The organism is Candidatus Poriferisodalis sp. (assembly GCF_965208925.1).
Classification (GTDB): Bacteria; Actinomycetota; Acidimicrobiia; order Acidimicrobiales; family Poriferisodalaceae; genus Poriferisodalis.
This window is the reverse complement of sequence record NZ_OZ242364.1, coordinates 2814802-2872472: the sequence shown is the minus strand read 5'-3', so window position 1 is coordinate 2872472 and position 57671 is coordinate 2814802. Positions and strand designations below refer to the sequence as shown.

44 protein-coding genes (2 of these 44 only partly in view) are annotated in these 57671 nt (G+C 67.0%); 20 read left to right on the top strand and 24 right to left on the bottom strand.

Features of this window, described 5'->3' with window-relative positions; all coding sequences use genetic code 11:
* Window positions 1-331, top strand: the 3' portion of a protein-coding gene (locus ACOGI5_RS12600; RefSeq protein WP_419864758.1) for a DUF1761 domain-containing protein. It extends 125 nt beyond the left edge of the window; the window shows 331 of its 456 coding nt (coding positions 126-456); its start codon lies off the left edge, out of view; the stop codon is at window positions 329-331.
* A gap of 46 nt (window positions 332-377) precedes the next feature.
* On the opposite strand, the gene ACOGI5_RS12595 is transcribed toward ACOGI5_RS12600, so the two are convergent.
* From ACOGI5_RS12595 to ACOGI5_RS12585, 3 genes are read right to left on the bottom strand one after another with little or no spacing between them, the layout of a single operon-like run.
* The gene (locus tag ACOGI5_RS12595; protein ID WP_419864757.1) at window positions 378-1949 is read right to left on the bottom strand and encodes a phosphotransferase family protein; all 1572 of its coding nucleotides are present in this window, start codon (window positions 1947-1949) and stop codon (window positions 378-380) included.
* Window positions 1950-1993: 44 nt separating this feature from the next.
* The gene (locus ACOGI5_RS12590; protein ID WP_419864756.1) at window positions 1994-2899 is read right to left on the bottom strand and encodes a phytanoyl-CoA dioxygenase family protein; all 906 of its coding nucleotides are present in this window, start codon (window positions 2897-2899) and stop codon (window positions 1994-1996) included.
* A 42-nt stretch (window positions 2900-2941) separates the two neighbouring features.
* Window positions 2942-4576 (bottom strand): cation:proton antiporter, encoded by a 1635-nt coding sequence (locus ACOGI5_RS12585; RefSeq protein ID WP_419864755.1) that lies wholly within the window; start codon window positions 4574-4576, stop codon window positions 2942-2944.
* Between the two features lie 105 nt (window positions 4577-4681).
* Here ACOGI5_RS12585 and ACOGI5_RS12580 point away from each other — a divergent pair, with 105 nt between their 5' ends.
* A complete protein-coding gene (locus ACOGI5_RS12580; RefSeq protein ID WP_419864754.1) occupies window positions 4682-5980 on the top strand; it encodes a dihydroorotase in 1299 nt (432 codons plus the stop codon).
* A 17-nt stretch (window positions 5981-5997) separates the two neighbouring features.
* On the opposite strand, the gene ACOGI5_RS12575 is transcribed toward ACOGI5_RS12580, so the two are convergent.
* Window positions 5998-7188, bottom strand: coding sequence for a CaiB/BaiF CoA transferase family protein (locus ACOGI5_RS12575; protein ID WP_419864753.1), 1191 nt, complete (start codon window positions 7186-7188; stop codon window positions 5998-6000).
* 79 nt (window positions 7189-7267) lie between these two features.
* On the opposite strand from ACOGI5_RS12575, the gene ACOGI5_RS12570 reads away from it, so the two are divergent.
* From ACOGI5_RS12570 to ACOGI5_RS12545, 6 genes are all read left to right on the top strand, one after another.
* Window positions 7268-7594 carry a hypothetical protein gene (locus ACOGI5_RS12570; RefSeq protein WP_419864752.1) on the top strand — a complete coding sequence of 109 codons (327 nt, stop codon included), beginning with the start codon at window positions 7268-7270 and terminating at the stop codon, window positions 7592-7594.
* Between the two features lie 58 nt (window positions 7595-7652).
* Window positions 7653-8612 (top strand): D-erythronate dehydrogenase, encoded by a 960-nt coding sequence (gene denD, locus ACOGI5_RS12565; protein ID WP_419864751.1) that lies wholly within the window; start codon window positions 7653-7655, stop codon window positions 8610-8612.
* A gap of 208 nt (window positions 8613-8820) precedes the next feature.
* Window positions 8821-10035: an NAD(P)-dependent oxidoreductase gene (locus tag ACOGI5_RS12560; RefSeq protein ID WP_419864750.1), complete on the top strand. Its 1215-nt coding sequence runs from the start codon at window positions 8821-8823 to the stop codon at window positions 10033-10035.
* Between the two features lie 42 nt (window positions 10036-10077).
* Window positions 10078-10395, top strand: a complete 318-nt coding sequence (locus ACOGI5_RS12555; RefSeq protein ID WP_419864749.1) for a helix-turn-helix domain-containing protein — start codon at window positions 10078-10080, stop codon at window positions 10393-10395.
* The gene (locus ACOGI5_RS12550) at window positions 10392-10925 is read left to right on the top strand and encodes a hypothetical protein (protein WP_419864748.1); all 534 of its coding nucleotides are present in this window, start codon (window positions 10392-10394) and stop codon (window positions 10923-10925) included. Before ACOGI5_RS12555 ends, ACOGI5_RS12550 begins: the two co-directional genes overlap by 4 nt.
* A 43-nt stretch (window positions 10926-10968) precedes the next feature.
* Window positions 10969-12315: an MFS transporter gene (locus ACOGI5_RS12545; protein WP_419864747.1), complete on the top strand. Its 1347-nt coding sequence runs from the start codon at window positions 10969-10971 to the stop codon at window positions 12313-12315.
* Here the strand turns inward: ACOGI5_RS12545 and ACOGI5_RS12540 are convergent.
* From ACOGI5_RS12540 to ACOGI5_RS12530, 3 genes are read right to left on the bottom strand one after another with little or no spacing between them, the layout of a single operon-like run.
* On the bottom strand, window positions 12294-12965 hold the full coding sequence (locus ACOGI5_RS12540) for a hypothetical protein (RefSeq protein WP_419864746.1): 672 nt from the start codon (window positions 12963-12965) through the stop codon (window positions 12294-12296). The two genes, ACOGI5_RS12545 and ACOGI5_RS12540, sit on opposite strands and share 22 nt — an antisense overlap.
* Window positions 12966-12967: 2 nt before the next feature.
* A complete protein-coding gene (locus ACOGI5_RS12535) occupies window positions 12968-13843 on the bottom strand; it encodes a methylenetetrahydrofolate reductase (RefSeq protein WP_419864745.1) in 876 nt (291 codons plus the stop codon).
* Between the two features lie 12 nt (window positions 13844-13855).
* Window positions 13856-15565 carry a formate--tetrahydrofolate ligase gene (locus tag ACOGI5_RS12530; RefSeq protein WP_419864744.1) on the bottom strand — a complete coding sequence of 570 codons (1710 nt, stop codon included), beginning with the start codon at window positions 15563-15565 and terminating at the stop codon, window positions 13856-13858.
* A gap of 233 nt (window positions 15566-15798) precedes the next feature.
* Between ACOGI5_RS12530 and ACOGI5_RS12525 the strand changes: the two genes are divergently transcribed.
* The 3 genes from ACOGI5_RS12525 to ACOGI5_RS12515 are packed head-to-tail and all read left to right on the top strand — an operon-like array spanning window position 15799 to window position 20154.
* Window positions 15799-18321, top strand: a complete 2523-nt coding sequence (locus ACOGI5_RS12525; RefSeq protein ID WP_419864743.1) for an FAD-dependent oxidoreductase — start codon at window positions 15799-15801, stop codon at window positions 18319-18321.
* 28 nt (window positions 18322-18349) lie between these two features.
* Window positions 18350-19114 carry an electron transfer flavoprotein subunit beta/FixA family protein gene (locus tag ACOGI5_RS12520; RefSeq protein ID WP_419864742.1) on the top strand — a complete coding sequence of 255 codons (765 nt, stop codon included), beginning with the start codon at window positions 18350-18352 and terminating at the stop codon, window positions 19112-19114.
* On the top strand, window positions 19111-20154 hold the full coding sequence (locus tag ACOGI5_RS12515; RefSeq protein ID WP_419864741.1) for an electron transfer flavoprotein subunit alpha/FixB family protein: 1044 nt from the start codon (window positions 19111-19113) through the stop codon (window positions 20152-20154). The genes ACOGI5_RS12520 and ACOGI5_RS12515 overlap by 4 nt, the downstream gene beginning before the upstream one ends.
* A gap of 9 nt (window positions 20155-20163) precedes the next feature.
* On the opposite strand, the gene ACOGI5_RS12510 is transcribed toward ACOGI5_RS12515, so the two are convergent.
* Entirely contained in the window at window positions 20164-20919 is a 756-nt protein-coding gene (locus ACOGI5_RS12510; RefSeq protein ID WP_419864740.1) for an IclR family transcriptional regulator, read from the bottom strand.
* 210 nt (window positions 20920-21129) lie between these two features.
* Between ACOGI5_RS12510 and ACOGI5_RS12505 the strand changes: the two genes are divergently transcribed.
* From ACOGI5_RS12505 to ACOGI5_RS12485, 5 genes are read left to right on the top strand one after another with little or no spacing between them, the layout of a single operon-like run.
* Entirely contained in the window at window positions 21130-23145 is a 2016-nt protein-coding gene (locus ACOGI5_RS12505) for a molybdopterin oxidoreductase family protein (RefSeq protein WP_419864739.1), read from the top strand.
* Complete coding sequence (locus tag ACOGI5_RS12500; RefSeq protein ID WP_419864738.1) at window positions 23138-24922, top strand: NAD(P)H-dependent oxidoreductase subunit E; 1785 nt, start codon at window positions 23138-23140, stop codon at window positions 24920-24922. The genes ACOGI5_RS12505 and ACOGI5_RS12500 overlap by 8 nt, the downstream gene beginning before the upstream one ends.
* Window positions 24919-25878: a 2Fe-2S iron-sulfur cluster-binding protein gene (locus tag ACOGI5_RS12495; protein ID WP_419864737.1), complete on the top strand. Its 960-nt coding sequence runs from the start codon at window positions 24919-24921 to the stop codon at window positions 25876-25878. The genes ACOGI5_RS12500 and ACOGI5_RS12495 overlap by 4 nt, the downstream gene beginning before the upstream one ends.
* 6 nt (window positions 25879-25884) lie before the next feature.
* A complete protein-coding gene (locus tag ACOGI5_RS12490; RefSeq protein WP_419864736.1) occupies window positions 25885-27351 on the top strand; it encodes an MFS transporter in 1467 nt (488 codons plus the stop codon).
* A 22-nt stretch (window positions 27352-27373) separates the two neighbouring features.
* Complete coding sequence (locus tag ACOGI5_RS12485) at window positions 27374-28198, top strand: EamA family transporter (protein ID WP_419864735.1); 825 nt, start codon at window positions 27374-27376, stop codon at window positions 28196-28198.
* Window positions 28199-28210: 12 nt separating this feature from the next.
* On the opposite strand, the gene ACOGI5_RS12480 is transcribed toward ACOGI5_RS12485, so the two are convergent.
* The 6 genes from ACOGI5_RS12480 to ACOGI5_RS12455 all read right to left on the bottom strand — a co-directional run bounded on the left by ACOGI5_RS12480 (window position 28211) and on the right by ACOGI5_RS12455 (window position 36340).
* The gene (locus tag ACOGI5_RS12480) at window positions 28211-29743 is read right to left on the bottom strand and encodes a trimethylamine methyltransferase family protein (RefSeq protein ID WP_419864734.1); all 1533 of its coding nucleotides are present in this window, start codon (window positions 29741-29743) and stop codon (window positions 28211-28213) included.
* Window positions 29740-31854: an ASKHA domain-containing protein gene (locus ACOGI5_RS12475; protein ID WP_419864733.1), complete on the bottom strand. Its 2115-nt coding sequence runs from the start codon at window positions 31852-31854 to the stop codon at window positions 29740-29742. Before ACOGI5_RS12475 ends, ACOGI5_RS12480 begins: the two co-directional genes overlap by 4 nt.
* Before the next feature lie 10 nt (window positions 31855-31864).
* Window positions 31865-32794, bottom strand: coding sequence for a dihydropteroate synthase (locus ACOGI5_RS12470; RefSeq protein ID WP_419864732.1), 930 nt, complete (start codon window positions 32792-32794; stop codon window positions 31865-31867).
* The gene (locus tag ACOGI5_RS12465) at window positions 32791-33489 is read right to left on the bottom strand and encodes a DUF1638 domain-containing protein (protein WP_419864731.1); all 699 of its coding nucleotides are present in this window, start codon (window positions 33487-33489) and stop codon (window positions 32791-32793) included. The genes ACOGI5_RS12470 and ACOGI5_RS12465 overlap by 4 nt, the downstream gene beginning before the upstream one ends.
* A gap of 175 nt (window positions 33490-33664) precedes the next feature.
* Window positions 33665-34387: a corrinoid protein gene (locus ACOGI5_RS12460; protein ID WP_419864730.1), complete on the bottom strand. Its 723-nt coding sequence runs from the start codon at window positions 34385-34387 to the stop codon at window positions 33665-33667.
* A gap of 240 nt (window positions 34388-34627) precedes the next feature.
* A complete protein-coding gene (locus ACOGI5_RS12455; protein WP_419864729.1) occupies window positions 34628-36340 on the bottom strand; it encodes a proline--tRNA ligase in 1713 nt (570 codons plus the stop codon).
* 294 nt (window positions 36341-36634) lie between these two features.
* Between ACOGI5_RS12455 and ACOGI5_RS12450 the strand changes: the two genes are divergently transcribed.
* The gene (locus tag ACOGI5_RS12450; protein WP_419864728.1) at window positions 36635-40213 is read left to right on the top strand and encodes a DEAD/DEAH box helicase; all 3579 of its coding nucleotides are present in this window, start codon (window positions 36635-36637) and stop codon (window positions 40211-40213) included.
* Window positions 40210-40620 (top strand): hypothetical protein, encoded by a 411-nt coding sequence (locus ACOGI5_RS12445; RefSeq protein ID WP_419864727.1) that lies wholly within the window; start codon window positions 40210-40212, stop codon window positions 40618-40620. Before ACOGI5_RS12450 ends, ACOGI5_RS12445 begins: the two co-directional genes overlap by 4 nt.
* Before the next feature lie 54 nt (window positions 40621-40674).
* On the opposite strand, the gene ACOGI5_RS12440 is transcribed toward ACOGI5_RS12445, so the two are convergent.
* Genes ACOGI5_RS12440 through ACOGI5_RS12430 form a run of 3 tightly spaced genes read right to left on the bottom strand, consistent with a single transcriptional unit; the run spans window position 40675 to window position 44753 of the window.
* Complete coding sequence (locus ACOGI5_RS12440; protein WP_419864726.1) at window positions 40675-42288, bottom strand: flavin-containing monooxygenase; 1614 nt, start codon at window positions 42286-42288, stop codon at window positions 40675-40677.
* A 3-nt stretch (window positions 42289-42291) separates the two neighbouring features.
* Window positions 42292-43005, bottom strand: a complete 714-nt coding sequence (locus ACOGI5_RS12435; RefSeq protein WP_419864725.1) for a DsbA family protein — start codon at window positions 43003-43005, stop codon at window positions 42292-42294.
* A gap of 11 nt (window positions 43006-43016) precedes the next feature.
* Window positions 43017-44753 (bottom strand): N-acyl-D-amino-acid deacylase family protein, encoded by a 1737-nt coding sequence (locus tag ACOGI5_RS12430; RefSeq protein WP_419864724.1) that lies wholly within the window; start codon window positions 44751-44753, stop codon window positions 43017-43019.
* Window positions 44754-44930: 177 nt separating this feature from the next.
* Between ACOGI5_RS12430 and ACOGI5_RS12425 the strand changes: the two genes are divergently transcribed.
* Window positions 44931-45785 carry a hypothetical protein gene (locus tag ACOGI5_RS12425; protein WP_419864723.1) on the top strand — a complete coding sequence of 285 codons (855 nt, stop codon included), beginning with the start codon at window positions 44931-44933 and terminating at the stop codon, window positions 45783-45785.
* Window positions 45786-45942: 157 nt separating this feature from the next.
* Here ACOGI5_RS12425 and ACOGI5_RS12420 read toward each other — a convergent pair whose 3' ends face one another.
* Window positions 45943-48030 carry a DNA gyrase/topoisomerase IV subunit B gene (locus tag ACOGI5_RS12420; protein ID WP_419864722.1) on the bottom strand — a complete coding sequence of 696 codons (2088 nt, stop codon included), beginning with the start codon at window positions 48028-48030 and terminating at the stop codon, window positions 45943-45945.
* Window positions 48031-48086: 56 nt separating this feature from the next.
* Complete coding sequence (locus ACOGI5_RS12415; RefSeq protein WP_419864721.1) at window positions 48087-50534, bottom strand: DNA gyrase/topoisomerase IV subunit A; 2448 nt, start codon at window positions 50532-50534, stop codon at window positions 48087-48089.
* Between the two features lie 258 nt (window positions 50535-50792).
* Between ACOGI5_RS12415 and ACOGI5_RS12410 the strand changes: the two genes are divergently transcribed.
* Window positions 50793-52238, top strand: a complete 1446-nt coding sequence (locus tag ACOGI5_RS12410; protein ID WP_419864720.1) for a hypothetical protein — start codon at window positions 50793-50795, stop codon at window positions 52236-52238.
* Here the strand turns inward: ACOGI5_RS12410 and ACOGI5_RS12405 are convergent.
* The 5 genes in view from ACOGI5_RS12405 to ACOGI5_RS12385 are tightly spaced (at most 60 nt apart) and all read right to left on the bottom strand, a layout consistent with a single transcriptional unit that may run on beyond the window.
* On the bottom strand, window positions 52191-52598 hold the full coding sequence (locus ACOGI5_RS12405) for an NUDIX hydrolase (RefSeq protein ID WP_419864719.1): 408 nt from the start codon (window positions 52596-52598) through the stop codon (window positions 52191-52193). The genes ACOGI5_RS12410 and ACOGI5_RS12405 overlap by 48 nt on opposite strands.
* Entirely contained in the window at window positions 52595-53107 is a 513-nt protein-coding gene (locus ACOGI5_RS12400) for an N-acetyltransferase family protein (RefSeq protein ID WP_419864718.1), read from the bottom strand. The genes ACOGI5_RS12405 and ACOGI5_RS12400 overlap by 4 nt, the downstream gene beginning before the upstream one ends.
* Window positions 53108-53147: 40 nt before the next feature.
* Window positions 53148-54845: an FAD-dependent thymidylate synthase gene (locus ACOGI5_RS12395; protein WP_419864717.1), complete on the bottom strand. Its 1698-nt coding sequence runs from the start codon at window positions 54843-54845 to the stop codon at window positions 53148-53150.
* Window positions 54846-54905: 60 nt separating this feature from the next.
* Window positions 54906-55535, bottom strand: coding sequence for a hypothetical protein (locus ACOGI5_RS12390; RefSeq protein ID WP_419864716.1), 630 nt, complete (start codon window positions 55533-55535; stop codon window positions 54906-54908).
* Window positions 55532-57671: the 3' portion of a DEAD/DEAH box helicase gene (locus tag ACOGI5_RS12385; RefSeq protein WP_419864715.1), read on the bottom strand. 257 nt of this gene lie beyond the right edge of the window; 2140 of the gene's 2397 nt are visible here — the last part of the coding sequence; its start codon lies off the right edge, out of view; it ends in the stop codon at window positions 55532-55534. The genes ACOGI5_RS12390 and ACOGI5_RS12385 overlap by 4 nt, the downstream gene beginning before the upstream one ends.

Below are 57671 nucleotides of genomic sequence, written 5' to 3'. Positions count from 1 at the left end.
GGCCAAACCGTGGATGGCTGAAGTCGGACTGACCGATGAGGACATGGAGGCAATGAAGGGCACACCGCGTCAGTGGTACCCCTACGTACTGGCGATCGTGCTGGCATTCGTCTTCACGCTGGCGCTGGCGCTGCTGGGCCAAGGCCTCGATGTCGACTCGTTCGGCGAAGGCCTCGGACTGGGTGTGCTCGCCGCTGTTGGCTTCGTTGTCACCTCCAACGGCATCAACTACGCCTTCGAGGGCCGCAGCTTCAGGCTTCTCGCGATCAACGCCGGCTACCCGCTGATCTCCTACAGCGTCATCGGTGTGCTGCTCGCGCTGTGGCGCTAGCCCAGCTTCTGGGCTGCAGCGGCCGCACCCGCTCAGGCCGGCGCGGTCACTGACCGGCGATGTGACGGAAGGCTGAGTACTTGGGCTGATCGATCGCCACTTGGTGTGCGGCCGCGGTGCGCAGGTAGTCCGCTAGACCGGGTTCGTCCAGCGGCATCGAGCCCTTCCGCAGCGCGTGCACGAGCTTCCAGCGCAAGGCAGTCACCTGCTCGGCGACTGCAGCGTCCCCCGAGCGCGCTGAGTTTGCCGGCAGTGCCGCGTCGCCTACCAGAGCGGTGAGTCGGTCGAGCTCGTAACGATGCAGCTGCGGGCCGATCAGGCGTTCCCGCAGCGCGATGTCGATCGAATTGCCAGCCACGAGAGCGAGGAAGTTCGTGCGTCCCTCGGTGGCTTGGCGGACCTCGCCGTGCAGGAAGTCGCGCACGCTCTCGAGCAGCTCGTCCATGCGGGGCATGTCGCCTGCCGCGGCATGTGCGGCAGCACTGGTGTGGCTGCCCCCAAGCGCCGACGGCTCACTCGGCCGGCGGCCGAAGTCGGGTTCGAGGAGACCAAGTTCAGACACGGCGGGGAGGAATTCGATGGGTCCGGGAATGATGAGGTTCACGCAGTCGAGCTGGCACTCCGAGCTGCGCCGGCCGATGCCGGGCCGCTCCACAGTGGCATCGGAGCCGATCCGGTAGCGATCAGCCATGCCGAGGCAGCCCACCGCCCACCAGAACGAGCCGAACACTTCCCAGTACTGCACACGGTCCCGATCGACAGGGTGACCGGCCACGCTCTCATATCCGGCGAACAGATCCTCGTAGTGCCCGAAACCGCCGACGGGCAGGTGACGCTGCCCGAACCGCCATGAGTTGGTGCACATCCAACCCAGGTCGCGCATCGGGTCGCCAATGTGTGCCGTCTCCCAGTCGAGCACCGCGTTGAGGCCCTCGTCGGCGTCGACCATGACGTTGCCGTTGCGGAAGTCGTTGTGCACCAGCGTGAGTTCGACCGGCCCGCGGCCTTCCAGCTGCTCGGTGAGCCACCGACCCGCGAAGTCGATCATCGGCTGAGGAGTGGGCATCTCCCTGTAGCGGTCCCACGACTCGGCCAGGTACTCACCTGGATCGACCCTGCGCAACGCCTCCGCCAAGCCGGTCGCCTCTAGATCGATGCCGTGGATGCGTGCCATTTCCTGCCCGCACTGGAAGGCCAGCCGTGAACGCGCTCCGGCCATCTCCGGTGCTCGAGCGATGCGGGCACCCAAGGTCACGCCGTCTAGCCATTCCATGAGGAACCCTGCGCCGATGCCGTCAGTGTCCTGCAGCACGTACAGCACCTCGGGTTCGGGAACGCCGGCCGAGCGGGCCGTGCTCATGCACAGCGCCTCGGCTGCTACGCCCGTGACGTTGTCGCCCTCACGATCTTCGCCGTCAGGCCCCCGGCGCAGGCAGATGTCGAAGGTGACCGCAGCATCCGACATACGGCGACAGCGCAGCCGGTATGTCTCCATGCTGGCGCCGCCGCTCAGGCGTTCAGCGTCCTCCAGACCGGCGCAATCGGCTATCTCACGGCGGACAACTGCATCGAGCGCTTCGAAGAAGTCCGGCAACCGATGCTGACGATCACCGGTCACCACGCACTCCCTGGGCGGCGCTCAAATCCAGTGCAGTCCGCAGTTCAGCCCTCAGCGTGGTCCTTCTGCTGGGAGCCGAAGATCGTCGGCGGTCCCTTGCGGGACCAGTCAGGCGCACCATGCATCTGGCGGCCGTCGACGGTGAGCATCTGTGAAGCCTCTCCGCCGCAGATCCGACCACCGCTCAAGCCGAGCACGCCGTTCGCGCCGATGTGGCTGATGGGGTAGGAGTCGACTGCCGAATAGGTCTGCAGCAGCAGCGGTCTGGGCCGTGGCGAGTTGTTGGGCAGCGAGCCGTGAATCATGCAGCAGTTGTGCACCGTGACCGATCCGGCCGGACCGCCGAGATACACCATCCGGTCGAGATCCAAGGTCGCAACGTCGGCATCGGCCATGGACCCCGCCCAGCTTCCGTCCGGCGCGTACTGGTCGAACAGCGGGCCGCGGTGGCTGCCCGGCAGCACGCCCATCGGGGACATCTCGGCATCGACGTCTTCGAGATACACGCCGATGGTCAAGGGCGTGAAATCGGTGTGAGGCCAGAACTGGATGTCCTGGTGCCACTTCACCTCCTCGCCACCGCCAGACCACTTGAAGTTGAGCTTGGAGTGGTGGTAGCGCACCGGTCCGCCCAGCAGCGCCGAAGCGAGCTGTGCGGGCGGTCCCTCGAAGGTGAATCGTGCGTACGAAGGGTGCTGGTCGACCGGTGAGATGAGCCGCCGCAGCCGTGGAGCGTCAGAGGTGTGGGTGGGTTCGAGGTCGAACACCTTGCCCGATGCAGTCTGCGAGCGGCTGGCCTCGACGAACTCTGCCGTCACCGAGCGAAGCTCGCCGAGCCAGTCTGACCCGACAAAGCCCGGCAGGCACAGGTAGCCATTCGCCTCGTAGTCAGCACGCTGGCTGTCCGTGATGACGTCGCTGGCGGACGGGGCAACTTCGGCGAGTGTCATGGCGCAAACCGTACCGGGCATCGCTCTGCGAGTTCTGCGTGCTCAGTCGGACTGCGGCTTGATCTCGTCCATCAGCAGCAGCAGGTCGATGACGTCGTGGGTTGCGACGGTGCCGCAGAAATCTCCGTCGGGTCCGTCCACTACTGGCGTCACACTGATGGCGTACTTGGCCATGCGTTCGAGCACGTCGCTGATGGGCTCATCGGGGCGGGCTGCCATCGGGCACGGGCGCATCACCGCACGCAGCGGCGTCGTGGGCCGGCTGCCGCGCCGAACCCTTCGGAGTCGAGAAAGCGAGACGACGCCCTCCACCTCGCCGTCGGACGCCACGACATAGTCGGTGTGGCCAGGCACGGTCCACTCCGCAAGGAGCTCCTCGACCGTCACGTTTGGACCTGGCAGCTCGCGAGTCGCGTCCAGCAAGCTGCCCACCCGGACGTCAGCGAGCGCGTAGCGAGCGAACGACGGCGGCATGGAGTGCGGAGCCACCCGCACCTTGCTGGTCCGGGCACGCTCGACCGCGGCGGTGATGAGCGGCGGCATCACCAGCATGTACCCGAGCATGACGAGCACGAGCAGCGAGAAGACATCCGCACCGATCACACCCTGTTCCAGCATCACCAGCAGGAACGCAACCTCGGCAACGCCCTTGGCCATCAGACCCGTGGCCATCGTCAACGGCACGTCGATGCGTACCAGGAACGTACCGATGAAGGCCCCGGCGAATTTGCCCGCCAGCGGGATGACGACCAGAGCGACGATGGTGGTCAGCGGCTGATCCAGGAACGACAGGTCCAAGTACAGCCCGGCTGAAGCGAAGAACAGCGGCACGAACAGGCCTTCAGACGCGCTGCGGAATCCGGGCATGATGTCGTTGCGCACTTGCTCAGGCAGGCCCGACAGAGCGGCGCCGAAGAGCAGTGCCCCGATGCTGCCATGCAGACCCATGCGCTCCGCACCGACCACTACCAAGAACAGACCGCCCAGCAGCAGGCCGAACGACAGCTGCGGCACGTCGAAGATGCGTTGCAGCAGCGAGATAGCCGCAGGGAGCACGCGAGCCGACAGCAGCCAGGCAATCAGGACGAAACCGACGATCTGGGCGATCAGCCGGACGATCGCGGCGGCATCGGAAGCTTCGGCATGTTCGCCGACCGTGAAGCCGACCACCAGCAGCGCCATGATCTCGGCGATGAGCACGACCGCGAAGATCTTGAGACCGATGCGCTCGCGCAGCTGACCGCTGTCGGAGAGCACCTTGGCCACCAGGCCCAAGCTGGAGAGCGACAGCACGCCCGCCAGGGCGAGCGCGTCGGTCGTCGGAAGGCCGAGCGAGAAGCTCAGGCCGAAGATGTCCGAGGTGACCGACAGGGAGACCGCCGTGGAGATGGCGACAGAGATGAGTGCGGCGGCAAAGTAGCGGCCGCGGATGATCGATACGAAGCCGCGCACATCGATCTCGTCGAAGCCGATGACGAAGAACAGCACGAAGATTCCCAGTCCCAGGAAGATCTGCAGCTCACTGGTGGGCTCGACCACGCCGAAGACAGGACCCAGCAGGATGCCGGTCAGCGCATACGCGACGATCGAACTCAGGCCGAGTCGTCCCAGCAGCCCCTCGAGGAGCTTGGCCACGACAATCAGGAGCCCGAGCGGGACCAGCAGATCAGGCAGCATGCGAAGTCACACCTGGGTCAACAAGAGGTTCCGGGAGCTGCTGAGTTTCACACGGTCGCGGTGCCGGATACATGCCGACGGCTCATCCTGACTTAGGGTGAGGCGATGGCTGCGGAGCTGGTGATCTCCGGGGGTCGACTGGTGGCTCCGGCCGGCGCGGTCGAACCCGTCGACGTTGTCATCGACGGCGGACACATCACGGGAGTCATGCCCGCAGGGACGGGCCCGGCCGCACGACTGCGGCTGGACGCATCGGATGCCTGGGTGATGCCCGGCTTCGTCGACATCCAGGTGCACTTCCGGACTCCGGGCGGGACCGAGAGCGAGGACATGGCCTCAGGTGCTGCGGGAGCGGCCATGGGCGGAGTGACGGCATGTCTGATAATGCCAAATACTATTCCGGCGATTGATTCGCCTGCCATGGTGCGCGACGTGCTGGCCCTCGCCGCCGGCCTGCCGTGCGACATTCGCACATCTGCTTGTGTCACCGCGGATCGTGCGGGAGAGCTGCTGACAGACCTTGGGGCGCTGTATGCCGCTGGCGTTCGGGTCTTCACCGACGACGGCGACTGCGTCGCCGACGACTCGCTGATGGAGCAAGCCCTCGCCGCGACCGTGGAGCTTTCAGGAGCAGTCATCAGCCAGCATGCCGAGGATCCGGACATGGTCTCGGGCGGTGTCATCAACGCAGGAGCCGTAGCGGATCGTCTGGGCGTGCGAGGGCGCCCGGCCGATGCAGAGGTGTCAGTGGTGCACCGGGACATCGAGCTCGCACGGCGCACCGGCGGTCGCTACCACGTGCTGCACCTGTCCACCGCGGCAGCAATGGAGCTAGTGGTGCAAGCCAAGCGCGACGGCCTCGCTGTGACGGCTGAGGTGACGCCCCAGCACTTGGTGCTCACCGAGGACGACGTCGAGCGGCTCGGCACGACGGGGAAGATGAACCCGCCTCTGCGCTTGGCTGCCGACGTAGCGGCACTGCGGCGGGGGATCGTCGACGGTGCGCTCGACGCGGTGGCAACGGACCACGCGCCGCATCATCCTGTTCTCAAGGACCGACCTCTGGCCGACGCTCCACCGGGAATGATCGGGGTGGAAACGATGGCGTCAGTGGTGTGGTCTGAGCTCGTTGCCTCCGGCGAGATGTCGCCTGCTCGTTTTGTTGAGGTCGTCTCGACTGCGCCCGCTCGCATCGCTGGCATCACTGACCACGGCGGGCCGATCCGTACCGGCAGCCCTGCCAACGTCACCGTGTTCGACCCGGCCGAGACATGGACTGTTCGCGCCGCTGACTTGCAATCACGCAGCCTCAACTCGCCGTGGGCTGGCCAGGCACTCACTGGCCGAGTGCGTCACACGGTGCTGTCAGGGCGTCCGGTTGTGGTCGACTCCCAGTTGGCCTGAGACTCAGCCTCGCCGAGCTACCAGGCGCCGGCCTCACGCCAGGCTTCGAGCTCTTCCCATTCGACGCCGGCTTCGAGCAGCACCTCTTCGGTGTGCTGACCCAGCTCGGCCACCCAGGTGCCGGTCCGTGTCGGCGTGTCCGACATCGTGATGGGGCAGCCCACCCATGTCTGTTCGCCCCACTCGTCGTGATCGGCCTTGACGAGGTAGCTGTTGGCATAGGGCTGATCGCTGGCGACAACCTCCGAATGCGACCGAACGGGGCAGAAGCGCTGCTCGGCAGCCTCGAGTCGCTTGGACCACTCCTCGGTGCTGCGGGTCTGGAACACCTCGGTGAAGAAGGCCCGCATCTCCAGTGCCACTTCCTTGGGAACGAAGTAGGCGTTCCAGGTGGGATGGTCGGCGAGATCGGGGCGTTCGATTGCCTCGCACATGCCGGGCCACAGGTGTTCTGGGCAGCCGGCCATGGCAAGGGCACCGTCAGAGGTCGGGAACACGCCGTACAGCGCATGCACCAGCGGATGCCCGCCGTTCGATCGTCCCGCCTCCTCCCCGGTGAGCAGCAGATGGGTGTACTCGGTCGCCTGCAGCCAGATCTGCCCACCGAGCAGGCTCACGTCGACGCGCTGGCCCCTGCCGGTTCGTTCACGAGCAAACAGCGCCGCCAAGATCCCGGTCTGGAGGTTCTGTGCCCCGCAGTGGTCGGCGACCAGTGCGCCGTAGGTCGACAGCGGGCCGCCGTCGAAACCGCTGGAGGCGACCACGCCACCGGCCGCCTGCCCGGCGATATCAGCGCCTTCCCGGTCAGCGTCGGGCCCGTACGGCCCGAGAAAACTGCCGGCGGCCCAGATGATGCGGGAATTCACCGCTGCCAAGTCGTCATAGCCGAGGCCCCACTCGTCCAGGGTCCCCGGCTTGAAGTTCGACAAGACGACATCGGAAGTCTCCACTAGCTTCAGGAACGCCTCGCGCCCTGCATCGGTACGCAGGTCGAGTGTCACCGAGCGCTTGCCCCGGTTGCAGGCGATGAACACCGAGGTATGCCCGAAGTCTTCGAGCATGTCGACGTGACGGCCGACGTCGCCGATCTGCGGCAGCTCGATCTTAATGACCTCGGCGCCGAGGCCGTGCAGCATGGCACCGGCCTGCGGGCCTTGCACGAGGGTCGACAGGTCGAGGATGCGAACTCCGTCCAGTGCACCGGGCATGGCTGTTCCTTTGTCGGGGGTGTCGGCAGCGGTTCGGAAGGATCGTAATTGGCAAAAGCGGCTGCGAGAATGGGCCGCCGTGAGCGGGACCGCTGCCACCACAGGCGCTGAACTCGAAGAGGCATCGGCCCGGACCCTCCGGTTCTCGATCCTGATCTCGGCAGTGCGCTGCACGCTGACCTATGTGATCCTGCCTTTCGCCGCGCCGGCCATCGGATTGGCGGCAGGAGTCGGACCTGCAGTGGGGATCCCCATTGCCGTGGTAGCGCTCTGGGCGAACGTGGCCAGCATCCGGCGCCACTGGCACACCGGTCACCGGTGGAAGTGGCCGATCAGCCTGCTGAATGCCGGGATCATCGTCCTGCTGGTCATCCTGCTTGTTCTCGACGTTGGACAGCTGCTGTAACGCTGCGCGACGGCGTCGTCGGCAGTGTCCGAGGGCGGTCTCCCGTTAGGTTCGCCGGATGCACGTGCTGATCACGGGAGCTGCCGGAATGCTCGGCCAGAAACTGGCCAGGCGCTTAGCGGACGTCGGCGCATTGCGCGCGACACCCATCGAGCGGATCGACCTCGTCGACCTCGTCGAGGCACCGACTGTCTCCGCCCTCTGTGCCGCACGCGTGGCAGATATCTGTCACCACGGCGTTGCGGAAGACCTGGTGAGCCCCATGCCCGATGTGATCTTCCACCTCGCAGGCGTCGTATCCGGTGAGGCCGAGGCCAATTTCGACAAGGGCATGGCGGTCAACATCGACGGCACACGAACGCTGTTCGATGCACTGCGCTGCGCCGAGGGCACCCCACGAGTGGTGTTCACGTCATCGATCGCGGTGTTCGGGGCACCGTTTCCCGACCCGATTCCCGATGACTTTCACCTGACACCGCTCACGTCATATGGCACACAGAAGATGGTCGCCGAGGCGCTGCTTGCGGACTGCACCCGCCGCGGCTTTTTCGACGGCATCGGCATACGGCTTCCCACCATCAGTGTTCGCCCCGGTCTTCCCAATGCAGCCGCATCCGGCTTTTTCAGCGGCATCGTCCGCGAACCGCTGGCCGGTGTCCAGGCTGTGCTGCCCGTGTCCAGGGAGGTGCGCCACAGCCATGCCAGCCCGCGCACGGCGGTCGAGTACATGATCCATGCCGCCGAACTCGACAGCACAGCACTCGGCGCACACCGCAACCTCACGATGCCTGGCGTGTCGGTGACCGTTGGCGAGCAGATCGACGCACTCATTCGTGTCGCAGGTCCGAATACGGCGTCGCTGATCGTCGAATCACCCGACCCGGTCATCGCGGAGATCGTTGCCGGATGGCCGGAGCGATTCGACACCCAGCGGGCCCTGGGCCTGGGTTTCGTTCCCGACGGGAGCTACGACGACATCATCCGCGCTTACCTCGAAGACGATTTCGTTTCCGGCTGAGCAAGGGCCCAAGCGGCCCGTGAGCGGAGCGAACAAGAGCGGGGTGGCCGGGCCCAAGCGGCCCGTGAGCGGAGCGAACAAGAGCGGGGTGAACAGTGTCACCGCGCAGGGTCGCGCGTTTGGCACACTGGCTAGACATGCGGGTACATGTCCCGGCGGCTGCTGCGGCGGCGCTGTGACCGCAAACCCTGTCCTAGCGGTGACGCCGATGCGCATTCTGTTTGCCGACAAGATCGACACCGGACGCTTGGGCCGGCTCGAGGCTGCGGGTCACGAGTGCATCGTCAAGCCAGATCTGACTGCGAATGATCTTGTCGAGCACATCGACGGCATCGAAGTGTTGGTCGTGCGCAGCACCGAAGTGGCGCGCAAAGTGTTCAAGGCCGCTGACAAGCTCAGCATGGTGCTGCGAGCCGGTGCGGGGACCGACACGATCGACTGCGACGGGGCGAGCAAGTTCGGCATCTACGTCTGCAATGTGCCGGGTCGAAACGCAGTGGCCGTTGCCGAGCTGACCATGGGCTTGCTGCTGGCGGTCGACCGGCAGATCCCCGATGCCACATCGGACTTGCATGAGGGCCGCTGGAACAAGTCCCAATACATGGGTGCCACAGGCTTGAAAGGACGCCGAATGGCCATCGTGGGCATGGGCGCCATTGGCATCGAGGTCGCTCGGCGCGCAGCGGCATTCGGCATCGAGCTCTCCGCGCTGTACCGCTCGGATCGCTCTCGTGCTTTGCTCGCCGAAATGAAGCAGCTCGAGATCCAGATCCATCCTGACTGGGACAGCCTGCTGGCAGTGGCCGACATCGTGTCAGTGCACTTGCCCGCCACCCCTGAGACGTGCGGCCTCGTCAATGCAGAGTTCTTGGCGAAGATGCCTGACGGCGCGGTCCTGCTGAACACCTCTCGCGGAGAACTCGTGGACGAACCGGCGTTGCTGCGCGCGCTGGACGAACGAGGCATGCGGGCAGGGCTTGATGTGTTCTGCGAGGAACCTCCCGACGCCGACCCGGACTGGCATTCCCCGCTGGCATCGCACCCGCGCGTCACCGGCACCCATCACATCGGTGCGTCCACGGTGCAAGCCTCCGAGGACATTGCAGACGGCGTTGTCGAAGTGCTCGAGGCCTTCACTGCAGGTGACGTGGTCAATTGCGTCAATCGGGCAAAGCGTCCGCTGGGTCGCAGCACCATCGTCGTCCGGCACCGTGATCAAGTGGGCGTGCTTGCGGGGATCCTGATGGCACTCCGTGCCAGCGGCATCAATGTCCAGCAGATGCAAAACGAGATCTTGGCTGGGCCGAAGCACCATGCCGCCGTGGCCACGATCCGTGTCTCACGTCGTCCCTCGCAGAAGGTGCTTGGGGAGCTGGCCGAAATGGAAGCCGTCTACGGCATCCGGCTCATCAACACCTCTTGAGATGCGCTGCATGTGACTGTTGGTATCTGATCGGATACCATCATGAGGGTGAACGCGGCCCAAGTCATCCGTTCCGCTCGAACCCGAGCTGGCCTCACGTTGCGGGAACTCGCGGCACAAGCCGGTACGTCGCATTCTGCGATCGCCGCGTATGAGTCGGGCGCCAAGTCACCGTCGGCCTCCACGGTTGATCGCATCGTCGAAGCCGCCGGGTTCGCGCTCGATCGCGAACTCAGCCCCCGGGTACGGGACGACGGCCGGCAGGGCAGAGGCGCTGAGCTGGCCGCCGTCTTGGAACTGGCGGCGGAGTTCCCGGCCCGACACGCTTCGATGCTCGAGTTCCCTGTGTTCGGACGATGAACCTGGTCGAGCGGGTCGTCGCTCTGCACCGCGCTCTGGACAACGCCGACATACCCCACGCGTTCGGCGGTGCACTGGCGCTCGCCTGGTGCACCCAGCAGGCGCGGGGGACTATCGACATCGACATGAACCTGTTTGTCGGCGTCGATCGAGTCGAGTGGGCGCTGGCGGCCCTCCCCGAGGGAGTCACGGTGACCCAAGCCAACCGGCATGAACTGGAAACCGACGGCCAGGCTCGATTGTGGTGGGACACGACGCCGCTGGACGTCTTCCTCAACACCACACCGTTCCATGAAGCGGCTGCAGGCCGAGCCCGCGTCGAGCAATTCGGCGGTGCGCAGGTGCCCTTCCTCGCCTGCCGGGACCTCGCCGTGTTCAAAGCGTTCTTCGACCGGACCAGAGATTGGGCCGATCTCGAGGACATGAACTCGGCGGGCACGCTCGACCACGAAGCCGTACTCGGTGTGCTCGCTCGTTACCTCGGCGGCGACGACCACCGGGTCGCCCGCCTGCGATCCCTCGCCGTCTAGCGCCGGTCGGTGGCTGGCCGATATCGCGGCCTACGCTGACTCGATGCCCAGCGGGGCCCTGCACGAAGAGCGCCCTGCGCGTAGCCCGATGGCGGCCATCGTCATCGCGGGCAGCATCATCACGGCGATCTCGCTGGGAGTGCGGGCCACCATGGGCCTGTTCACCGACGAGATCGACATGGCCTTGGGTGTCGGTGTCGACACATTCGGCCTGACTATCGCCGTGCAAAACCTGGTGTGGGGCCTCAGCCAGCCGCTCGTCGGCACCTTTGCCGACCGCTTCGGAGCGGGTCGAGTGCTCATGGCCGGCGCCGTTGTCTACGCAGGCGGCCTGCTGGTCATGGCGAATGCAGACGGCGCAGCAGGGCTGTACACGGGCGGCGGGCTCATCGTGGGGCTCGGCATGTCGGCGGCTTCGTTCGCCGTCGTGCTGTCGTCTATCGGCAAGCTTGTCGAGCCGAGTCGTCGCTCGATGGCATTGGGCATCGCCACTGCCTTCGGGTCCTTCGGGCATTTTCTGCTGGTGCCGATCACACGGGTCTTCATCGAATTGCTCGGCTGGCGTGGTTCGTTGGTCTTCTTGGCCTTGGTCACGATGGTCATCGCCGCAGTGGTACGGCCGCTGCGCACCGGCACTCGCATCACTGAGGCCGAGGGCGCCGACAGGCTCGGCCCAAGCTCCATCGACCCGGGCAGCGCCGGCCGAGACCAGGAGTCCCTCGGCCAGCTCACCGGCCGGGCGCTGCGCCATCGCGACTACCTCTTGGTGAACGCTGCCTTCTTCGTGTGCGGCTTCCATGTGACCTTCATCGGCGTCCACCTGCCGAAGTCGCTCACTGATGCCGGCTACGGATCCAGCGTCGCCACTTGGTCGCTGGCGTTCATCGGGCTCTTCAACATCTTCGGTGCCTTTGCCGCGGGGTTGCTCGGCGTCCGGTTCAACCAGAGCCGCTTGCTCAGCATCATCTACGTCACCCGCGCCGTCGCGTTCGCGGGCTTGCTGTTGCTGCCGGTCATGCCCGTGGTGGCGCTCGGGTTCGGCGCGTTGCTGGGCGTGGTGTGGCTCGCCAGCGTGCCGCTCACCTCAGGCATCGTGCTGGGTCAATTCGGCGTACGCAATGCCGGGACCCTGTTCGGATTCGTTTTCCTGTCTCACCAAGTCGGAGCATTCCTCGGTTCTTGGGGCGCTGGCGAGATCCGGGAGCTGACGGGCTCCTACGACCTCTGGTGGTGGCTGGCCGCCGCTCTGGGCGTCGTGGCGGCCGTGATTCACTTCAGCATCTCCGACAAGCCTGCGCCCGCTCAGCCGGTTCTTGGGGCTGGGCCGGCACCTGCACCATCCGCAGGAGCCTCGGCAGCTCTCGCCGCTCAACCGCCGAACACGCCGTAGCTGCCCTCGACGACCAGGCGGATGGAGACATACAGCCCGAACAGCGGGCACAGGATCCAGGGAGCGTTGAATCCCAGAATCATGCCGTACAGCTCGCCCCTGCTGATGTCTCGGTGACGCTTCGCAACGAAGAAGCTCATCAGGTAGATGGACGTCGCATATGTCCACTGCCAGAAGAACATGATCCCGAGGATTCCTGCCGCAAGCGGCGACAGGAACTCCGTCGTGAATGCGGCGTACAGGATCAGCGTGGGTATGGCCGTGACGAAGCCGTTGCCCACGTCCACGTTGAATCCGTAGCTGCGGCGATCGGCGTACGAACCGTCGTATACGGAATAGGCAGCCCACACGTCGGCCCAAGTGTCCGGAGAGAACGCTGACCGCAGCGGAACCCTGGCCATGAGGAATGCGAGTGCCGGGCTCCTGCCGCTGTGCAGCCGTTGCTGTTGCCAGTACGCAATACGGGACTCGATGTAGTCCCGCCGGAGGTAAAGGCAGATCTCCCAGAAACAGATCACAAGATTGGTCGAGAGGAACAGGGCAAAGACCACGTACGTGATGTCGATGCCCCCGTGCCAGTACCCGCGATGTGCAATGCCCAATATCGCGAGCACGGCGATCTTGAGCGCGGCCAGCAGCCCCGCCGGCAAAGTCAGCGACCCTTTGCTCGCTTGCGGCGTGAGGGCATCCCGTTGAGGGCCGTCTCGCGCCAGGCGACTGTGTCGGCGATCGCGTTGAAGGTGAAGACGTGCAGGCCGGCTATGGCGAGCCGCTCGGCATGAGGGGCGATCTGGTCGACCAACCCGCTCGGGTCGTAGCCGCCAGGACGCAGCATGCGGGCCACGGCCCCGGTGTTCTTGCGCAGGTAGCGCAGGGATGCCCCGACTCCCAGGCGGGTGCCGATCCGCAGCAACCGTGCCGGGTCGACCGCTCCGGGAATGCCCAGGTGCACGGGAAGGGTGAATCCGCTGTCACGCTCGGCGGCCAGCCAGACCAGGATGGCCTTGGGATGAAAGCACATTTGGGTGGCCGCGTGGCCCTCAATGCCCGCCTCGGCGAGCAGCACCTGCTTGACGTGCAGCGCTTCGTGCAGCACAGCATCGGTGATGAGCGCATGTCCCTCTGGGTACGAAGTGACTCCGATGTGGGTGAGCGAGTGGTTGACCTCGCGTAGCGCCTCGAGCAGCCCGACGGCGCTGTCGAACGGGCCGGCAGGGGAGGTGACATCACCGCCGACCAGGAATATCTCGCTGAGGCCCATCGATTCGATGCGGCCCAACAGCTCTTCCAGATGATCCCGACTGGCGACCATGCGAGCTGCGACATGGGGCACCGGGCGATGGCCCAATGCACACAGCTCAGCAGTCAGATCCAGCGTGTCCTCGAGCGTTTTGGAAGCCGACGCGGTCACCGATACCGGTGATTGGGGCGGTAGGTGCGGCAGCTGCTCGGCCAGATTGCGCAGCGGGATCAGTTCCCATTGGGCGTGCTGCAGCAGCCGACGAAGCTCGGAGGCGTCCTTCAGCAACAACTGCTCCGCTCAGCTCAGGCCGACGATATCGCCGCCGGCATCCAGGTCGATGTGGCGGGCTGCGGGGTCACGTCCTAGACCGGGCATCGTGCGCATGTCGCCGCAGATCGGGTACACGAACCCGGCACCGACCGACGCCCGCACCTCACGCACTGGCAGTGTCCAGCCCGTCGGGGCGCCCTTGAGCGAGGCATCCGACGAGATCGACAGGTGGGTCTTGGCGATGCACACCGGCAGGTTCCCGAAGCCATTGCGCTCGTAGCCGTCGATCTCGCGGTTCGCCCGGGCGGTGTAGCTCACATCGTCGGCGCCGTACACGTTGGTCGCGACGGCCCGGATCTTGTCGCGCAGCGACATGTCGTCGGGGTACAGCACCGAGAAGTCCGTCGGCTCGTCGGCCGCTTCGGCCACGGCTTCGGCAAGGTCGGCCGCGCCGGCGCCGCCGTCGGCAAAGTGGGTGCAGCGGGCCGAACGGGCACCGTACTCGGCGGCGATCTCGGCGATGGCGGCGAGGTCGGTCTCATGGTCGCCAGGGAATTGGTTGATCGCCACCACTGGCGAGACACCGTGCATCCGTACGTTCTCGAGCTGTTTGCGGAGGTTGTCGCCGCCGGCGTGCACCTCCTCCGGGTTGGCCTCGAGAAGGGCCGGCGGCAGCGGTCGCCCGGCCACGATCCGGTGCTTGCCCGAGTGAGCTTTGAGGCCACGCACGGTCGCCACGATCACAGCGGCATCGGGCGAGACCCCCGAGTACCGGCACTTGATGTTGAAGAATCGCTCTGCGCCCATGTCGGCACCGAACCCGGCCTCGGTGAGCAGGAAGTCGGACGTGCCGATGCCGATCTGGTCGGCGACGATCGAGGAATTGCCGGTCGCGATGTTGCCGAAGGGGCCCGTGTGCACGAGAGCAGGGGAACCTTCCAAAGTCTGCATGAGGTTCGGTTTGATGGCCTCGCGCAGGAGCACCGCCATCGACCCGGCAGCGCCGGTGTCCTCTGCGGTCACCGGCTCGCCGCCCTTGGTATAGCCCAGCACGATGCGGCCGAGCCGGGCGCGCAGGTCTGACATGGAAGTGCACAGCGCGAGCGTCGCCATCACCTCCGAGGCAGCGGTGATGTCGAAGCCCGACTCGCGCGGGATGCCGTCGAGGCGGCCGCCCAATCCAATCGTGATGTTGCGCAAGGCCCGATCGTTGACATCGAGCACCCGCCGCCAGGTGATGTTGTGGATGTCGAATCCGGCCTCGTTGCCGTGGTACAGGTGAGCATCCAGCATCGCTGCGCAGAGATTGTGCGCGGCGGTCACGGCATGCATGTCGCCAGTGAGATGCAGGTTGAACAGGTCCATCGGCACTACCTGGCTGTAGCCGCCGCCGGCAGCACCGCCCTTGATGCCGAACGTGGGACCCATTGACGGCTGCCGGATGGCGATGGTGGCGGTGCGCCCGATGTGTCCGAACGCCTGCCCGAGACCCACCGTGGTGGTCGTCTTGCCCTCGCCGAGCGGCGTCGGGGTGATGGCCGTCACCACCACGTAGCGTCCGCGGGGCCGGTCAGCCATGGCCTCGACGGCCTCCAGCTTGACCTTGGCCACGCCGGTGCCGTACAGCTCCAGGTAGTCCTGCGGGATGCCCGCCTCGTCCGCGATCTCGGTCAGCGGCCGGATCTGCGCAGCCGATGCAATCTCGAGATCGCTTGGAAATCCGCCTGTTGTTGCCATGCCGTGCACCCCCGCACGTATCGAGCCCTCTACACCCTGCCAGAACCCTGTGACACCGCTGTGCCACCGATTCGATGTCGTCAATTGCCAGGTCGTTCGGCTACTGTTCCCCTAATTGCTGTTCCGCTGAGTGGAACTGTTCCATCATACAGAACAGCATTGATCCATAACAGCGATATGCGGCAGCCCTGCTGCGGCATGCTGTCGACCGGCAACAGTGGGGGATGCGAGCTATGAGTGACTTCCCGGCGCGGGCAGATTGTGTCGTCATCGGTGCAGGCATCGTCGGCAACTGCCTGGTCGGCCATCTCAGCGATCTCGGCTGGACCGACATCGTGCTCGTCGACAAGGGCCCGCTGCCCAATCCTGGCGGATCCACCGGCCACGCGTCGAACTTCATCTTTCCCGTCGATCACTCCAAGGAGATCGTCGATCTCACCGTCGACAGCCAGCGCCAGTACGAGGCACTCGGTTTGCAGAACACGTGCGGCGGCATCGAAGTGGCACGCAGCCCCGAGCGCATGGAGGAATTCCGGCGCCGCATGACTTCAGCAACGTGCTGGGGCATCGAAGCGAGGCTGCTCACGGTCGGCGAGGTCGTCGAGATGGTGCCGTTCATCGACCCAGATGTCATCTTGGGCGGCTTCTACACGCCGAGCGTCTCGGCCGTGGACTCACTGGAGACGGGCACACAGATGCGCCGGCGGGCCACCGATGCGGGGCACTTGCAGACGTTCGCCAACACCGAAGTGCTCGACATCGAGACCGTGGCCGGACCGAACCGCCCCCGCATCTCCGCAGTGGTCACCGACCGGGGCCGCATCGAGTGCGACACGGTGGCGATCGCCTGCGGCGTCTGGAGTCCCAAGCTCGCCCAGATGGCCGGCGCCACCATCCCGCTGACGCCTGCCGTCCACCAGATGGTCGACGTCGGCCCGTTCGACGTTCTCGTCGAGACGAACCAGGAGCTGGCCTATCCGATCGTGCGGGACATGGACACCTTCTGTTACGAGCGCCAATCGGCAGGATCGATGGAGGTGGGCAGCTACGCCCATCGGCCGATCCTGCACCGGGTCGAGGACATCCCCTCGAATGAGGAGGCAGCCCTCAGCCCGACCGAGATGCCGTTCACGCCCGATGACTTCGACGAACAGCTCGAGCAAGCCATCGAGCTGATGGAGTTCCTCGGCGACGGCGAGATCAAGTACGCCATCAACGGCCTGCTCTCGCTGACACCCGATGCCGCCCCGGTCCTCGGCCCTGCTGTCGAAGTGGAGAACCTCTGGTCTGTTGCGGCAGTGTGGGTGAAAGAGGGCCCCGGCGTCGGCCGGCTGATGGCCGAATGGATGACTCACGGCTACCCCCGCCTCACCGATCCTCACGGCTCCGATGTCACGCGCTTCTACCCCCAGGACCGCAACGTCATCCACATCGAGACCCGTGCCGACGAGCATTTCAACAAGACCTACGGCATCGTGCATCCCCGAGAGCAGTGGGCGACGCGTCGCAACCTGACCTGCGGACCCGCCAAGGCCCGCACCGACGATCTGGGGGCCTTCTATTTCGAAGCCGGCGGCTGGGAACGACCGCACTGGTATGAATCGAATGCCGATCTCGTCGGGCACTACGGCATCGCCGGCCGCACGCACGAATGGGACGCCCGCTGGTGGAGTCCGATCACCGACGCCGAGCACCTGCACCTGCGGGAGCACTGCGGGCTGGTGGACATCTCGCCGTTCCAGGTGTTCGAGGTGTCAGGCCGAGGCGTGGTGCCCTACATCGAGAAGATGGTGGTCAACAAGTGCGACCTGCCCGTCGGGCGCTCGATCTACACCCCGGTGCTCACCGCCGACGGCGGTTTCCGTTCCGACCTCACCATCGTGCGCCTGTCCGAGGACCGTTTCCGCATTGCCACCGGCGCATTCGACGGCGGTCGTGACGAGTACTGGTTCCGCCACAACCTGCCCGCCGACGGCGTGCACTTCGAGAACCGCACCGAGGCGCTTGCCACCTACGGCGTGTGGGGTCCCAACGCCGTCGCGCTGCTCCAGACGCTGACCGAGACCGACCTGTCCCAGGCGGCCTTCGGCTATGGCCAGGTGCGCGATGGGCTGCTCTCGGGGATCCCGGTGCAGATGTTCCGCATCTCCTACGTGGGCGATGCAGGCTTCGAGATCTACTGCCCCACGAGCGCCGGGCTGGCTCTGTGGGACGCCATCACACAGGCCGGGCGGGACTACAACCTGAGGCCGGTCGGTGCCGGGGTGTACGGCACGACCGGTCGACTCGAGAAGGGCTACCGGCTCATGGGCGCCGAGCTCGAGAGCGACTACAACCCGGTCGAAGCGGGCCTGGCCCGGCCACGGGTGAAGGCTGCCGATTTCATCGGCAAGGAGTCCTACCTGGCAGCCCGGGAGGCGCCACCCGCGGCCCAGCTCGCCATGCTGCACTTCGAGAGCCTGCGCTGTGCTGAGGGCTACGACCGCTTCCCGATGGGGGCAGGCAACGAGCCGGTGCTGACGCCAGCGGGGGAGCGGATCGTTGACTCGCACGGCAGGGTCAGCCGCATCACCACTGCGGGCAACGCCCCATCTCTCGGCGCCTACCTGGCCATGGCCTACCTGCCGCCCGAGCTGGCCGCTGTGGGCACTGAGCTGTCGGTCATGTACCAACATGAGCAGTACCCGGTCGCGGTGGCGGCGACAGGTGCGAATCTCGCGCTGTTCGATCCCGACGACAGCCGCATGAAGGCCTGAGGGCGCGCCGGTGCGCATCCTGGTCTGCGTGAAGCGAGTGCCTGCTGTCGGCTCGCGCATCAACGTCACCGATGATGGCCAGCAGGTCGATACTGCCCACCTGGGCTTCACCACCAGCCCGCACGAAGAATGCGCGTTGGAGGAGGCCGCCCAGATCGTCGAGCGGCTTGACGGCGACAACCATGCCGTCGTGGTGCTCACGCTGGGTCCCGAGGCATCCACTGAGCAGCTGCGCTATGCGGCCAGCGTCGGCGGCAGCGAATTCGCACTGGTGATCGCCGACGGCGGGCTCGACTGGGATCCTCAGCGAACAGCAGTCGCGATCACCTCCGCTGTGCGGCAACTTGAGGCCGCCGGAGGGCAGTTCGACCTGATCCTGTTCGGCAATGAATCTGCTGACGGGGGCAACTTCCAGGTCGGCATCCGGGTCGCGCGTGCGCTCGGACGACCGATCGTGAACGGCATCAAGGACATTGACCCCCATGAGCGGGGATTCGTCGCGCGCCGCGAGACCGATGCCGGCTACGAGGTGTACGAGCTCGAGGCTCCCTGCGCGCTCGGTGTCAAGGAAGGCATCAACCTGCCTCGCTACCCGACCATGAAAGGACGCCTCGCCTCGCGCAAGGCCCAGATCCAGGTGCTCGACTGCGCTGCCGATGCTGACTCCGGCGGGCAGTCGCGGATTCGGCTGCATCGCCCGCCCGAGCGTGCCAGCACCACGGTGCAGCTCGGCGACAGTGCCGCGGCGGCACCCGCGGTGGTGGACCTGCTGGACGAGTTGGGCGTGCTGTGAGCGGCATCGCTGTCTTGGTCGACCACGACCGTGGTGTCCCCTCAGGCGGTGCCCTGGAAGCCCTGACTGTGGCCCGCGCGCTCGCCGCGGACCTGCATGCCGACCTCGATGCCGTCATCCTGGGCGACGACGACCTGTTCGATGCGCATGGCGCTGACCTCGTTGCCAGCTGTGCCGCCTACGGCGCCGCTGCGGTGCATTGCGGACGCCATCCGTTCCTGGCCGACTACGGACCAGACGCCTGGGGTGCAGCGCTCGCAAGGTTCGTCGAGACTGCGGCACCTCTTGCCGTGGTTGCAGCAAGCACCGATCGGGGTGCCGAGGTCATGGCCCAGCTCGCTGCCCGCGCCGACCTCCCGCTCGTGGCCAATTGCGTGCACGTGTCGCCCACAGGCTCGCCGGCCGATGCGTCGATTGATCTCGCAGCCGGCGAGGCATGGCATATCACCCGCATCCAGTGGGGCGGCTCGCTGTTCGAGGACGTGACCCTCACCTCAACCCTGCCGCTGCTCACCATTGCGCAGCACTCCATCGAGGCGGAGCCACGCGAGGACGGTCCCCTTCCATCGGCCGTTGCCGATTTCGAGCCCGACTTGGGGCCTGAAGTGCAGCAGACCCTGGTCCGCGATCGGGTGACGCTCACCGAGGGCATCACGCTGTCCACTGCGCCGGTCGTGGTGTCGGGCGGCCGAGGCGTCGGCTCAGCAGACGGGTTCGCCCCGCTCGAAGAGCTTGCAGATCTGCTCGGCGGCCGCGTCGGCTGCTCGCGAGCGGTGACGAACAATGGCTGGCGCTCGCACGCAGACCAGGTCGGACAGACCGGCACCCGAATCGCCCCGGAGATCTACATTGCCTGCGGCATCTCGGGCGCGATCCAGCATTGGGTCGGCGCCATGGGCTCGAAGAACATCCTGGCGATCAACATCGACCCGGAGGCCAACATGGTCGCCAAGGCGGGCTACGCCGTCATTGCTGACCTGCACGAGGTCGTGCCCGCGATCTGCGACGAGATCCGGCGGCGGCGCGACCGCCCCAGCTGAACGCCCGGGCTATACCGGCAGCGGCGCCCGTCCGGCCAGGTGCTCGGCCAGGTTCGACGCGGCCTCGATGAGCACCAGGCCGATGTCGTGGGTGCTGTTCGGATCGGGAAAACGGTAGGCCGGGCCGTGAACGTGCAATGCCGCCACCACCGCTCCCTCCTCGTTCAATACCGGCGCAGCCACCGAGTTGATCCCGATGGCGAACTCCTCGTACACCCAGACGTATCCGGCGCTGGCCACCTGGCTGAGCCGGGTCTTCAGCGCATCGGCATCGACCATGCTGTTCGCGGTGGTCGCCTCGAGACCGGCGCTCAAGTAGTCGTCGAGTGCTTCCGGGCCGAGGTAGGCCAAGTACACGAGTCCCGATGGCACCAAGTGCATCGGGCAGTACTCGCCTGTCCACGAGCGCACTTGCACCTCGGACTCGGGTTCGACCTGGTCGAGGTAGTACACCGTACGATCGGCACGAACGCTCACGCCGGCTGTCTCGCCGACCTGGTTGACCAGACTGTGCAGGTGCGGGCGCGCTGCGGCCAACAGACTCCGATCGGCACCGGCGGCGCCGATGATGTCGATGAGCCCCTGCCCGAGCCGGTAATCGCCGCCCGCGTCGTCCTGGACGACGGCCTCGACCGCTTCGAGCGACGTCAGCAGCCGAGCCACGGTGCTCTTGGGCAGCCCGACGTGATCGGCAACATCGGTGACACCCTGCGGCCCCACGGCCAATGCCCGCAGCACGGCGAACGCACGAGAGATCGACTGCATCAGCTCCACGGTAGCCCGCGACCAGCTCAGGACTGTCAGTCGAGCGCCATTTTGTGCCGTATTGTGGAACTGTTCTGCAATGCGGAACGCTGACTCGTTCATGCGACGTACGCGAGATGTAGTCAGGGTGAAACAACTCTCATCACAGTAAAAGCACCTGTGGCAACGTAGAATTCGAGACCACGGGACGCATGCAACCGGGGAGGGGCGATGCCGCGGGGGACCAGTGCTCAAAGAAGCACAGCCCGACGAAACAGCGCACGATCGGGGGGGCGCCAGGCACCTCTCGCACGACTCGACACGCCCCTCGTACGCGACGGCGGCGTCTTGCGCCCCGCGAGCTGGGACGATGCGCTCGACCGGGCTGCAACGGGGCTGCAGGCGGCCACCCAGCAGCACGGTGCCGGCGGCGTCGGCATGTTCTCCTGCTCCAAGAGCACGAACGAGATGAACTACGCAGCCCAGAAGTTCATGCGGACGGTGCTGAAGTCCAACAACATCGATTCCTGTAACCGCACCTGACACGCTCCGTCGGTCGTCGGTCTGGCGACAGTGTTCGGACTCGGGGGCGGAACGTGCTCCTACCAGGAAATCACCGAGACTGATGTGATCCTGTTATGGGGATCAAATGCCCGCGAGGCACACCCCATCTTCTTCCATCACCTGCTGCGGGGTCTCGACAACGGCGCAGCCATGTACGCAGTGGATCCTCGCCGTACCTCCTCAGCTGAGTTCGCCGACGTATGGCTCGGCCTCGACGTCGGCACGGACATCGCGCTGTCCAACACGGTGGCTCGCGAGATCATCAGCCGCCGAATGCACAACCAGTCCTTCATCGATCATGCGACCACAGGGTTCGATGCCTACGCGGAATCGGTCGAGCCGTTCACGCTCGACGAGGGCGAGCGGCTCACCGGGGTCCCGGCGGAGGCCATCGCGGAGATGGCTCACACGTACGCCACAGCCGACCGGGCGCAGATCCTGTGGACCCTGGGCATCACGGAGCACCACACGGCCGTCGAGAACGTGCTCTCGCTGTGCAACCTGGCACTGCTGACCGGCCATGTCGGTCGACGCGGCTCGGGCCTGGTGCCCTTGCGAGGCCAGAACAATGTGCAGGGAGGCGGCGACATGGGTGCCCTGCCCGATCGGCTGCCCGGCTTCCAGCCGCTCACCGACCCGCAGGCCCGGGCTCGCTACGAGAGCACCTGGGGCTGTGAGCTGAATCCCGTGCCGGGAAAGCACCTCACCGCGATGTTCGACGCCATGGAAGCTGGCGAACTGCGGGCCCTCTACGTCATCGGGGAGAATCCGGCGGATTCCGAAGCCAATGTGGCGCACGCCCGCAAGCTGCTCGAAAGGCTGGATCTGCTGGTCGTTCAGGACATCTCGCTGACACGCACCGCGCGGATGGCTGATGTGGTGCTGCCCGCGGCTGCGGGCTGGGCCTCCAGCGAAGGCACCGTCACCTCCTCCGAACGGCGTGTCCAGCGGGTGCGTGCCGCGGTGCCCCCCCAGGGTGACGCACGCGACGATGTGCACATCATCAGCGAGTTGGCATCGCGCATGGGCGCCCAGTGGACGGCCGCGTCCGCGCAGGAATTGTGGGACGAGATGCGATCGCTGTCGCCGCTGCACGGCGGGATGAGCTGGGAGCGCCTCGAAGCGAGCGGCGGCCTGCAGTGGCCCTGTCCCCATGACGACCATCCCGGCACCGAGTTCCTGCACGGCTGGCTCTGGGAGCCCGACCTCGACGGTCATGCGCCGGCACCGTTCTCGGTCGTCGTCCACCGTCCTCCCGCGGAGGCACTGAGCGAGCAGTTCCCGTTGCGCCTGACCACCGGCCGGGTGCTCGACTCGTACAACACAGGTGCCCAGTCCGCCGGTTACTCCTCGCCGATCCGTTCCGGTGACGCCATCGAGATCAACCCTGCCGACGCAGCGGATCTCGGAATCGTCGATGGCGACACCGTTCGTGTGAGCTCACCCCGGGGCTCGGTCGACATGCACGTGCATGTCACCGATCGCCTCCCCACAGGCCTGGTCTTCACGACGTTCCATTTCCCGGAGCTGGTGGATGCGAATCTGCTCACGAACGACGTCACCGATGTCCGCAGCGGCACGGCGGAATTCAAGGCAGCGGCCGTTCGCATCGACCCCCTGTCAGCTGTCACAGCCGGCGGCGGCACATCCGGCACCGCAGCGGCAGGTGGCGCCGGTGGCTGACCTTCACTTCTCCGATGCGGAGCCCACCGCATCGGAGCGACGAGCGGTACTCGCTGCGCTCAGCGTCAGCTCCGAGAGCGGTGGCGCCGTCGTGGTCGAGCATCCGCGCGTCGTGCGCGCAGGGATGCAACGGCGCAGGCAGATGCGGCACCAGTTGCTGCCCGCGCTGCATGCACTCCAGCGCGAGGCCGGGTGGATCTCGCCGGGCGGCCTCAACTTCGTCGGCCGGACGCTGGGCGTGCCACCGGCAGAGGCCTATGGCGTGGCCACGTTCTACGAGATGTTCCGCACCGAGGCCCCCGCCCACGAGCTCAGCGTCCGCCATGTCTGCGTCGATCCCATCTGTGCGCTGGCCGGCGCCGCACCGCTGGCAGAACACCTGCGCTCACAGGGTCACGCTGTGCACGAGGGTCCATGTCTCGGGCAGTGCGAACGGGCACCGGCGGTCTTCATCCAGGGCCGCCGCGAGCCCGACCGCGTCCCCGCAGACGGCAGCGGCCCTGACTCGCTGCTCGTGAGCGTCACGGCATCTGCGCCCGAAGCGCCCAGCCTGCTGCGGCACATGGTCGGACGGGATCGAGGCCACAGCGAGAGCATGTCCCTTGAGGCGTACCGGGAACGAGGCGGGGGAGCAGCCCTCGACGCCGTGCTGCGACTCGGAACCGACGAAGTCATCGCCCAGGTGACCGCAGCCGGGTTGTCGGGGCGCGGCGGGGCTGCCTTTCCCACCGGCATCAAGTGGCGCGCGGTGGCAGACGGCGACGGCCCCAAGCACGTCGTGGCCAACATCGACGAATCTGAGCCCGGAACGTTCAAGGATCGGCTGCTCTGCGAGCTGGAACCCTTGGCCATCGTCGAGTCCATCGCTGTGGCCGGCTTGACAGTGGGGGCCGAGCAGGGCTGGATCTACATACGCGGTGAATACCCGCTGGCCACCCAACGCCTCCGGCACGCCATCGCGCAAGCCCGCAGCGCCGGCTGGCTTGGTGATGACGCGGCAGGGTCCGGGCAATCATTCGACATCGAGTTGCGCAGGGGCGCCGGCGCATACATCTGCGGCGAGGAGACCGCCCTGTTCAACTCGCTTGAAGGCTTCCGGGGAGAGCCTCGCAACAAGCCGCCGTTCCCTACCACCCACGGTTTATTCGGCCGCCCGACGGTGGTGAACAACCCTGAGACGCTGCTCAACGTGAACGAGATCCTGCGCATCGGTCCTGAGGCGTACCGCAGCGTGGGTACCGAGGGCTCGCCGGGCACGAAGCTGTTCTGCCTGTCCGGTCATGTTGGCCGGCCGGGGCTGTACGAGGCTCCTTTCGGCATGCCGCTGGGCGAGCTGCTGGAATTGGCCGGAGGTGTGCAGGGCACGCTGGCCGCCGTGCTCTTGGGCGGCGCTGCCGGCAGCTTCGTGGGACCCGACGCCGAGGCGCTGCCGCTGTCCCTGGAAGACACCCGTGCCGCCGGCACGACGCTCGGCTCCGGCCCGGTGATGGTCTTCAACGACACTGCCGACATGAGCGCCGTGATCGAGCGACTGGCCAAGTTCTTCCGCGACGAGTCCTGCGGTCAGTGCGTTCCGTGCCGGGTCGGCACGGTCCGCCAGCACGAGCTGGTGACGCAGATCCGCCGGGCTGGCGGCCCGACGGCGCCTCAGCGTGAACTGCTCGGGGACATCGCCGACGCCATGGGCGACGCCTCCATCTGCGGTCTCGGACATACTGCGGCCTCAGCCGTGCTCTCGGCCATGCAACTGGGTCTGCTAGGAGACACTGCGTCATGAGTCTTTCCAGCGAAGCCACCCTGACCGATGACGCTGCGGCTCCAGTGACGTTGAGCATCGACGGGCGCGAGGTGACGGTGCGCGACGGCCAGACGATCTTGGCCGCCTGCACCGCCGCGGGCATCGAGACACCGACCATCTGCTGGGCACCCAACCTCACCCCGGTCAACGTCTGCCGTGTCTGCGTCGTCGAACTCGAAGGCTCGCGCACGCTCGTGCCCGCCTGCTCGCGACCCGCAGAGGATGGGATGCAGATCAGCACCGACTCCGAACGGGTGCGTCACAGCCGGCGCATGGTGCTCGAGTTTCTCGGTTCGGCGAACGATCTCTCTCAGGCGTCTGAGATCAACGACTGGTCGCAGCACTACGGCGCCGACGCGGGGCGCTACGCCTCGACGTTGGGCGACGAGTCCGGCGCGGAGACTGCCCATGTGGACGATCCCGTGCGGATTCAGGACGATCTCTATATCCGTGCCTATGACCGTTGCGTGCTGTGCTACAAGTGCGTCGAGGCGTGCGGCGACGATGCCCAGCACACCTTCGCCATCGCAGTGGCGGGGAGGGGCTTCGACGCACGCATCCGTACCGAATACGACGTCGAACTCCCGGAGAGTGCGTGTGTCTATTGCGGCAATTGCGTCGCTGTGTGCCCCACCGGTGCCTTGCAGTTCCGTACCGAGTTCGATCTGCGGGCGGTGGGGGAGTGGCGACCCGAAGACCAGACGGTCACCCGCACGGTCTGCTCGTACTGCGGAGTGGGATGCAATCTCGAGCTGCACACGCAGGATGATCAGATCGTGAAGGTGACTTCGCCGGCGGATCATTCGGTGACGAGCGGCCACCTGTGCATCAAAGGCCGTTTCGGCTGGCAGTACGTCCACGCGCCGGCCTTCGAACCGCCCGCAGCTGATACATCCACCTCAGAAGGCCCTGCTCCCGACAACACAGGGTCCTAGACGCCCGTGTCGGCGGACGAGCCGGCCCCGGCCGCCGGAGGCGGCGCGTCGGGCACTGGCGCCGGAGGCGGCGCGTCGGGCACTGGCGCCGGAGGCGGCGCGTCGGGCACTGGCGCCGGAGGCGGCGGCCCAGACACAGCGCGCATTTCCCGCCGCAACCGCGCCCTCCGGCGTGCTCGGGACATGGCGACCGAACACCTGCCGCGCATCGCGCGTCCGGAGGCCCCCGAACCGCTCGTCGGTGGTCCCGCGCTCGCTTCGACGGCAGCTCGCAGCACAGCACTGTTCGTGGGCATAGCGCTGCTGATGGCCGGCAACGGCCTGCAGAACACGCTGCTGGGAGTCCGGGCCGAATCAGAGGGGTTCGGATCCACAGTCGCAGGCCTGGTCATGGCGATGAACTTCGTGGGCTTCCTCGTGGGTGCTGCCGTCGCCCCGCATTTCCTGCGCCAGGTCGGCCACGTGCGGGTCTTCGCGGCCCTGGCTTCCGCCGGCAGCAGTGTCGTGCTGGTGCAGGCGGTGTTCGTCAACCCGGTGGTATGGGGTGTCGGTCGCTTCGGATGGGGTGTCTGCTTTGCGGCCTTGATCGTGGTGGCGGAGACCTGGCTGAACGAATTGGCGACCAACGAGAACCGGGGCCGGATGCTGGCTCGCTACATGGTCATCACCATGGGCGCCATAGCGACCGGCCAGCTGCTGGTGGCCACCGCGGACACCGACGGCTTCGCGCTGTTCGCCGTGGTGTCAGTGATGGTCTCGCTGGCGTTGGTGCCGATGTCGCTGTCGGCGTCTGCAAGCCCACCGGTAGTGGTGCCTGAGCGGGTCGGGCTCCGCACGCTGATGCAGACGGCGCCCACCGGGGTAGTCGTGGCATTCCTGGTCGGGTCCGCGCTGGGCTCCATCTCGGCGATCGGGCCGGTCTACGCAGCGTCGCGAGGGCTGACCCCGATCCAGGTGGCGCTCTTCGTCGCAGCGCCGATGGTCGGCAGCCTCTTCGGGCAAGTGCCGCTGGGTCGTCTCTCCGATCGCGTTCCCCGGCGCATCGTCATCGTTGTCGCCGCCGTGATTGCGGGCAGCGCGTGTGCATCGATGATGCTGCTCGACGAGGCGACAGCCCTCGGCATCGCTGTCATGGGTCTCATGGGGGCGTTCGCTTACCCGATTTACTCCATGGCGGTTGCACAGGCGAATGACTGGCTGCGGGATTCCCAGCGAGCCGGTGCGAGTGCCGTGATGGTGCGCATGAATGGTGTCGGCGCCACGATCGGGCCGATCTGTGCGGCGATCGGCATGTCGGTGACCCTCAATGCCTTCTACGTGGTCATGACGGCAGCGCACATCTCCATCGCCGTTTTCGTTGCCGGCCGCATGCTGCTGGTCGCCGGTCCGACGGTGGCGCAGCAGGGGACGTTCCTGCCGATTCCTGCCCGAGCCTCAGCAGCAGTGGCAACGCTGTTGCGACGGCGGCGGTAGGACGTCTGCGAGAGGCAGCGGCATGGGAGCCCTGTTCGGCTTGCTGACGTCGGTGAGCATCGGCACCAGCGATCTGTTCGGCCGTCGGGTAGTGACTCGCTGTCACGTGCTGTCGGCGATGATCGTGTTTCAGGGCGCTGCGGCGTTGGTGTCGCTCGCGATGCTGCCCCTGATTCCGGGCTCATTCGCGAGCGGCGACTTCGCGCGGGGACTGGCATCGGGATTGGGGCTCGGCGCAGGCTTGGCGCTCTACTACACCTCGCTTGACCGGGCCGGCTCAGCTGTCGCCGCACCGATCGTGGCGACGCTGTCGGCGGTCATCCCGTTCGCGTACACCGCCCTGCGAGGTCATGACCCGCCGCTCATCGGCATCATCGGGGCCGCTGTGGCTTTCGGCGGACTCGGATTGGTGACGGCCGGGGGAACCCGCGGCAGACACGTAGCCGCGGGAACCATCTGGGCAACTCTGTCGGGCCTGAGCTACGGCATCGGCCTCAGCGTCCTGGTGGATCTGTCCGAGAGCTCGGGAGCGTGGCCGGGATTCGGCCAGCGACTGACGTCAGTGGCGCTCATGGCCGCCGTGGTCGCAATCCGGGGCCTTCCTGCGCTGCCTCCGCCAGAAGTGATGGGCTTCGCACTGCTGACCGGCGTCGCCAGCGCGGGCGCCACGATCTTCTACATCATCGGCATCTGGTTCGACCCGCCCGCGACCGTGGTGGGAGCGTCGATGTTCCCGGTGATGAGCGTCATCGTCGGCAGGGTCGCCTACCAGGACTCCCTCAACGCACGCCAAGGCGTCGGCATCGTCGCGGCCGTGGCCGGCGTCACCGCCGTCGTCGCGACCTGAGACGCCGATGCGCTACACGATGGCGTCGGGCTCTTCAGCTTTGCGCCGAGCGATGTAGTCGCACAGCTCGGCGTCTATTGCGTCGTCGATGGGCGGCGGCTCGTAGTCGGCGAGCATCTGCTTCATCAAGCGGTTAGCTCGCTGGGCCGCATCGAGCGAGCCCTCGTCGGACCACTGCTCGAAGCTGTTGTTGTCGGCAATCGACGATTGGTAGAAGGCGGTCTCGAAATTGGCCAGCGTGTGGGGATGGCCCAAAAAGTGGTCGCCGTGGGGGTTCGTCATGAACGCCTCGACCGCCTGGCCATTGTCGGACATGTCCACGCCCCTGGCGTGCACCTCCATCATGCCGAGTTGGTCGGCGTCCATCAGCAGCTTCTCGTAGCTCAATGTCAGCCCGCCTTCGAGCCAGCCCGCTGCATGCAATACGAAGTTCACCCCTGCGGCCATCGTCGGCAGCAGCGTCGAGGCCGATTCGTAGGCCGCTTGTGCATCAGGTGCCTTGGAAGACGTGAACTGCCCGCCCGAACGAAATGGCACGCCGACCCGTCGTGCCAGCGCGGCCATGACGTAGATCGCCAAGCCTGCCTCGGGCGTGCCGAACGTAGGCGCGCCGGTGGCCATCGACATTGACGACGCGAAAGTGCCGAAGATCACCGGCGCCCCCGGACGCACCAGCTGGCAGAACGCCATACCGGACAGCGCTTCAGCCAGCGCCTGAGCGGCCAGCGCCGCCACCGTGACCGGCGACATGGCTCCGGCCAATATGAACGGCGAGATCACGCAAGCCTGATTGTGCTGTGCATACACCTCGGCGGCGCCAAGCATGGTGGCGTCCCAGCGCAGCGGCGACGATGCGTTGATGAGGCTGGTCAGCACGGTGCGGTCGCCCAGATCGCCGCCGAAGGCGATGCGGCAGAGTTCCACCGAGTCGGCCGCTCGCTGGGCGGCCGTCACCGAGCCCATCAGCGGCTTGTCGCTGTAGCGCAGATGCGCGTACACCATGTCGAGGTGGCGTTTGTTGACCGGCACGTCCACCGGCTCACAGACTGTGCCGCCGCTGTGGTGAAGGTGGGGAAGCATCCAGGTCAGCTTCACCACCCGCTCGAAGTCGCCGAGAGTGGCGTACCGGCGCCCGGCATCGAGGTCAGTGACGAACGGCGAGCCGTAGTTGGGGGCGAATACGGTGGCGTCACCTCCGATCGGCACTGACCTCGCCGGGTTGCGCGCGTGCTGGAGGTAGGTGGACGGCGCCGTGGCCTGGACGATCTCGCGGCACATGCCGCGCGGGAAGCGAACCATCTCGCCGTCGACCTCTGCGCCGGCGTCGCGCCACAGCTCGAGCGCGCGGGGGAAGTCCTGGAAGGCGACCCCCACCTCGGACAGGATCGTCTCGGCGTTCTCCTCGATCTGGATCAGGCCATCGGCGTCGAGCACGTTCACCGGCGGCAGTGTCCGCTGCACGTGGGTGTTGAACGCCATGTCTGCTGTTGCCCGCTGCGCTTGACGAGCCGCGCGGCCGCCTCCTCGCCGTCGTCGCTCGCTCATGATTCCTCGCTCATCGGGACCGCTCGCCGTCGTCGGGTGCGGTGGTGGGGACTCGAAGTTCTACGGGATGGGCGGGGCAGGTCCACCGCCGCGGCGAGCAGCGGGCTGGGTGCCGTGGCATGGGGGAGTGCCATGGCGGCCACGAACAGCTCCTGGAATCGGGGCTCGGTGGCAGTCTCGATCTTGCGGATGCTGCGGACCACTCGCTCCATCTCGGCCCGCTGACTCCCCGACAGCAGCGCGCGCACAGCTCCGGTGCCTGCGGCGTTGCCCACCGACCGCACCACGTCCGGGTCGCAGTCGCCGATGAGTCCGAGCACCATCGCCCGTACCGGATCAATGTGCGCCCCGAACGCTCCAGCGAGCTGCACACGATCGGGGGCCTCGATGCCAGCGTGCTCGCGCAGGAGGTCGATGCCGGCGCGCAGCGCCGCTTTTGCCAGCTGGACGGCTCGCACATCGTTCTGGGTGATGGTGATGGCGGGTCCGACGGTTCCTTCGGGCGGCTGGTAGAGCAGGAAAGACGACGTCCGGCCATCGGAGATCACACGAGACGCTCGCTCGCCCTCGCCCGGCGGTGCTGCGATGACCCCATCGGGCGACAGCACGCCGGCGAGATACATCTCGGCGATGACCTCGATGATGCCGGAGCCGCAGATTCCCGTGACACCTGCGGCCGCACTGCGAGTGCCGGCCGCGACCCGCCGTTCGACCGCCTCCGCGAAGCCGGGTTCGTCAGACCACAGGTCGCAGCCGATGACACGCACCCGAGGAGTCCAGGTCGCCGGATCGATGCGCACGCGCTCGATCGCTCCCGGCGTCGCTCGCTGACCGCAGCTGATCTGCGCGCCCTCGAATGCGGGCCCGGTCGGGCTCGACGCTGCCCACAGGCCGACCGAGTTTCCCAGCACGATCTCGGCATTGGTGCCCACGTCCACCAGGAGGGTGACTGCTTCGTCGCGATGCGGCCCTCCAGCAAGCACTGCTGCCGCAGTGTCGGCGCCTACATGACCGGCAATCGCGGGCGCGACGTAGACGCGAGCTGATGGGCACGGAAGTTCCAACTCCGGCCCGTCGACCTCGACACTGGCATCGGTCGCCAAGGTGAACGGCGCCTGCCCGAGCGGGGTCGGGTCGATGTCGAGGGCAATGTGCAACATGATCGGATTCCCGACCAGCACCACCTCGAGCACGGCGTCTGGCTCAGCACCGGCATCGGAACACAGCTCGGTGATCAGCCCTGCGAGCGAGTCGCGGACGAGCGCAGTGAGTTCCCGGGCGCCGCCTGGGTTCATCATCACGTAGGAGACCCGGCTCATCAGGTCCTCGCCGAGACGGATCTGCGGGTTCATGCGGCCTGCGGAAGCCAGCACGTCCCCGCTGTGAAGATCAACCAGGTGGCCTGCGATGGTGGTGGAGCCGATGTCGATCGCAACGCCGAGTGCTGCTGTCGCGACGCCAGGCCATACCGCCGTCACCATGCCGGTGCGCTCGCGGCGCTCTGGTCCACTCCAGCGAACGGCAACGGTGACCAGCCTGCCGCCGGCGTCGTCGGGCGAGCCGGCAGCGACTGACGCGTGAAGCCCCGCAAGTGCCCCCGGCAAGATGCCGGCCAGGTGAACGCCCCATTCGTCGGCCACGCAGTCGATCACGACCTGAGCGAGCCCGCGGCGCTCGTCGAGCGTCGGCGGCGGCACGGTAACGGCATGCAGCGTTGCCAGCGGGTCGAGCGCTATGTCACCCACATCGACCGTCTTGCGCACCACCGGGCCGTGCAGCTGGCTCTCCGGCGGCACATCCACGACGACATCGGCCTGCACACGCGCTTGGCAGCCCAGCCGCGCCCCCGCATTCAGCGGGCGTCGGCCCTCGTATGCGGCTTCGGTAGCACTGGGCGAGCTCAGTGATTCGGAGCCAGCAGTGATGGCCCACTTGGGAAATGAACCCACTGACGGCACGACCTGGCAGCGGCCGCAGATGCCACGCCCGCCGCACACGCTGTCGAGATCCACACCCAGTTCACGAGCGGCATCGAGCACAGTCGTGCCCGCGCTCACGCTGCCAGCGCGTCCCGCGGGGGTGAACACCACCCTGACCGAGGCCGTCGGCACCAGGGCTCCGTCAGCCGGTACGAGCGCGGCGGCCGCCCCGTCGTCGGCCTCCAGCTGCGGCCCGGCCGTTCGCTGGCGCGTCCTCGCCCATGGTGCTCCGGTCGCGGTGCTCGGCAATCCACGCAGCGCAATTCGTGTCATTGCCTGCGAGCACGTCGCCCGCCATGACCGCCGCCTTCACGTCGGCGTGGAGCGGGTTCATGATGGCCGAAGTCATGCCGGCACCGATGGCCATGGCCAGGAACGTGCCAGTGACCACGTGTCGATTGGGCAGGCCGAAACTGACATTCGACGCACCGCAGGTGGTGTTGACGCCGAGTTCGCTGCGCAGTCGCCGCACGAGCTGGAAGACCTGCCGGCCCGCAGTGGCCATGGCACCAATGGGCATCACCAGCGGATCCACCACAACGTCGTGAGACGGGATGCCGTAGTCGGCGGCAGCGCTCACGATGCGCTTGGCCACCTCGAAACGGACATCGGGGTCTTCGCTGATGCCGGTCTCGTCGTTGGATATGGCCACGACAGCGGCGCCGGCGCGTGCGACTAGCGGCAGCACTCGCTCCATGACCTCTGCCTCGCCGGTGACCGAGTTGATGAGCGGCTTGCCGACATAGGCATCGATGCCGGCCTCGAGTGCTTCAATGATCGAGGAGTCGATGCTGAGCGGCACGTCGGTGACCGACTGCACGAGCTTGACAGCCGAGGCCAACAGCGCAGGCTCGTCGGCCAGCGGCACCCCGGCGTTGACGTCCAGCATGTGGGCGCCCGCGGCCACCTGCGCCAGCGCATCGGCCTCCACCCGGCTGAAGTCGCCCTCCTTCATCTCCGCGGCGAGCAGCTTGCGGCCCGTGGGGTTGATGCGCTCGCCGATCATCACAAACGGCCGATCGAAGCCGATCACGACTTCCCGGGTAGCGGAGCTGATGACGGTGTCGGTCACGGGACCTTCCGTTGCGTCGCAGGGCTGGCTGGGTTCTGCCTGACTCCGGAGCTCGAAGCGACGCTCACCGAGGTGACCGCGTCGGCCAGGTCGCCATAGCCGGTGCGGACGACTTCCAACCGCAGGCCCAGACGCTCGGCGCCAGCTCGTGCGCAGGCTTCCACTCGAGCGCGCTCGGCAGCGTCGGGGGTCTGAGTCAACAACACGACGCGCCGGTAGTTGCCGAAGTACATCTCGGCCAGTTCGGGATGGTCGGCGATGCCGAGGCCCTTCCACACCAGCAGGTCGAAGTGCCGGGCCAGGTAGTCGGTCAGGTAGAACGTGGCCGGTTCGTCGTCGCTGAGCTGGGAGAAGCCGGCCGCTCCCGCGAAGAACTCATAGCAGTGCGCGCCGGGCACTCGGGTCATGGCCGGACCATTGCCTGCGGCGTGAGCTCGCTCGAACTCCTCGCACAGATCGTCAATGGCACCAGCGCTGCCGCAATCGCCGTATCCCAGCAGTATCCGCTCGTAGGTCCGGCCTTCCTGCGACAGCCGGGCCAGCCGGGCGCGGACCTCGCCCGCGATGAGCGCCGGTCGATTGTGCAGCTTGGCCGGCAGACATTCGACGTCGATGTCGCGGTTCTCATCGCTGCCGGCGTGCCGCGTCAGCGCTTTCAGCTCATTGGCCAGGGCGCCGCATCCCAGCACAAGCACGCGGCGCGACGGATCGGCGGTGCCAAGGTTGGCGCCAGGGCGGCCCGCAGGCCGTGCTGACGCTCGCTCACCGGCCGCGCCCGCTTCCCGACGGGCGCGCGAGCGCCGGCGCCGTTGGGCGCTGCGGGCAGTGCTCGACGCCGCGGCTGCCGGTGGTGCACTCGCCGAATTCATCTCATGCTGCGGCGGCACGCCGGGCTTTGATGAGGTCAGTGGCAGTTTCTGCAGCGACGGCCGCATCGCGGCAGTACGCATCGGCGCCGACGGCTTCGCCGAACTCCTGGTTCAATGGCGCACCGCCGACGATGACGAGATAGTCGTCGCGCAGGCCCTGCTCGATCAGCGTGTCGACCACCACCTTCATGTACGGCATGGTCGTGGTCAGCAGCGCTGACATGCCCAAGATGTCGGGCCGATGCTCGTCGAGGGCGCCGAGGAACTCGTCGACGTCGGTGTTGATCCCCAAGTCCACCACCTCGAAGCCCGCGCCCTCGAGCATCATGCCCACCAGGTTCTTGCCGATGTCGTGAATGTCGCCTTTGACGGTGCCGATGACGATCTTGCCGATCGGCTCAGCACCGGTCTCCGCGAGCAGGGGCCGGAGTATCTCCATGCCGGCCTTCATGGCATTGGCAGCGAGCAGAACTTCGGGAACGAACAGGATCCCGTCGCGAAAGTCGATGCCGACTATGCGCATGGCCTCGACCAGCGCCTCATTGAGGACTTTGTCGGCCGCCCAGCCGCGCCCGAGCAACAGCTCGGTGCCTTCGACGATCTCGGGGCCGAGCCCGTCGTAGAGATCGTCATGCATCTGTGCGATGAGATCGTCATCGTCGAGGGCTGAGAGGTCGATGTCCTCATCAGCATCGGCGCTGTCGACGGTTGCCGCATCGGCCATGCCTTGCCCCCTCGCCATGGTCATGACGTGTGCCGGGCACCCCCGGCCCGGTCAACTGTCCAAGATTCAGCATGGGTCCTGCGGCCGGATCGTTCCGCCGTGCTGTTCAGCATCTCGCTGTTCCGCATAGTGGAACTGTGCCGCAGAACGGTACAGCAGTACGGTACCACGAACCCTGTAGCGACATCGACATTCCGGGGCACGAATTCGGGGCAGATTCGAGGTGCCCGCTGAGGGGCTTCAGCGCCGATGCGCGTCGATCTCTCTAGCTGTCAGGGCCGCTGCCTCGGCCAGCGTGAGCAGGCGTGTCTCGCGGGTTGAGCGTTCGGTCAGCTCCACGTTGCCGTCTGCCAGGCTGCGCGCACCGACCGTGAGCCGGTAAGGCACGCCCACGAGCTCCGCATCCGCGAGCTTCACACCCGGCCGCAACGGACGATCGTCATAGAGACAGTCGATGCCGTGTGCTGCCAGTTCCCGCTCGAGCCTCTCGCCAGCCGCCGACTGAGCATCATCGGCAGGATCGAGCACGGTGATGACTGCTTCGAACGGCGCTGCAGCGACGGGCCAGCACAGGCCTCGCTCGTCGTGATGGGTCTCGGCCACTGCAGCCATCGCCCGTCCGATGCCGATGCCGTAGCTGCCCATGATCGGGGTCACCGCAACGCCGTGCGCATCCAGCACCGACACACCCATCGCCTCGCAATACTTGCGCCCCAGCTTGAAGATGTGGCCCGCCTCGATGCAGCGCACGATCTCCAGCGGTTTGCCGCACTCGACGCACGCCTCGCCTGCCGCGACCTCGCGCAGATCAGCCCAGCGAGGATCGATGATGTCACGCCCTACGTCGACGTGTCGCAGGTGCCAATCATCCTCATTGGCGCCGGTGGTCATTGACCTGCGGCCCCGCAAGGCCTCATCGGCGTAGATCGGCAGGTCGTCGACGCCCACCGCCCCCAGGCTTCCGGGACTGGCGCCGAGCTGCGCCACCGTCTCGGATTCGGCGGCAGGACGCACATCGGTCGCGCCGCTGCAATCGGCCAGCTTCTGCAGGTTGAGCTGATGATCGCCTCGCAGGACCACCAGCGTGAGCTGATCGTCCAGGACCATGACCATCGTCTTGAGCTGCCGGTCGGCAGGCGCGCCGCCCTCGAAGGACGCGAGCGCGTCGATGGTGCGGATGCCCGGTGTCGCGAATCGCTCAGGTGCATCACTGGAGGGCGGATCAGCGATCAGCGGCACTGCCGCACGGGCCCGCTCGATATTGGCGCGGTACCCGCAGCCCGCGCAGCGCGCCACATCGTCCTCGCCTGCAGGCGACTCCACCATGAACTCGACGCTGGCGTCGCCGCCCATGGCGCCCGAGGAAGCCTGCACGGCCATGACGTCGAGGTCGAGTCGCTCGAAGATCCGCAGGTATGCCTCGCGGTGCGCCTCGAATGACACGTCGAGGCCTGCTTCGTCCATGTCGAAGCTGTACGAGTCCTTCATCATGAACTCGCGCACCCGCAGCAGGCCGCCGCGCGGGCGCGGTTCGTCACGGAACTTGGTCTGGATCTGGTACCAAGTCTGGGGCAATTCCCGGTACGAGCTCATCTCCGCTGCGAGCACCGCGAAGACCTCTTCGTGCGTCATGCCCAGCACGACGTCTGCATCGTTGCGGTCGCGCAGGCGGAACATCTCCGAGCCCATGAGGCTCCACCGGCCGCTGCGCCGCCACAGATCGCCCGGATGCATCGCCGGCAGCAGGAACTCCTGCGCGCCCATGGCGTCCATTTCTGCTCGAACCACATCGGCGACCTTGTTGTGCACGCGCAGCCCGAGCGGCAGCAGGCTGTAGTGCCCCGAGTGCAACTGCCGGATGAAGCCAGCCCGCACGAGCAGCTGATGACTCGCGGCGGTGGCGTCGCCGGGCGCATCGCGCAGCGTCGGGATGAACGAATCAGACCATCGCATCCGACGCAGGGTAAGCGGGCAACCCGCGACATGACTCAGTCGTGTGCCCAGATCCGGCCATTTGGATGGGAGTGTTGCGATGCAACGCGTGTCCGGTACCCTCAATCCCCGTAGCCGGCGACTGCACACCGGCGACCGTGCATCGGTCGTGCGGTTCCGGCAGCGGACCAGGGCCACAGTGCCGACCACGGTGACTGTGTCCGCAGCAGGTCCTGCGTCGACGGTTCGGGCAATGCCCCCAGCGCAGTCCGGACAGACGTTGCAGCGCACTTGCCCGTGCCCCTGCATGACGCGATGAGCGACGAAGACTCACCGACCCATACTCCGAACCGGGGCGCGCCGGCGCTGCAGCAGCTCGCGCCTGCCGATGGCATCGCTCGCAACGGCGACATCTCGGGTTCCGCGACAGGGCCCAACGGCACAGGGCCCTCTGCCCTCGCGGCGATGCGCTGGTCGCAGATTGCACGCCTTGTCTGGGCCGAGGCGCAGGGCACCGCCAGGAAGGACGACATCGCCACGCTTGAAACCGATCGGCTGCGCTGGGAGCGAGTACTTCTGGACCTGCTCGACCAGACGGAAGCCTCGCTGTCAGGGGCCCGACGGCTGCCCCGGCCCGTCCGCCGGCAGGTCGTGCGAGATTTCGAGACCGATTTCTCCGAGCTTGCCGCCGCCTACGAGCGCCTGACTGGCCTCGACGCCACCGAGTCGCCCGACGACTCAGCAGCGGAGCCAGGCGCCGGCGATGTCGTGGCAGGTCCGCTGCCAGAACCGGCTGCACTGCAGCTGTCCTGGCAGCCCGGCCGGATCGTTGCCTGGGCTGCAGGCGCCGGCACCGAGCCCGACCCCACAGATCGGATCATGGACCGCTTGGCGGCTACCGGGGCTCCAGACAGCGTCTGGCGTCCCCATCCGAATATCAAGCTGCCGGGTGGCATGAGCGCCGAGGCACTGGTGGCTGACGTCGGCGACGTGCTGGGATGGTTGGTCGGTCTCGACGGTCCGGCCGCCGGCAGCCCGTCCGGCTCATCGTCGGTGGCCCTGACCTCTCCCGGTGTCGTGGCTGATGGTGACCCACCTAACGATGACGAGTCGCTGCACGGCAACGAGCAGCTCGACACTGCCGAGAGAGGCACGAACGACGACCTCCTGCTCGGTGCCAGCGCCCTGTGGCTGCGAACCGCAGCCAGAACGGCCGTGGAACTGGTGGCAGGAGGCCGAACGGTGCCGCGGCTTCACCGTGTCCGCAAGCGCCGTAACCGCAAACGGCCCGACACGGCGGAGTTCTCGGTGCAGTGGCAGCCGGCCTCGCCGCTTGCGGATCGACTGGCGGCGCTCATCGACTGCCTGCCAGGCGCTGTGGCTGCGCCTGAGCCCAAGGCAGAGGCGCGAACCACGGTGCACTCGGCTCTGTCCGGCATGGTCGATGCCATCGTGACGAGTGCCGCAAAGCGGCTCGATGTCCCAGCCGCATCGCCCGAGCCACGGAGCCGAGCGGAAATGGCCGAGGCCTTCCTGGCGTACCTCGACGGCACCCGCTTTGTCGGCTCGGCAACTCAGGGCTCGGATCTGGCCCGGCGCATCGAGCTGTGGGCCAGGCCAGTGACTGCCGCCGCTCGGCAGTCGTTGGTCGTTCGGCTGGACGAGCCCGACGACGCCGGTGCCTGGCACATGGAGGTGCTCGCCACCAGCCCCGAGGGAGCGACCGAGCCCGTCGAGGTCGCGATGGTGAGTGGCGTCAGCTCGCATCGCACCGAAGTGCGCGATCAGCTCACCCGCCTCGAACGGCTGCTGCCGGTGCTCATGCGACCCGGGGGCAAACGGCGTGGCGAGGTGATCCTCAGCCAGGACGAGGCATGGGAACTCATGTCGGTAACAGGGCCAGCACTGCAGTCCGCTGGCTTCAAGGTCGAGGTCCCGAACCTCTCCCGGGAGCGCCCGGCGCCCTCGCTTCGGCTCACCGCTGCTACCGATGCCGACAGCGCCCTGGGAGCGCAACAGCTCACCGCAGTGAGCTGGACAGCGGTCTTCGGAGACGTGGAGCTGACAGCAGATCAGATTCACGAGTTGGCCTCCCAAGCACGGCCACTGGTACGCGACCGGGGCCAGTGGATTGCGCTCGATCACGCCGATCTTGCCGAGGCGGCTGCTGCGCTTGCCGAGCGTGCAGATGTCACAGCGCTCACCGGTTCGCAGATGCTGCGCCAGGTACTGGGCCTCGAAGGCCCGTCGGTACGCGGCGGCATCACCATCTCGGGCAGCGGCTGGGCGGCCGACCTGCTGCGCTCTGCGTCGGAGATCTCATCCGCGCCACGGCCCAGACCTGAGGGTTTCGTGGGCGAGCTGCGCAACTACCAGGCTGAAGCCGTGGCCTGGCTGGAATTCCTCGACGGGGCGGGCCTCGGCGGCTGCCTCGCCCTGGACATGGGTTTGGGCAAAACCCCCACCGTGCTTGCCCGTATCGCTGCGGACCAGCGCCAAGGCCCCGCCTTGGTCATCGCACCGCCAGCCGTGGTCAGCAACTGGGCAGCCGAGGCAGCGCGCTTCACGCCGGGACTGTCGACGATCATTCATCACGGCCCTGCTCGACGTGAGCCCGCAGAACTGGTCACGGCCCTGCGTGACGGCGTCGCCACTGATGATCTTGATGCGGCCGGGAACGGGCAGATCGATGTGGTGATCACGACCTACGGCACTGCCGTGCGCGACATCGACGCCCTCGAAGAGGTGGCCTGGGACCGGATCGTGGTTGATGAGGCGCAAGTCATCAAGAACCACACCAGCGAGACCGCCAAGCAACTGCGCCGACTGTCGGCCCGGATCCGCCTCGCATTGACCGGTACCCCGATCGAGAATGGCCTCGGCGACCTCTGGGCGATCATGGATTTCTGCAATCCAGACCTGGTCGGCTCCAGGACGCCGTTCATCGCACAGCTGCAGCGTCCCGGTGATGCACGCGGCGCCGCCGAGTCGGCCCTGCATGCGCTCAATGGAGTGCTGGTGTTCCGTCGCACCAAGGCAGAGCCGCAGATCGCGGCCGAGCTTCCCGACCGCATCGACGAGCTAGCGCATTGCGCCATGACGCCGGAGCAGATCGGCCTGTACCAGGCAGTGCTCGACCAGCTGATCGTCGACACGGCCGAGAGCGAGCAAGCGGGCGAGAAGCGCAAGGGAGCCGTCCTCGCGGCCATCACCGCCCTCAAGCAGATCTGCAATCACCCGCTCAACTACCGCCCTGACGACATCGACTTACAGATCGAGGGACGCAGCGGCAAGCTCGACCGGCTGCATGAGATCCTCGAGGCGGTCTTCGCAGCGGGGGAGCGGGCGCTGGTGTTCACGCACTTCGCCACTTGGGGCGAGCGGCTGGCCACACATCTGACGCGGCGGACCGGTTTGCAGATCGACTGCTACCACGGCGGGCTGGGTCGCTCTGCCCGCGATCGCATGGTGCGGCGCTTCCAGTCCGAAGAGGGGCCCGGGGCGATGGTGCTGTCGCTCAAGGCAGGCGGCACGGGCTTGAACCTGACCGCCGCGAGCCATGTGGTGCTCTACGACCGTTGGTGGAACCCCGCAGTCGAGGACCAGGCTCGCGACCGGGCGTGGCGCATCGGCCAGACGCGCACGGTCATCTGCCACCGCCTGGTCTGTCCGGGCACAGTTGATGAACGGGTGGAGGAGGTCGTGGCCGGCAAACGGCGCATCGCCGACATGGTGCTGCCGAAGTCGAGCTCCATCGGCGATCTCGACGCCGAACAACTCCGGCACGCCCTGGGCATCGATCCTGATGCCCTCCTCGCCGACGATTCCAACGGGATCGCCACTGTCGCGCCGCAGACACCAGACCTGGTGCAGGCAAGCGCAGGTGGGTCATGAGCAATCGCCGTCGCCGCAAGACGTCGCGTACCCGCCGCATCGACGGCGCTGAGGTCCAGCAACGGCAGGCCGCTGAGGCGAGCGCAGCGTTCTGGCATGGAGCTGCGGCGGCGCAGCCGCCAGACCAACCTGATGCCGCCGCCAATGGAACAGCGGACGCGTCGTCCGACGCCGAGGCTGGACTGGTGCAATCATTCGACATCCTCACTGAAACACGCCGCATCTCGGTCACGACGGATCCGACGTCGACAGTGCGCTCGCTAGGAAAACCGCCACTGGCAGGACGCGAGGCAGCGGCGGAGCACTACTTCGAAGCCGTTTACCAGCGTGCCGTCGCGATGGCCGGGGCCCTCGCGGCAGCGGGCGATCTGCTCGCTTCAGACGACGAGGAGATCACGGCGTCCTGAGCGCTGTCCACACCGCATGTCCACTGCACCTCGATGTGCACGGACGCGGTCGCGTCACGCGAATTGGATGCCCTGGTAGCCCTCAGCGGCGATCGCGTCGACCTTGGCCCGATAGCGGGGCGCCCCGCCGAAATAGGCCTGGTAGCGGACGCTGCCCTCCTCATGGCCGGCAACGTTGGAGTTGTAGCCGGTGAACCAGCCCTTGCTGCGACGGAACAGCATCCGCTCATGGGCACGGATCACCTCGTTCACCCACTCCTGCTCGGCCTCGAACTCGGCTTCGACCCTGCTGCAGCCGTTCTCGAGCGCATGCGTGACCAAGTCGGTGACCCAATCCACTCCGGTCTCGATGGCCCGGGGGAAGTTCGTCGATCCCGACACGCTCTGAGGCCCGGCCACCATGAACAGGTTGGGAAACCCGTGCGACAGCACGCCGACGTACGTGCTCGGACCGTCCCGCCAGCGCTCGGCCAGCGAGGTGCCGCCGACTCCGAGAATCTCCACGCGGTCATACGCGCCGGTGATGGCGTCGAACCCGGTGGCATAGACGATGAGATCGGGGTCGTAGTGGGCGCCGCTGGTCTGAATGCCGGTCGAGGTGAAGTGCTCGATCGGCGTTTCTCGCAGATCGACCAACTCCACATTGGGAAGGTTGTAGGCCTCGAAGTAGTGGGTCTCGAGCGGCAGACGCTGGAGCCCGAAGCCATGGTCAGACGGGATCAGCTTCTCCGCCACGGCAGGATCGTCGACCCGGCCGCGAATGCGATCCGCGATGTAGTCGGACAATTCCCGGTTGGCAGTCTCATCGAAGAAGATCTCTGCGAAGTTCGCGGCCAGAATGGCGAAGCCGGACTGCGAGTAGAGCTCATCCCAGAGTGCACGACGCTCGTCGGCCGTCATCTCCCAGAACCCCCACCGCGGCACGTGCTCGAAGCCTCCGGGCGAGGCTGCGCAGTTGGCGAAGATCTCGTCGTAGCGTCCCCGGATCTCGTCCATCTCGTCGTCGCTGATGGCCGAGTTGTTGAGCGGGGTGCTCCAGTTGGGCCGGCGCTGGAACACCTTGAGCTCAGCAACTTTGTCAGCAATCTCGGCGATCACCTGGATGCCTGTCGCCCCGGTGCCGATGACGCCGACCCGCCGCCCCGCCAGCGCAACCGGTTCAGCGGGCCAGAAGAAGGTGTGGAATGCCTCGCCTTCGAAGGCGTCCATGCCTTCGTAGCTCGGCAGCGTCGGTGCCGACAGAGGACCGAGGCTCGTGATGACGAAGCGCGCCGTATGCGAACTGCCGTCGCTGAGCTCTAGGTGCCAGTGCCGTGCACTGTCGTCCCACGCCATCCGCTCGACCCGGGAGCCGAATCGCATATGGCGACGGAGGTCGAACTTGTCGACCACAAAATTCAGGTAGCGAAGATTCTCCGGCTGAGACGAGAAGCGCTCCTGCCAGTGCCACTCATCGAGCACCTCCTTCGAGAAGGAGTACCCGTACGTGTAGCTCTCCGAGTCGAACCGGCACCCCGGGTAGCGATTGCGATACCACGTCCCGCCGAGATCATCTTCGCCTTCGAGGACGACAGCATCGATGCCAAGATCGACCAGCCGCTTGATCTGGTAGATGCCGGACACCCCGGCGCCCAGCACCACGACATCGCTGTGCCGTGCAGGTGTCATTGGTCAGTCCGCTGCCGCGGGCTCGAAGCCGACTTCCTTGCCGCGGTTGATGCTCACCCAGTCGCGTGCTTCGAGGTACGGCCTGAAGGTGTCGAAGATTTTCTTCTCGTTGCGCGGCATGTGCTGGATCTCGTACAAGTGCGGGAATTCCAGCCAGCCGATGACGAGTTCCCACATGCGCAGCGCTGCTTCGCCGGTGGGCGGGTCGAGCAGCACCGGTCCGAAGATCGCCGTGTCGCCGAAGTACAGCGTTGGCACGCCGAATCCGCCCGAATCGATGACCCGCTGGTGCTCGGCTTTGATCTCGTCGTGGGTGCTCTGGTCGTCGATGGAGATCTCGACGATGCCGGGATCGGCGCCGATCTGTTGGAGCAGGTGCCGCGCCACGTCGGGATTGTGGGGACGGTTGCCGTCGACATGAAGAGCCTCGCCCGACGCCGCGTACCACCTGTCGAGCAGATCCATCGACTCGCGCCGCAGGATCGCCCCGATGCGCATCATCGACCAGCCGTAGCTCCAGTCGCGCTCCCAGGGATGTTTCTTGCCTTCTCGCAAGTTCACCTCTTCGAGGCTGAAGAACTTCCAGTTCACGGTCAACCCCAATTGGTCGCGCACATCGCGCATCCACAGCGAGGTCTGGTATGCCCACGGGCACATCACGTCGAAGTGGAAGTCGACCTCGGTGGGGCCGTCGTAGGTCTCAGGAGTGATGGTCATGAGATCCCCGCTCAGCCGCGGCCGTGGCGCAGCAGGCGGCCCGGGGTTGCGCCGGTGCATTCGCCGGACTCGAAGGTGATCTCGCCGTTGACGATGATCTGGTCGTAGCCCTTGGCACGCTGGACCCGGCGCCATTCGCCGCCTGGCAGGTCGTGCTCGACGTTGCCGATCCACGGCGGGTCGATCTCGAGCTCTTCCATGTCATAGACCACCACGTCGGCAGCGGCCCCCTCGCGCAGCGTGCCTCGGTCCTTGAAGCCGGCAGCGTGGGCGGCCAATGCCGAGAGCCGGTAATGCGCTTCCTCCAGCGTCACCGTGCCCTCGTCGCGCACCAGCCAGGTCAGGAAGTCGGTGGTATAGGAGCCGCCGCTGAAGAACTTGGTGTGCGCGCCGCCGTCGGAGACTCCGGGAATGGCGTACGGCGACTGCATCATCTCGCCCATGAACTCGGCGTTCGAGCCCTTGTCGGGACCCAGGAACTCCACATTGAGGTCGCCTTGCAGGGACAGATCCAGCATGACCTCGATGGGGTGCTTGCCGTGTTCCTCGGCGAGATCGCCGACCGAACGTCCGACGTACTGCTGCATGTCGGCCTGGCGGTTGACGCCCTGGACGATCAGGCCCTTGGGATTGCCGCCCACGCCTGCCTGAATGACCTGCAGCCGACGATCGGCCTCCTCGGCCTCGTCCACGAGTGCCTTGCGCAGCTCGGGATCGGACATCTTTTCGATCTTCTCCTCCTTAGTGCCCGTGGTGACGGCACGCCAGGCGGGGGAGGCGTCGTAGAGGTTCCAGTGCTCGAGAGTGAAGGCGAATCCGGCGCGCCCGGTCCCGCATTGCGCATAGATCGGCAGCTCCTGGTTCCAGCACTTGTCGATCCAGCGCAACGGGCGTCGATGCACCTCGGGATCCTTGCGGGCAGGTGCGACCACGTTGTGCAGGATCGGCCGCCGCGCTGCGGCCGCGAGCACCTCGAGGAACTTGATGTCGGCGCGGATGTCGCCGGTGCCTTGTGTGATCTGAATGAAGCCCTCGTCACGTTCCGCCAGCACGCGCGCCAAGTTCAGGATGTCCTCGTCGCACATGATGTCGGTGACCATGGGGGAGCCGTCATAGTCGGCCTGCACGCTGTCGGGGCCAAGGCGCTGGATGGAGAAGCCGCAGAGCCCGGCGTCCATGCCCTCGTGCAGGAGGCGGGCCATCTCCTTGCGCTCGGCTTCGGATGCCGGCTCGCCGGCCTTGGCCTTGTCGAGGCCCATGACGTACGTCATCAGCGATGCCGTGGGCATGTACTGGATGACATTGACCCCCTTGGGGGCACGGTCCAGCGAGTCCAGGTACTCGGGGATGGTCTCCCAGTCCCATTCCATGCCCAGTCTCATCGACTCGTAGGGGATCGCCTCGGTACGAGTCATGGTGAGCATGGAGCGGTCGCGAAACTCGGGCTTGACCGGCGCGAAGCCGAAGCCACAATTCCCGAGCACCACCGAGGTCACGCCGTGGTAGCCCGAGATGGTGCACCACGGATCCCAGCGAATCTGGGCGTCGTAGTGGGTGTGCAGGTCGACAAAGCCGGGTGCCACGATCTTGCCGGTGGCGTCGATCTCCCGTTCGGCTGTGCCCTGCGGGCGGCCGCCGAGCTGCGCCACCTTGCCGTCACGGATCCAGACATCGCCCTTGTAGCGAGGCACACGAGTGCCGTCGACGACCGTCCCGCCCTTGATGTGGATGTCGAACTCAGCGTTCATGGCATGCCCCCGTGCTGCTCGGCGTGATCTGATCGCGACGGTTGCAGTCGGGCCAGGTGCCCATGCAACCGTCTTCTCACGCTACCTGTCCTGCTGCGGCCCTGCCGGGACGCTGCCACCTCTCTGTGGACGTCGAATCATAGGCTCCCGCCTCGTTTGCCGACCCTCCCTGAGGCAATGTTCTTTCTCTCACAGCATCTCAAGCACATTGCCGCGGCCATGGTCTGTGTGTCGGCAGTAGCCACCGGTGCCTTGATCTTGGCTGCTGCCAGTCCGCCGGAGGCAGGCCCCTCGACGTTGCCGATGAGGCCGTCCGAGCAGCGCAGCCCGCTGAAATCAGCACATGCAGCCTCGGGGGCTCTGCGCAGCCCGGTGACAGCGCCGCCGGTCATCATCGAAGCCGGTTTCCCGACGGCGTCGCCGCGGAGGGAGGGAGTGGAGGCCAATACTGTTGCCGAGCATCCGAATCTGCCCGCCTCGCCCATTGCGAGCGCATACCAGCTCGTCGAACCGAGCCAACAGTTCCGTCGCACGGTGGCTCCAGGAGTGTCATTGGCCTGCGACCGCTACCGATCCCAAGTACAGGACGTGGGGGACTGGGACCCCGACGTCGTCCTCGCGCTGATGTGGCGAGAGTCGCGCTGCACTGAACACCTGGTATCCGTGACCAATGACTGGGGACTGCTCCAACTCAACGCAACCTGCTGGGCAGGAAAGGGGATCGACCGGCTGCCCAACGTCACGCGGCTGCCCGACGGTGTCACAGCACCGGAACTGCGTTGCGACGGCGCCACGACCGCCACGCCGGCCGCCCAGTGGTGTTTCATCGCCAAAGAACAAGGCCGCCATACGGGTCATCGACCACCGTCGCCATGTGATGCGTGGCTGACATCAGAGACCAATCTCCAGGTGGCACACGACATGTGGCTCATCCGGGGATGGCAGCCCTGGTGTTTCAACGACAGGATCCGGGCCACGCCGGCCTGCGAAGCCGCCGCCAAATCGCCGAGTCCGACGCAGAAGACGGGGTAGCAGCCGACATCCGGGCAACGGGGTCGGAGCCGAGCCGCCCGATTCGGTACACGACCGAGTCAGCCCAGGAAACTACTAACTTGACATAATGTCTATTATCGGCGTTTCGAAACCACCACAGCACTGGCCACGAGCCCCAGTGGTGGCTCGCTCCGGACTAGATGTCGAGGGCTTGGCCGTATGCCTGGCTGTGCTTCACGATGAACTTGCGGCGGGGCTCCACTTCTGAGCCCATCATCACCTTGAAGGCTTCTGCTGCACGGGACTGCTCCGCTCGTGCCTCGCCCAGGCCGATCCTTCGCAAGACACGGGTGTTGGGGTTGAGCGTGGTCTCGAACAGCTCGTCGTCGTCCATCTCGCCGAGCCCCTTGAACCTGGTGAGCCGGTAGCGACGCCCGGCAGCGCCGAGTTCGGCCACGAGTGTCTCGCGTTCGGCATCGGAATAGACGAATCGTTTGTCGGCACCGATGGTGAACGCGTGCGTCGGCGGCTGGGCCGCATAGACCCGACCGGCCTCCAGCAAGGGGCGCATGTAGTGATACATGAGGGTCAGCACCAGGCAGCGAATGTGGCTGCCGTCAACGTCGGCGTCGGCCAGCAGTATCACGCGCTCGTAGCGGCACGAGTTCGCATCGAAATCGGGCCCAGAACCCGCTCCCAGCGCAGTGAACAGGGCGGTTGCCTCGGCATTGTCGAGCACCGAACGCAACGTGCCCTTGCCGGCGTTCACCACCTTGCCCCGCAGCGGCAGCACTGCCTGCCAGGCGCTGTCACGAGCCCGTTTCGCCGGGCCGGCTGCGGAATCGCCCTCCACGATCAGCAGCTCGCCCTCAGGATGCAGCCGACAGTCAGCCAGCTTGTCGGGCATGCCGTTGGTGCCCAGTGCTGCCGCCTTGCGCCGCTGGTCGAGCGCCCGCCGGGATTCCACCCGGTTCACCACGGCGTCAGCCAGCTTGTCGATCAGCGCCCGTACGTGAGTCTTGCGCGATCCGGGATGGCTGCCGTCGAACCACGCCCGCAGCCCCTCGCGCACGACGTTGGCCACGATCCGTTGCACCTGCGGCGTGCCCAGCTCCCGCTTGGTCTGGCCCCGGAACTGCGGTTCGGCAAATGTCGCCCGCACCACTGCCACAAGGCCCTCCTGGGCGTCCTCCCGCTGCGCCCGGGCGTCGTCCTTGAGGCGTCGCAGCTTGCGAGGATCGACCTCGGCCAGCGCAGAGTTCACCGCCGTGGTGAGCGCTCGTTCGAACCCGGCGATGTGGGTGCCACCCTCAGGGGTCGGAATAGTGTTCACGAAGCCGACGATGCGAGTGTCGTAGGCGCGGGTCCAGCGAAGCGCTATCTCCACGTCGCACTGGCGCTCGACGTCGGTCAGCTTGCCGTCCACCGGTACACGTTCGGTGAAGGATTCCGCGCCGGTCAGGCGGATCAGCCCGGTCACCGGCTCGTCGTTGCCGGACAGCACCTCGACGTAGTCGCCCAAGCCGCCGCTGGAGACGATCTCCTCGACCACCGCTGGTTCCCGGCGGCGATCGGCGATGCTGATCTTGACCTTGGGAACCAGGAAGCAGACCTGGGTGATGCGCTCGCGCACTTCGTCGAAGTCCACAGCGGCAGCGGGGTCGAAGATCTCGGCGTCCGGCCAGAACCGCACACGCGTCCCGGTGCGGCCCGACGACACCCGCCCGACCCGCTTGAGCTTGTGGCTTTCGCGGAATCGGCCGGCGCTGTCGGTGTGGCCGGCCCTTTGATTCTTGAATTCGAGGCGGTGCGTGGCGCCCTTGCGATGCACGTCGACTTCCATCCGACTTGAGAGCGCGTTGACCACCGAGGCGCCGACGCCGTGCAGTCCTCCTGAGGCACCGTACGCGCCGTTGCCGAACTTGCCACCGGCGTGCAGCTCGGTGAACACCACCTCGACGGCGGTGGTGTTGTCGTGTTTGATGTCGATCGGGATGCCGCGGCCCCGGTCGACCACCTCGTAGGAGCCGTCGCCATGCAGCGTGATCTCGATCAGCTTGCCGTGTCCGGCGGCGGCCTCGTCCACCGCGTTGTCGATGATCTCCCACAGCAGATGCGTCAAGCCGCCCGAGCCGGTGCCCCCGATGTACATGCCGGGGCGCTTGCGCACCGCTTCGAGACCTTCGAGCACCTCAATGGAACTCGCGTCGTAGGCACCTTCGCGAGGCACTCCGCCGGCGGGCGGCGACGTCTCGCCCGAATCGGGGTCGGCGGCGTCTGCCATCGTGAGCGACTGTCCCTTCGAGGTTCTGCGGGTCGTCGATGACGCCGATGGTGCCATCAGAACCGGTACTCCCCCAACGACAAAATGCGCTGGGCCGTCCGCTTGGCCGGCCCGTTGCGCCGGGTCGGCGAGATGTCGGGTCGCTGCGGCACCGGATCGGGTGAACCGGTGCCGTCGTGGGGGGCCACGACCGCCGCAAGCTGGCGGTTGAGACCTACCCATCCGTAGACGATCTGCGTCTCGAAGCCGGCCAGCTTCACCGTCGGCGAGCCTGCGGTGCCCCGTCCCCGCGACGGCACGTCCGAAATCTCGGTGACCTTCGCAGCGCCCTCGTCGGTGACCAGCACCACCAGTGCCCCGAACGACACTGCTGCGGCGGCCAGGACAGTGGCACCGGGTCGCAGCTTCATGCCGGTGACACCGGCGGCGCCGGGGCCCCGCACGGTGAGCGCTTCTGCCCCGAATCGGAGCGCATGTCCCGTCGTGGAGACCAGAGCGATCTCCGAGCCGTCGGGAGCATCGAAGGCGGCGATGACCCGGTCGCCGTCGCTCAGCGAGATCACGGTATTGCCGCTGCGCACCGAGGCCAGCGAACCGGCGTCGAGCCGCTTCGCTATGCCAGCACGCGTCACGAGCGCGATCGGCGCGGCGGCATGACCGAACAGCGCAACCGGTTGCTCGCCGCGCGCCAGCGAGAACATCTCCCGCACTGGTGCGCCGCGGCTTCCCCGCAGCATCTCGGGAATCGACCGCACCTCGGTGCGCAAGACCCTCCCCCGGTCGGTCACCAGGTGCACTACGTCGAAATCTGAGGCCGTCGTTGTGGCCACCAGCACGTCGTGGCGACCCGGTTTGGCGTTCAGCGGGTCCTCTTCATGGCGGCGGCCCAGCAAGCCCGAAGTGGACAGCGTCACGAGGCTGGTGCGCTCATCGGAGGAAATGTCGCGTTCGAGATCGAGGGTGCCGTCTGCTCCCCCCTCCCCCATCGCGGCCGCGAGGGTCACGATGTCGTCGCGGTGGCTGATCTCGGTTCGGCGCGGCGCCGCGAACTGCTCGACCAGCTCGTCCAGCTCCCGCTCGACGATCGTCCGCCGCCGTGCGTCGGACGCCAAGATCTTGCGGTAGCCCTCGATGGCCTCCCGCACGTCGTCGAGCTCATCGCGCAGGCGCTGCGTCTCGAGTGCCGTGAGCCGCCGCAGCTGCATGTCCAAGATGTGATTGGCCTGGATCTCCGAGAGGTCCAGCCGCTCCATCAGCTCGGCTCGTGCAGACGCCACGTCGGCTGCGCCCCGGATGATCGAAATGACCAGGTCGATGTTGTCGAGCGCGACCAGCAGTCCCGCCAGGATGTGCTCCCGTTCGGCTGCACGGTCCAACCGGTACTGCGTCCGGCGGGTGATGACCTCGAGGCGGTGCGCGACGTAGTGCTCGCACAGCGCCAGCAGGCCGAGCTGGCGGGGCACCCCGTCCACGAGCGCCACGTTGTTGATGCCGAAGGTGTCCTCCAGCGGGGTCAGGCTCCACAGCTCCGAGAGCACTGCGTGGGCATTGACGCCTGGCTTGGTTTCGATCACCAGTCGCAGGCCGTGCGTCCGGTCCGAGAGGTCGTTCACCGCCGCCACGCCCTCGAGGCGTCCATTCGAAACCAACTCTCGGACCTTCGCCTGCACGCGCTCGGGCCCGACCATGTAGGGCAGCTCGGTCACGACGATTCCGTCGCGGCGGGCAGTCAGCGGCTCGATGTGGGCTTTCGCCCGGATGCGGACCGTTCCGCGGCCCGTCTCGTACGCCTCCGCCAGGGAGTCATCGACGATCACGATCCCGCCCCCCGGGAAGTCCGGGCCCGGAATGAGGCTCATCAGCTCAGCCGTCGTGGGCTTGGGACGCCGCTGGCGCAGCACCAGCTTCAGCGCTGCGCAGATCTCTGCCAGGTTGTGCGGGGCCATGTTGGTGGCCATCCCGACCGCTATGCCACTGGCGCCGTTGACCAGCAGGTTCGGCAGCAGAGCCGGGAGGCACTCGGGCTCGAGGCGCTCGCCGTCGAAGTTCGGCACGAGGTCGACGGTGTTCTCGTCGATGCCGGTCACCATCGTCATGGCCGCTGGGCTCAGTCGGGCCTCGGTGTACCGGTAGGCAGCAGGCGGGTCGTCGAGACTGCCGAAGTTCCCTTTCGGTTCCACCAGCGGCACCGACATGGCGAAGTCCTGGCCCATGCGCACCATCGCCTCGTAGATGGCGCCATCGCCGTGGGGGTGGTACTTGCCCATCACCTCGCCCACGACCCCAGCCGACTTGCGGAACGGAGTGCCTGGCCGCAGCCCCAGATCGTCCATCACGTAGAGGATCCGCCGCTGCACCGGCTTGAGGCCGTCACGGACGTCGGGAATCGCCCGGGCCGTCGTGACCGACAACGCGTACGGCATGAACGAGTCACGCATCTCGTCGGCGACGTCGATCTCGTGGATCTCGCGTGCGATCGTCGTCGGTGCAGTTGGTCCGGCCATTGTCGGAGGCCCTTTCAGGGACTGGAGGAGTCGCTGGGCGAGAGCGGGTGTGCGCGCGCCAGCAATGCCGGGTTGCAGCAGTCGTATTGGCGCATCCCGGCGGCTGCTTTCGAGAGTACGACGCTGGTCAACCCGCCTCAGGGAACTTTCCGGTTGCCCCGGAGATCGAGCGCTCGCGGATGTCTCGTTGCGCGCCGTCGCGGTGCCGCCAAAGCGAAGGCACCCCACTAGCCTGCCGCGAGTGTTGGTGAAGGCGCCGTGAGCCGTCGCCTCGAAGTCGAGTTGACCAGCCGGCGTGACGACGGCTCGTGGACATGGCGCGCTGCAGGCGCAAAGCAGCCGAAAGGCGTGCTCGATGGCGATTTGCTGCCAGCAGGCGCCGGCGAAGGCGATGTGCTGCGCGTGGACGCCGAGTTCGAGGTCGACGGCATCTTCGTCACCGAGGTGCTTCCGCCCAAGGCCCGTAGCGGCAAGCCCCCTGCCGAACGCATCGAGCTGATCGGCCCGCCCGATCGCGGTGCAGGAACGACCACGACCAGGGTCAACCGTGGTCGTGACGGCCGCAAGAGCAGCGGCGGCGGAGGAGAGCGAGGTCGTGGCCGCAGCGGCGAACGGGAATCACGAGGTTCCCGGAGGAAGCGCCAACCTGAGCGTCGGAGCCGCGATGGCGCCGCTGACTCCAGCGGGGACAAGCCCCAGCAGCGCAAGCGACGTGACGGCGACGGCCGTCGTCGGCGCGACGGCGGCAAGCGACCGGCGCAAGGTGCCGAGGCCCAGAAAAAGCCCGATACACCCGAACGTCCCCCGCGCCCCAAGGTGCGCAAGCTCCGCCCTGGTCGCAAGCACCGAGATGCGCTCATCGCTTCGCTGCCGGCCGAGCAGCAAGTCGTGGCGGAGCAGGTGGTGCGTGGCGGCCTGGCTGCCGTTCGAGCCGAGATCACCGAGCAGAATCGCAAGGCAGCAGCCGACGGTACGCCCGAGGTGCCCGCCGAGGGTGTACTGCAGCTCGCGGAGTCGCTGATCGGACCGGTGCAGATCGCGGAGTGGCGCGATCGCGCTGATGCCGCCATAGCCGGCATCGAACGAGTCGACCTGCGCGACCTGCGCTCTGTGCTTGTGGCCGCCGAGGACTATGCCCGCGACCCAGAGGCACGGGAGCTGGCCGAGAAGATCCGGGAAGGGCTCAACGAACGCGTCGAGCGCAGTCAGCGTGAATGGCACGACGAACTGCGGACCACACTGACCGAAGGGCGTGTCGTGCGAGCGCTGCGCCTCAGCTCCCGCCCCCCCAAGGCGGGAGCACCGCTTCCTCCCGAGATCGCGCAGGAGCTGACGTCGCAGGCCAATGCGGCGCTGGGCACCGGAGCTTCCCAGCAGCGAATCGCCGTCGTGCTCGAAGCGGTGGCTTACTCCCCGGTGCGGCCCTATGTGGTGCTGCCTGCCATTCCGGCCGAGCCGACCGACGAGCTGCTCGAAGCCGTGCGCAAGGTGGCGTCTCGCCTGCCCGAGGTGGCTGCTGCCCTCGGCATCGACCCGGCCGAGGCGCGCCCGCGCAGCCAATCACGGCGCGGCCGCGCTCGCAGATCCAAGGCCGATCCGGCGGAGACATCCGAAGAGAGCAGCGACATCGAAGCCGCCGACGCACAGGCCAGCGATTCAGACGGCGAAGACGTGACGGTCGAGGAAGTCACGCATCCCGCCTGACAGCGGGACGGCACCCGACCTGATCTCGTCGAAGCCCACGAAACGGGCATCGGCAGCGTCGTCGCCGGGGACCGGCGTCGCATCGGCTGAGCACTCCACGGCGTAATCCAGGATCACGAAATGCAGCTGCTCGCTGATGTGCTCGGTCACGCCAACCAGTTCGCCGCACCGCACCGCCAGCCCGGTCTCCTCGGCCAGCTCGCGTTCCACCGCATCGCTCAGTCGCTCCCCGGGCTCGACGCGCCCCCCGGGAAATGCCCACAGCCCTTCCGCCGGCGGGCGGCCACGGCGCACCAGCAGCACCGATCTGCCGCGCACCGCAACGCCGCCGACGCAGACTTCGGGCACCGGCTCGCTCACGGCGTTCCGGGAGATGACTCGCTTGGAGACTCGATGCCAGGCGCCAGCTTTCGGTGCAGCACCAACAAACGAGCGGTGAAACCGAACGTCTCGAAGAAGTTCTTGGTGGCGCGGTTGCCCGGAAGTGCCATCGAGTCGACGCCCACGCAGCCCCGCTCGGCGCACCACTGCAGCACTTCGCCGATCAGCGCCTCCCCGACGCTGACCTCGCGGGCGCCGGGAGCCACATACAGGTCGGTGACGCATCCCAGCATCTCGCCGGTCTGCAAGGGCTCGACGGCAGCGATGGCGTAGCCCACCGGCGCGCCGTCTATCTCTCCGATCCACACCGCGCTGTCAGGGTGCTCGAGGGCCTCGGCAAGGCTGTCCTCGAACGGCCTCGTGCGGACCTCCCGGCGCGACCAGACCCAGCCGCCGCGCGCATCGACCTGCTCGGCCACGGCGTCGGACGCCATCTGCGCGAGCACCCCCACGTGCTCGCTGCCAGCAGGGCGGGCCACTACGTCCATGCCGTGCATTCCATCAGGCGCGGTTCACGGGGCCCGGCCTTCAGGCGGGCTCGGCAGATCGCCGTCGAGCCGTGGCTTCCTCGGCGCCCAGGCGTCCCAGGATGCCCTCGGACAGATCCACGTGCGTCAGCATCGCAGCCACTGCCCGGTGTCCTGCCTTGTCGGCAATCTGGCGGTACATCTCGGTCACGATCCGCCGGTAGTCATCGTGGCCTTGCGGCTGCGATCGCAGCTCGATCAAGTGCATGGCCTCACGAGCGTTGAACTGCATGCTGTAGCGCACGCGGTAGGCCATCGACACTGCGTACGACGCCTCGAGCGCTCCTACGGCCTCAGTGAGCGCGTCGTACAGCTCTGCCGACAGCTCCATCACCCCGTCGTAGGCCTCTCCCCCGCCGGCTGCATCCACGAGCGCAGGTACGGAGTAACCGTGCTGCGGGCCCAGCGGCTGCCATTCGATGGTGAGCAGGCGGTGGCGCTGGAGATCGCGGAAGCTGCCGTAGTCGGCGAGCACGTCGAACCGGTAGTCGATGCGCTCCAGCGCCCGGCCCGGCCGGTGACGCCGGTTCGTCCGCTCTCCGCAGTATCGCTCCACCAGCTCCATGCGCTCGGCCTCGGTCATCTGGTCCACCCGGGCGGCGATCTGCGGTTCTCCCAGCGACGTGTACGGGTACAGCATGGCCGTCAGCATCTTGTCCTCGCCGGACCGATCCCAATCGGTCAGCAGAACCTCGGGTACCGACTCCGGTTCGTCCTCGGAGAACAGGTCCGCGGCAAACTCCGACATCGCTAGCCGGTTGGCCTCGAGGTAGTCCGACCACACGATGCCCCGGTCGGGCTGGTCCACGCGTCGCAGGAACGACGGGATGACCTTGCGCAGCTCGGTCAGCATCATGTCGGCATAGCTGCGGGCCTCGGGCAACGGGTGCGCCCGCATCCGCAGCAGGAGCGCCTCGTAGGCCTGCCCGCTGCCGAAGATGCCGACGTTGGACAGGCTGGCCGACGGCAGCAGGCCCCTGGCCGCGTCGAATGCCTGCGCCCGGATAGCCCGCCGGCGGGCCAGGTCGCCGCCCTTGGCGGCGACAGAGGACTCGGTGCTGCCCTTGGCAGCGATCGACGACCCAGTGCTTCCGGCGGCGTCAGGATGTTCGGTGAGCCAGGCGGTCATACGGCGGACCATGTCGCCGTAGGCGTCGAACATGCGATCCACGTCGCCGACGAATCGCGTCCCCGCACGCGAGCCCATCACCCCTGGTGGCCGGTGGTACCGGTAGCGCCCCTGGACGCGCTCGTCGTAGGCGAGGTAGCGGGTGGACTGCTCGAGGTACGACATCAGCCGTCCTCGTTCGAGGATCTTGGTGAGCAGGTTGGAGGCTTGCTCGCAGGCAAGGTGCACGGCCCCGAGCTGCGCCACCGAGTCGTCGCCGTATTCCACGAACACTCGCTGGTAGAGCTGCTCAGCCCGCGCGACACCGACCGTGGCGTCGATGGTCTCGTCGCCGGAGATGTCGAGGTCGTCCACGAACTCGTCGAGCAGCAGTCGCCGCAGGCTCTTGTGCGTCCTGGAATAGCGGGCGAACAGTGCGCCCTTCACCACTTCAGGCAGATTCACGAGCGCAAACACCGGCTGGCGCAGGTTCGTCACGTAACGCCGCAGGATGTCCTGTTCGGCAGGCGTGAACGTCTCGGCGGTGTAGTGGACTGCCGGATCACCGGCAGGTCGGGTCGGCGGGGACACTGCGCCGATGGTATGGCCCGCACGACTGCATCCTGCGGACCGGCAGGGAGCTGTGCGGCCTCAAAACACGATCAGCGCGGCGTCGGGCCGGATGATGAGGGCCAGCTCCCGGCATCTGCCGACCCGCTCGCCGTCGAGCCACAGTCCGATCGGCTGATCGAACCGATGCTCCCAGCACTCCACACGCCGCACGGCGATCGCCGGATGCGGCAGGTGCGCGCCCGATCGCAGCCGCCGTCGGGCCAACGCCCGTTGGGTCACGCTGAGCGCCAGCTGATCAAGACCGGTGCTGACCACATGCAGCCGCCCATCGTTGGGATGGGCTGCGGGTGCCAATCGCCACACCCCCAGCGATTCAGCGCTCATAGCAGCCACGACGGGGCCGCGCCACCACGAGTTGCGCACGACGGCCCCGACACAGGCCCAGTGCGTTTCGCCGTCAGCCGTTACCTCGATGAGATCGATCGATGCTGTTCGCGCGTGCTCGGAACGCAGGCGAGCTGCACTTCCTGATGGTGCGCCCACCACACGCCATAGATCGCCGCCGACCACGCCGATCGGCGTCGCTGGCGCGTCACCAGTGCGTTGGCAGGTGATCAACCGGCGCAATTCGGCATTGCTGCTTGCGATCGGTGACCCTGCGGGCAGTGTCGCCGCAGATCCCCACGGCTGGTTGCGCCGGATGGTCACGACAGCCTGCGAATGCGTGTCACTGCCGGCGAGGACACGAAACCGTCTCCCGGCGCCCCGGTCACGGGCCCTCCCACCCGGCCGTCGGAGACTCGGGCCGCTGCGGCGACCACGCCGCGGTCGAGTGCCGAACACGCATCCGTTGCGGTGCGTCGCGTGGGCTGGGTGGGAGCTATGCCTGCGATCCGGTCGACGAGATCGATGAGCTGCCGTATCTGGCGGACGAAATCGCCGCCGGAGGGCATCTGGTCGCCTCCTGCATCGCCGCGCCACAGGTCGGCGTATGCCTCCCCGCCAGCCCAGGCATGGGCAACCCCGAAGAACGCGGCGTCGGGCGGGCGCGACGGCACCACGCTGTGCTGTCGCTCGGCGCTGTTGATCTGCGACGCCAGTTCGAACATGTGCGCTGATCGCTCACGGGAATCGTTGTCGGGATAGCGGGGCGCCGGCGGAGGCTGGCTGCTGCGATGTTCGTAGGTCAAGACCGACACCAAGCCTGCCAGTTGGGCGGGCGCCACGCCGTCGAAGACGCCATCGCGCAAGCACAGCACCGTCAGCAGGTCGCACTCATGAAAGACAGCCTTCAGGCAGTCGCCGGTCTCGGTCAGCTCCCAGCCGTCCGCGCAGCCGAAGACGTTCAGGATCTCGTTGATGGCATCGAGCTGACGGGCCAGCCCTCCCTTGGCGAGTTTGATCCGATCCTTCAGACGGCTCACCCGTGCTCCCATGCGCTCGGCGTGCCGTTCCGCATCGACGAGCGCCCGATCCGTGTGCCGGTCGGCGGGCCTGCCACGCCGGTGCCGACCCGAGCGCGACGATCTCCCGCTTGCCGATGCGTGCGACGGCGAGCGGCCGCGGCCCCCGCCCATCGACCGCAGCCGTGCCCGGGCCTCTCGCAGCGTCTTGCGTTCGACCTCGAGCTCCGCGGTCCACTGACCGACACGGCGATCGGCCCGCCACTGGGCGAACGACCGCTGCAACAGCTCGACGGCCTCGTCGTGCGTGCGGCCGGCGATGAGGTTGGCAACCATGTTGTACGTCGGCCGGAACGACGACTCCAACTCGAAGTCGCTGCTGGCGACCAGGCGGGCCGTCTCCTCGAAAGCCGTCTGCGGATGCCACAACGTGTACGCGTAGCCCGTCTCGTCGATGCCGCGGCGACCCGCACGACCCGTGAGCTGCGTGTACTCGCCCGGCGTCAGCAGTGAGAAACCCTCGCCCCGGAAGCGGCTGAGCTGGGAGATCACCACCGACCGGGCAGGCATGTTCACGCCCACCGCCAGCGTCTCCGTCGCGAACACCACCGCCAGCAGCCCGGCGGAGAAGCACTCCTCGATGGCCTCCTTGAAGGCCGGTATCAGGCCCGCGTGATGAGCCGCTACACCGGCCGTGAGCTGCTCCAGCCACCCGTCGTAGCCGAGCGCGTCAAGGTCGCTCCCTTCGAGATCCGCCGTGTGCGCCGCCGCGATCTGCCGTACGCGATGCTGCTGGGCGGCATCCAGAAAGGCCGCCCCCTCTTCGACGAGCATCCGGGCGGCGTCGTCGCAGCCCTGGCGGGAGAACACGAACACGATGGCGGGCAGCCGGGCGCTGGCAGCCAGATGCTCGACGATCTCCGAGCGGCGCGGTCGAGCCGGCCGCGCACCTGCCCGGCGATGCCGGCGCTGGCCGCCGGATCGGGACCGTGCCTGCTCGACCATCCGTTCGATCTCGGGATTCGGGCGGCCGTCGCGCAGCGTCGGCAGGTCCACCAAGCGGCGGCTGTGCCGCTCGTAGAACAGGAAGCGATCCTCCAGGGGCACCGGTCGCTGCGAGCACACCACCGCTGTGCAACCGCCTGCGGTGGCTTCGACCCATGATGCGAGCTCGTGAGCATTGCTGACCGTGGCCGACAGGCACACCAGGCGCATATGCGGTGGCGTGCTGATGATGACCTCTTCCCAGACCGCGCCCCGGTAGGGATCCTGCAGGTAGTGAACCTCGTCCAGCACGGCCATGCCGAACCCCGAGATGTGCGGCGAACCGGCGTACATCATGTTGCGCAGCACCTCGGTGGTCATGACCACCACGTCGGCATCGGGGCAGATGACGTTGTCGCCGGTGAGCAGGCCGACCCGTTCGGACCCCAGCCAGGAG

Coding starts and splice junctions, on each gene's coding strand:
- ACOGI5_RS12525 (WP_419864743.1), top strand. CDS start 15,799: ATGAGTGACTTCCCGGCGCGGGCAGATTGTGTCGTCATCGGTGCAGGC.
- ACOGI5_RS12420 (WP_419864722.1), bottom strand. CDS start 48,030: ATGGCAGACGCCGCCGACCCCGATTCGGGCGAGACGTCGCCGCCCGCC.
- ACOGI5_RS12460 (WP_419864730.1), bottom strand. CDS start 34,387: ATGGCCGATGCGGCAACCGTCGACAGCGCCGATGCTGATGAGGACATC.
- ACOGI5_RS12530 (WP_419864744.1), bottom strand. CDS start 15,565: ATGGCAACAACAGGCGGATTTCCAAGCGATCTCGAGATTGCATCGGCT.
- ACOGI5_RS12545 (WP_419864747.1), top strand. CDS start 10,969: ATGCCCAGCGGGGCCCTGCACGAAGAGCGCCCTGCGCGTAGCCCGATG.
- ACOGI5_RS12510 (WP_419864740.1), bottom strand. CDS start 20,919: ATGCAGTCGATCTCTCGTGCGTTCGCCGTGCTGCGGGCATTGGCCGTG.
- ACOGI5_RS12590 (WP_419864756.1), bottom strand. CDS start 2,899: ATGACACTCGCCGAAGTTGCCCCGTCCGCCAGCGACGTCATCACGGAC.
- ACOGI5_RS12495 (WP_419864737.1), top strand. CDS start 24,919: ATGAGTCTTTCCAGCGAAGCCACCCTGACCGATGACGCTGCGGCTCCA.
- ACOGI5_RS12425 (WP_419864723.1), top strand. CDS start 44,931: ATGTTCTTTCTCTCACAGCATCTCAAGCACATTGCCGCGGCCATGGTC.
- ACOGI5_RS12560 (WP_419864750.1), top strand. CDS start 8,821: ATGCGCATTCTGTTTGCCGACAAGATCGACACCGGACGCTTGGGCCGG.
- ACOGI5_RS12445 (WP_419864727.1), top strand. CDS start 40,210: ATGAGCAATCGCCGTCGCCGCAAGACGTCGCGTACCCGCCGCATCGAC.
- ACOGI5_RS12455 (WP_419864729.1), bottom strand. CDS start 36,340: ATGCGATGGTCTGATTCGTTCATCCCGACGCTGCGCGATGCGCCCGGC.
- ACOGI5_RS12580 (WP_419864754.1), top strand. CDS start 4,682: ATGGCTGCGGAGCTGGTGATCTCCGGGGGTCGACTGGTGGCTCCGGCC.
- ACOGI5_RS12440 (WP_419864726.1), bottom strand. CDS start 42,288: ATGACACCTGCACGGCACAGCGATGTCGTGGTGCTGGGCGCCGGGGTG.
- ACOGI5_RS12450 (WP_419864728.1), top strand. CDS start 36,635: ATGAGCGACGAAGACTCACCGACCCATACTCCGAACCGGGGCGCGCCG.
- ACOGI5_RS12400 (WP_419864718.1), bottom strand. CDS start 53,107: ATGGACGTAGTGGCCCGCCCTGCTGGCAGCGAGCACGTGGGGGTGCTC.
- ACOGI5_RS12480 (WP_419864734.1), bottom strand. CDS start 29,743: ATGAGCGAGCGACGACGGCGAGGAGGCGGCCGCGCGGCTCGTCAAGCG.
- ACOGI5_RS12575 (WP_419864753.1), bottom strand. CDS start 7,188: ATGCCCGGTGCACTGGACGGAGTTCGCATCCTCGACCTGTCGACCCTC.
- ACOGI5_RS12485 (WP_419864735.1), top strand. CDS start 27,374: ATGGGAGCCCTGTTCGGCTTGCTGACGTCGGTGAGCATCGGCACCAGC.
- ACOGI5_RS12435 (WP_419864725.1), bottom strand. CDS start 43,005: ATGACCATCACTCCTGAGACCTACGACGGCCCCACCGAGGTCGACTTC.
- ACOGI5_RS12430 (WP_419864724.1), bottom strand. CDS start 44,753: ATGAACGCTGAGTTCGACATCCACATCAAGGGCGGGACGGTCGTCGAC.
- ACOGI5_RS12550 (WP_419864748.1), top strand. CDS start 10,392: ATGAACCTGGTCGAGCGGGTCGTCGCTCTGCACCGCGCTCTGGACAAC.
- ACOGI5_RS12415 (WP_419864721.1), bottom strand. CDS start 50,534: ATGGCCGGACCAACTGCACCGACGACGATCGCACGCGAGATCCACGAG.
- denD (WP_419864751.1), top strand. CDS start 7,653: ATGCACGTGCTGATCACGGGAGCTGCCGGAATGCTCGGCCAGAAACTG.
- ACOGI5_RS12585 (WP_419864755.1), bottom strand. CDS start 4,576: ATGCTGCCTGATCTGCTGGTCCCGCTCGGGCTCCTGATTGTCGTGGCC.
- ACOGI5_RS12555 (WP_419864749.1), top strand. CDS start 10,078: ATGAGGGTGAACGCGGCCCAAGTCATCCGTTCCGCTCGAACCCGAGCT.